Origin of the sequence: Mesorhizobium sp. M0018, assembly GCF_040323955.1 — a bacterium.
Classification (GTDB): Bacteria; Pseudomonadota; Alphaproteobacteria; order Rhizobiales; family Rhizobiaceae; genus Mesorhizobium.
On the sequence record NZ_JAMYVL010000004.1, the window covers coordinates 283089 to 339452 of the forward strand.

General features: G+C 63.8%; 54 protein-coding genes. 29 read left to right on the forward strand and 25 right to left on the reverse strand.

Going from position 1 to position 56364, the window contains the following annotated elements; all coding sequences use genetic code 11:
- Positions 1 to 45: 45 nt before the first annotated feature.
- The 4 genes from NKJ81_RS08000 to moaB all read left to right on the forward strand — a co-directional run bounded on the left by NKJ81_RS08000 (position 46) and on the right by moaB (position 2628).
- On the forward strand, positions 46 to 903 hold the full coding sequence (locus NKJ81_RS08000; protein ID WP_352501988.1) for a S49 family peptidase: 858 nt from the start codon (positions 46 to 48) through the stop codon (positions 901 to 903).
- An 81-nt stretch (positions 904 to 984) separates the two neighbouring features.
- Entirely contained in the window at positions 985 to 1170 is a 186-nt protein-coding gene (locus tag NKJ81_RS08005) for a hypothetical protein (protein ID WP_352540120.1), read from the forward strand.
- Between the two features lie 26 nt (positions 1171 to 1196).
- On the forward strand, positions 1197 to 2099 hold the full coding sequence (locus tag NKJ81_RS08010; protein WP_352540158.1) for a 4-(cytidine 5'-diphospho)-2-C-methyl-D-erythritol kinase: 903 nt from the start codon (positions 1197 to 1199) through the stop codon (positions 2097 to 2099).
- Positions 2086 to 2628 (forward strand): molybdenum cofactor biosynthesis protein B, encoded by a 543-nt coding sequence (gene moaB, locus NKJ81_RS08015; RefSeq protein ID WP_352540121.1) that lies wholly within the window; start codon positions 2086 to 2088, stop codon positions 2626 to 2628. Before NKJ81_RS08010 ends, moaB begins: the two co-directional genes overlap by 14 nt.
- 30 nt (positions 2629 to 2658) lie before the next feature.
- Here the strand turns inward: moaB and NKJ81_RS08020 are convergent, their stop codons facing one another.
- Positions 2659 to 3633: a phytanoyl-CoA dioxygenase family protein gene (locus NKJ81_RS08020; RefSeq protein ID WP_352540122.1), complete on the reverse strand. Its 975-nt coding sequence runs from the start codon at positions 3631 to 3633 to the stop codon at positions 2659 to 2661.
- A gap of 190 nt (positions 3634 to 3823) precedes the next feature.
- Complete coding sequence (locus NKJ81_RS08025; protein ID WP_292664385.1) at positions 3824 to 4327, reverse strand: glycosyltransferase; 504 nt, start codon at positions 4325 to 4327, stop codon at positions 3824 to 3826.
- Between the two features lie 151 nt (positions 4328 to 4478).
- Between NKJ81_RS08025 and NKJ81_RS08030 the strand changes: the two genes are divergently transcribed.
- Both NKJ81_RS08030 and rnhB read left to right on the forward strand, forming a co-directional pair.
- Entirely contained in the window at positions 4479 to 5633 is a 1155-nt protein-coding gene (locus NKJ81_RS08030) for a PA0069 family radical SAM protein (RefSeq protein WP_352540123.1), read from the forward strand.
- A 167-nt stretch (positions 5634 to 5800) separates the two neighbouring features.
- Positions 5801 to 6496 (forward strand): ribonuclease HII, encoded by a 696-nt coding sequence (gene rnhB / locus NKJ81_RS08035; protein ID WP_352540124.1) that lies wholly within the window; start codon positions 5801 to 5803, stop codon positions 6494 to 6496.
- Positions 6497 to 6752: 256 nt separating this feature from the next.
- Here rnhB and NKJ81_RS08040 read toward each other — a convergent pair whose 3' ends face one another.
- The 7 genes from NKJ81_RS08040 to NKJ81_RS08070 all read right to left on the reverse strand — a co-directional run bounded on the left by NKJ81_RS08040 (position 6753) and on the right by NKJ81_RS08070 (position 12298).
- The gene (locus NKJ81_RS08040; RefSeq protein WP_023674071.1) at positions 6753 to 7244 is read right to left on the reverse strand and encodes a F0F1 ATP synthase subunit B; all 492 of its coding nucleotides are present in this window, start codon (positions 7242 to 7244) and stop codon (positions 6753 to 6755) included.
- 10 nt (positions 7245 to 7254) lie between these two features.
- Entirely contained in the window at positions 7255 to 7830 is a 576-nt protein-coding gene (locus NKJ81_RS08045) for a F0F1 ATP synthase subunit B (RefSeq protein ID WP_352449932.1), read from the reverse strand.
- A gap of 81 nt (positions 7831 to 7911) precedes the next feature.
- Positions 7912 to 8136 carry a F0F1 ATP synthase subunit C gene (locus NKJ81_RS08050; RefSeq protein WP_006206606.1) on the reverse strand — a complete coding sequence of 75 codons (225 nt, stop codon included), beginning with the start codon at positions 8134 to 8136 and terminating at the stop codon, positions 7912 to 7914.
- Positions 8137 to 8203: 67 nt separating this feature from the next.
- Positions 8204 to 8962 (reverse strand): F0F1 ATP synthase subunit A, encoded by a 759-nt coding sequence (locus NKJ81_RS08055; protein WP_352501993.1) that lies wholly within the window; start codon positions 8960 to 8962, stop codon positions 8204 to 8206.
- A 70-nt stretch (positions 8963 to 9032) separates the two neighbouring features.
- Positions 9033 to 9431: an AtpZ/AtpI family protein gene (locus NKJ81_RS08060; protein WP_352501994.1), complete on the reverse strand. Its 399-nt coding sequence runs from the start codon at positions 9429 to 9431 to the stop codon at positions 9033 to 9035.
- A 255-nt stretch (positions 9432 to 9686) separates the two neighbouring features.
- The gene (locus NKJ81_RS08065) at positions 9687 to 10871 is read right to left on the reverse strand and encodes a cell wall hydrolase (RefSeq protein ID WP_352540125.1); all 1185 of its coding nucleotides are present in this window, start codon (positions 10869 to 10871) and stop codon (positions 9687 to 9689) included.
- A gap of 107 nt (positions 10872 to 10978) precedes the next feature.
- A complete protein-coding gene (locus tag NKJ81_RS08070; protein ID WP_352540126.1) occupies positions 10979 to 12298 on the reverse strand; it encodes an MFS transporter in 1320 nt (439 codons plus the stop codon).
- Between the two features lie 120 nt (positions 12299 to 12418).
- Between NKJ81_RS08070 and NKJ81_RS08075 the strand changes: the two genes are divergently transcribed.
- Complete coding sequence (locus NKJ81_RS08075) at positions 12419 to 13336, forward strand: LysR substrate-binding domain-containing protein (RefSeq protein ID WP_352540127.1); 918 nt, start codon at positions 12419 to 12421, stop codon at positions 13334 to 13336.
- Positions 13337 to 13453: 117 nt separating this feature from the next.
- On the opposite strand, the gene der is transcribed toward NKJ81_RS08075, so the two are convergent.
- Positions 13454 to 14887, reverse strand: coding sequence for a ribosome biogenesis GTPase Der (gene der / locus NKJ81_RS08080; RefSeq protein WP_352540128.1), 1434 nt, complete (start codon positions 14885 to 14887; stop codon positions 13454 to 13456).
- 6 nt (positions 14888 to 14893) lie between these two features.
- Entirely contained in the window at positions 14894 to 15559 is a 666-nt protein-coding gene (locus tag NKJ81_RS08085; RefSeq protein WP_352540159.1) for a tetratricopeptide repeat protein, read from the reverse strand.
- 203 nt (positions 15560 to 15762) lie between these two features.
- Here NKJ81_RS08085 and NKJ81_RS08090 point away from each other — a divergent pair, with 203 nt between their 5' ends.
- On the forward strand, positions 15763 to 16755 hold the full coding sequence (locus NKJ81_RS08090; protein ID WP_352540129.1) for a polysaccharide deacetylase family protein: 993 nt from the start codon (positions 15763 to 15765) through the stop codon (positions 16753 to 16755).
- Between the two features lie 27 nt (positions 16756 to 16782).
- Here NKJ81_RS08090 and sbmA read toward each other — a convergent pair whose 3' ends face one another.
- The 3 genes from sbmA to NKJ81_RS08105 all read right to left on the reverse strand — a co-directional run bounded on the left by sbmA (position 16783) and on the right by NKJ81_RS08105 (position 19572).
- On the reverse strand, positions 16783 to 18060 hold the full coding sequence (sbmA, locus tag NKJ81_RS08095) for a peptide antibiotic transporter SbmA (RefSeq protein WP_352449943.1): 1278 nt from the start codon (positions 18058 to 18060) through the stop codon (positions 16783 to 16785).
- Between the two features lie 116 nt (positions 18061 to 18176).
- On the reverse strand, positions 18177 to 19331 hold the full coding sequence (locus NKJ81_RS08100; RefSeq protein ID WP_352540130.1) for a YbfB/YjiJ family MFS transporter: 1155 nt from the start codon (positions 19329 to 19331) through the stop codon (positions 18177 to 18179).
- Between the two features lie 112 nt (positions 19332 to 19443).
- Positions 19444 to 19572, reverse strand: a complete 129-nt coding sequence (locus tag NKJ81_RS08105; RefSeq protein WP_352540131.1) for a hypothetical protein — start codon at positions 19570 to 19572, stop codon at positions 19444 to 19446.
- 178 nt (positions 19573 to 19750) lie between these two features.
- Here NKJ81_RS08105 and NKJ81_RS08110 point away from each other — a divergent pair, with 178 nt between their 5' ends.
- The 3 genes from NKJ81_RS08110 (at position 19751) to NKJ81_RS08120 (ending at position 22426) form a co-directional block, all read left to right on the forward strand.
- A complete protein-coding gene (locus NKJ81_RS08110) occupies positions 19751 to 20665 on the forward strand; it encodes a LysR substrate-binding domain-containing protein (RefSeq protein ID WP_502904276.1) in 915 nt (304 codons plus the stop codon).
- An 81-nt stretch (positions 20666 to 20746) separates the two neighbouring features.
- Positions 20747 to 22003 (forward strand): aminopeptidase, encoded by a 1257-nt coding sequence (locus NKJ81_RS08115; RefSeq protein ID WP_352540132.1) that lies wholly within the window; start codon positions 20747 to 20749, stop codon positions 22001 to 22003.
- 57 nt (positions 22004 to 22060) lie between these two features.
- Positions 22061 to 22426, forward strand: a complete 366-nt coding sequence (locus NKJ81_RS08120; protein WP_352540133.1) for a DUF488 domain-containing protein — start codon at positions 22061 to 22063, stop codon at positions 22424 to 22426.
- A 156-nt stretch (positions 22427 to 22582) separates the two neighbouring features.
- Here the strand turns inward: NKJ81_RS08120 and NKJ81_RS08125 are convergent, their stop codons facing one another.
- From NKJ81_RS08125 to NKJ81_RS08160, 8 genes are all read right to left on the reverse strand, one after another.
- The gene (locus tag NKJ81_RS08125) at positions 22583 to 22936 is read right to left on the reverse strand and encodes an ArsC family reductase (RefSeq protein ID WP_352502008.1); all 354 of its coding nucleotides are present in this window, start codon (positions 22934 to 22936) and stop codon (positions 22583 to 22585) included.
- A 296-nt stretch (positions 22937 to 23232) separates the two neighbouring features.
- Positions 23233 to 24660, reverse strand: coding sequence for an aldehyde dehydrogenase family protein (locus NKJ81_RS08130; protein WP_352540134.1), 1428 nt, complete (start codon positions 24658 to 24660; stop codon positions 23233 to 23235).
- 34 nt (positions 24661 to 24694) lie between these two features.
- Positions 24695 to 25780 (reverse strand): ABC transporter ATP-binding protein, encoded by a 1086-nt coding sequence (locus NKJ81_RS08135; RefSeq protein ID WP_352540135.1) that lies wholly within the window; start codon positions 25778 to 25780, stop codon positions 24695 to 24697.
- Entirely contained in the window at positions 25770 to 26378 is a 609-nt protein-coding gene (locus NKJ81_RS08140; protein ID WP_352540136.1) for a cupin domain-containing protein, read from the reverse strand. The genes NKJ81_RS08135 and NKJ81_RS08140 overlap by 11 nt, the downstream gene beginning before the upstream one ends.
- Before the next feature lie 179 nt (positions 26379 to 26557).
- On the reverse strand, positions 26558 to 27628 hold the full coding sequence (locus tag NKJ81_RS08145; protein ID WP_352540137.1) for an ABC transporter substrate-binding protein: 1071 nt from the start codon (positions 27626 to 27628) through the stop codon (positions 26558 to 26560).
- Complete coding sequence (locus NKJ81_RS08150; RefSeq protein ID WP_352473382.1) at positions 27613 to 28491, reverse strand: ABC transporter permease; 879 nt, start codon at positions 28489 to 28491, stop codon at positions 27613 to 27615. Before NKJ81_RS08150 ends, NKJ81_RS08145 begins: the two co-directional genes overlap by 16 nt.
- On the reverse strand, positions 28488 to 29375 hold the full coding sequence (locus tag NKJ81_RS08155) for an ABC transporter permease (protein WP_352473383.1): 888 nt from the start codon (positions 29373 to 29375) through the stop codon (positions 28488 to 28490). The genes NKJ81_RS08150 and NKJ81_RS08155 overlap by 4 nt, the downstream gene beginning before the upstream one ends.
- A gap of 84 nt (positions 29376 to 29459) precedes the next feature.
- Positions 29460 to 30743, reverse strand: coding sequence for an NAD(P)/FAD-dependent oxidoreductase (locus tag NKJ81_RS08160; protein WP_352540138.1), 1284 nt, complete (start codon positions 30741 to 30743; stop codon positions 29460 to 29462).
- Positions 30744 to 30968: 225 nt separating this feature from the next.
- Here NKJ81_RS08160 and NKJ81_RS08165 point away from each other — a divergent pair, with 225 nt between their 5' ends.
- The 6 genes from NKJ81_RS08165 to NKJ81_RS08190 all read left to right on the forward strand — a co-directional run bounded on the left by NKJ81_RS08165 (position 30969) and on the right by NKJ81_RS08190 (position 37156).
- A complete protein-coding gene (locus NKJ81_RS08165; protein ID WP_352540139.1) occupies positions 30969 to 32126 on the forward strand; it encodes a fumarylacetoacetate hydrolase family protein in 1158 nt (385 codons plus the stop codon).
- Positions 32127 to 32204: 78 nt separating this feature from the next.
- Positions 32205 to 32999 (forward strand): SDR family oxidoreductase, encoded by a 795-nt coding sequence (locus tag NKJ81_RS08170; protein ID WP_352473387.1) that lies wholly within the window; start codon positions 32205 to 32207, stop codon positions 32997 to 32999.
- Between the two features lie 250 nt (positions 33000 to 33249).
- Positions 33250 to 34182, forward strand: a complete 933-nt coding sequence (locus NKJ81_RS08175; protein ID WP_352473388.1) for a substrate-binding domain-containing protein — start codon at positions 33250 to 33252, stop codon at positions 34180 to 34182.
- A gap of 107 nt (positions 34183 to 34289) precedes the next feature.
- Positions 34290 to 35276, forward strand: coding sequence for an ABC transporter permease (locus tag NKJ81_RS08180; RefSeq protein WP_352473389.1), 987 nt, complete (start codon positions 34290 to 34292; stop codon positions 35274 to 35276).
- Between the two features lie 3 nt (positions 35277 to 35279).
- The gene (locus tag NKJ81_RS08185; protein ID WP_352473390.1) at positions 35280 to 36074 is read left to right on the forward strand and encodes an ATP-binding cassette domain-containing protein; all 795 of its coding nucleotides are present in this window, start codon (positions 35280 to 35282) and stop codon (positions 36072 to 36074) included.
- A gap of 59 nt (positions 36075 to 36133) precedes the next feature.
- Positions 36134 to 37156 (forward strand): LacI family DNA-binding transcriptional regulator, encoded by a 1023-nt coding sequence (locus NKJ81_RS08190; RefSeq protein ID WP_352473391.1) that lies wholly within the window; start codon positions 36134 to 36136, stop codon positions 37154 to 37156.
- A 539-nt stretch (positions 37157 to 37695) separates the two neighbouring features.
- Here NKJ81_RS08190 and NKJ81_RS08195 read toward each other — a convergent pair.
- Complete coding sequence (locus tag NKJ81_RS08195; protein ID WP_031211029.1) at positions 37696 to 38277, reverse strand: TetR/AcrR family transcriptional regulator; 582 nt, start codon at positions 38275 to 38277, stop codon at positions 37696 to 37698.
- 253 nt (positions 38278 to 38530) lie between these two features.
- Between NKJ81_RS08195 and NKJ81_RS08200 the strand changes: the two genes are divergently transcribed.
- The 7 genes from NKJ81_RS08200 to NKJ81_RS08230 all read left to right on the forward strand — a co-directional run bounded on the left by NKJ81_RS08200 (position 38531) and on the right by NKJ81_RS08230 (position 48365).
- Positions 38531 to 38803, forward strand: coding sequence for a hypothetical protein (locus tag NKJ81_RS08200; RefSeq protein ID WP_031211028.1), 273 nt, complete (start codon positions 38531 to 38533; stop codon positions 38801 to 38803).
- Positions 38797 to 41976, forward strand: coding sequence for an efflux RND transporter permease subunit (locus NKJ81_RS08205; protein ID WP_352540140.1), 3180 nt, complete (start codon positions 38797 to 38799; stop codon positions 41974 to 41976). The genes NKJ81_RS08200 and NKJ81_RS08205 overlap by 7 nt, the downstream gene beginning before the upstream one ends.
- A gap of 16 nt (positions 41977 to 41992) precedes the next feature.
- Positions 41993 to 43147: an efflux RND transporter periplasmic adaptor subunit gene (locus tag NKJ81_RS08210; RefSeq protein WP_352540141.1), complete on the forward strand. Its 1155-nt coding sequence runs from the start codon at positions 41993 to 41995 to the stop codon at positions 43145 to 43147.
- Positions 43148 to 43442: 295 nt separating this feature from the next.
- Positions 43443 to 44168: a GntR family transcriptional regulator gene (locus NKJ81_RS08215; RefSeq protein WP_352473393.1), complete on the forward strand. Its 726-nt coding sequence runs from the start codon at positions 43443 to 43445 to the stop codon at positions 44166 to 44168.
- Positions 44169 to 44218: 50 nt separating this feature from the next.
- The gene (locus NKJ81_RS08220; RefSeq protein WP_352540142.1) at positions 44219 to 45325 is read left to right on the forward strand and encodes a mandelate racemase/muconate lactonizing enzyme family protein; all 1107 of its coding nucleotides are present in this window, start codon (positions 44219 to 44221) and stop codon (positions 45323 to 45325) included.
- A gap of 203 nt (positions 45326 to 45528) precedes the next feature.
- Positions 45529 to 46851 (forward strand): NAD(P)H-dependent oxidoreductase, encoded by a 1323-nt coding sequence (locus NKJ81_RS08225; protein ID WP_352502020.1) that lies wholly within the window; start codon positions 45529 to 45531, stop codon positions 46849 to 46851.
- Between the two features lie 20 nt (positions 46852 to 46871).
- Positions 46872 to 48365 (forward strand): xylulokinase, encoded by a 1494-nt coding sequence (locus tag NKJ81_RS08230; protein ID WP_352540143.1) that lies wholly within the window; start codon positions 46872 to 46874, stop codon positions 48363 to 48365.
- Here the strand turns inward: NKJ81_RS08230 and NKJ81_RS08235 are convergent.
- Positions 48362 to 49324, reverse strand: a complete 963-nt coding sequence (locus NKJ81_RS08235) for a sugar-binding transcriptional regulator (protein WP_352473400.1) — start codon at positions 49322 to 49324, stop codon at positions 48362 to 48364. The two genes, NKJ81_RS08230 and NKJ81_RS08235, sit on opposite strands and share 4 nt — an antisense overlap.
- 308 nt (positions 49325 to 49632) lie before the next feature.
- On the opposite strand from NKJ81_RS08235, the gene NKJ81_RS08240 reads away from it, so the two are divergent.
- From NKJ81_RS08240 to NKJ81_RS08260, 5 genes are all read left to right on the forward strand, one after another.
- Entirely contained in the window at positions 49633 to 50616 is a 984-nt protein-coding gene (locus tag NKJ81_RS08240; RefSeq protein WP_502893735.1) for an ABC transporter permease, read from the forward strand.
- A 150-nt stretch (positions 50617 to 50766) separates the two neighbouring features.
- A complete protein-coding gene (locus NKJ81_RS08245; RefSeq protein ID WP_352540144.1) occupies positions 50767 to 51705 on the forward strand; it encodes a sugar ABC transporter substrate-binding protein in 939 nt (312 codons plus the stop codon).
- A 33-nt stretch (positions 51706 to 51738) separates the two neighbouring features.
- On the forward strand, positions 51739 to 53247 hold the full coding sequence (locus NKJ81_RS08250; protein ID WP_352540145.1) for a sugar ABC transporter ATP-binding protein: 1509 nt from the start codon (positions 51739 to 51741) through the stop codon (positions 53245 to 53247).
- 125 nt (positions 53248 to 53372) lie between these two features.
- Complete coding sequence (locus tag NKJ81_RS08255; RefSeq protein ID WP_352540146.1) at positions 53373 to 54137, forward strand: SDR family oxidoreductase; 765 nt, start codon at positions 53373 to 53375, stop codon at positions 54135 to 54137.
- An 8-nt stretch (positions 54138 to 54145) separates the two neighbouring features.
- Positions 54146 to 54931, forward strand: coding sequence for an SDR family oxidoreductase (locus NKJ81_RS08260; protein ID WP_352473405.1), 786 nt, complete (start codon positions 54146 to 54148; stop codon positions 54929 to 54931).
- A 56-nt stretch (positions 54932 to 54987) separates the two neighbouring features.
- Here the strand turns inward: NKJ81_RS08260 and NKJ81_RS08265 are convergent, their stop codons facing one another.
- Complete coding sequence (locus NKJ81_RS08265; RefSeq protein WP_502904277.1) at positions 54988 to 56070, reverse strand: D-alanine--D-alanine ligase family protein; 1083 nt, start codon at positions 56068 to 56070, stop codon at positions 54988 to 54990.
- Between the last annotated feature and the right edge of the window lie 294 nt (positions 56071 to 56364).

Genomic DNA, 56364 nt, shown 5'->3' on the forward strand with positions numbered 1-56364 from the left:
GAATTCCTACATGCCTCAAGCAAATCGACCGGAGACCGCCCCCTCGTGAAACGCCTTTTCAACCGCCTGCTGCCGAAATCCTGGCGCTCCGCCGTCGTCACCATTCCGGTCATCCGGCTGCACGGCACGATCATGCCCGGCGGCGGCCAGTTCCGGCCGAGCCTGTCGCTCGCTTCCACCGCCGGCCTTCTCGAAAAGCTGTTTTCCTTCGACGCGCCTGCGGTCGCCATCTCGATCAACTCGCCAGGCGGCTCGCCGGTGCAGTCGCGGCTGATCTTCAGGCGCATCCGCGACCTGGCGAGCGAGAAGAACAAGAAGGTCCTGGTTTTCGTCGAGGACGTGGCGGCATCGGGCGGCTACATGATCGCGGTCGCCGGCGACGAGATCTTTGCCGACCCGTCCTCCATCGTCGGCTCGATCGGCGTGGTGTCGGCCTCGTTCGGCTTTCCGGAGCTGTTGAAGAAGATCGGCATCGAGCGCCGCGTCCACACCGCCGGCCAGAACAAAGCGGTGCTCGACCCGTTCAAGCCGGAAAAGAAGGAGGACGTCGAGCGCCTGAAGGCGCTGCAGCTCGAGGTCCACGAGACCTTCATCGACCTCGTCAAGGACAGGCGCGGCAGCAAGCTCAAGGACGATCCCGACCTGTTCACCGGCCTGTTCTGGACGGCCAAGAAGGGGCTTGAACTCGGACTGGTCGATGCGCTCGGCGACATGCGCAGCGTGCTGAAGAGCCGTTTCGGGCCGAAAACCCAGCTCAAGCTGATCACCGCGCCGCGCGGCCTGTTCGGCCGCTTCGGCCTGTTCGGCTCGAGCTTTTCGGCGCCCGATATCGCCGCCGCCGCGGCAAGCGGCGTCATCGATGCGGCGGAAGAGCGCGCGCTGTGGGCGCGCTTCGGGCTTTGAAAAGCCGGTGAAAGCGTCTAGCATAAATCATCAACCGACCCGACCGGCGGCCTTGCCGGCCTTGCGAGGGAGGAGTTTGACATGCCGCAGATCATTTTCTTCGCCGTCGTCGGCATTGCCGCCTATTTCGGCTACCGCTCCTTCGTCAGGGAAGCCGAGCGTGTGACCGCCAAGGTGCGGCGTACCGAAAGGCAGGCCGCCAACGGTACAATGGGAACATTGGTCAAGGACCCGAAGACCGGCGAATACCGTCTGGCCAAGGATTGACCGTCGTCCCCCTCGCGGCCGAGCCAGTGAACGCCGAGGCCGGCATCCGGGTGTCGCATGCGCACGCCAAGATAAATCTCGCGCTGCACGTCACCGGCCAGCGCGCCGACGGCTATCACACGATCGAAAGCCTGGCTGTGTTCACGCGCTTCGGCGACCGCATCGAAACGGAACTTGCCGACAGCGATGGGTTTTCCATGTCCGGCAAATACGCCTCCGCGGTGCCGGTCGACGACAATAATCTGGTGGTGAGAGCGCGCGATGCACTGCGGCGCGAGGCCGGTCCCCAGCACGCACCGGCTGTCGCCATCAGGCTCGAAAAGAACCTGCCGGTCGCGTCCGGTGTCGGCGGCGGGTCGAGCGATGCGGCGGCTGTGCTGCGCGCCCTGGTCCAGACCTGGAGCCTCGACATCGGCGATGCCGAACTGGCGCGGATCGGTCTGTCGCTCGGCGCCGACGTGCCGATGTGCCTCGCAGCCAAGCCGCTGATAGCCCGCGGCATCGGCGACGAGCTGACGCTCGTGCCGGGTTTCCCGGCGCTGGGTCTGGTGCTCGTCAATCCCGGCACTGCCGTCTCGACGGCCGACGTGTTCGAAGCGCTTGGCCGCCGCGACAATGCGGGACTGCCGCCGCTGCCGCGCAACCTCGACTTCCACAGCATCCGCAACTGGCTGGAGATCACCCGCAATGATCTCGAGCCTGCGGCGCGCGCAATCCAGCCCGCGATCGGCAAGGCGCTTTCCGTGCTCAACAAGGCCGGAGCCGGTTTTGCCAGGATGTCCGGCTCCGGCGCCACCTGCTTCGGGCTGTTCGAGACCGGCAATGTGGCCAAGCGCGCGGCCGTCGATATTCGCAGCCGCCATCCCGACTGGTTTGTCGCGGCGACGCGAAGCGTGACATCGGAGGTTGATGCCCATGGCCAGGATTGACGAGAGCCGCCCCTTCGTTCCCGTGCACATCGCGGTACTGACCGTTTCCGATACGCGCAGCCTCGCCGACGACAAATCCGGGCAGACGCTGGCCGACCGCATTGCCGAGGCCGGCCATGTCCTGGCCGCCCGCGACATCGTCACCGACGACCGCGACAAGATCCGCGACAAGGTCCTGGGCTGGTCAAGGGACGAAGCGATTGATGTCGTCATCACCACCGGCGGCACCGGCTTCACCGGCCGCGACGTGACGCCGGAAGCGCTGGAGCCGATCTTCGAAAAGCGCATGGACGGCTTTTCCGAAGTGTTCCACCGCATCTCCTACGACAAGATCGGCACTTCGACGATCCAGAGCCGGGCAACCGGCGGCGTCGTCAATGCCACCTTCGTCTTCGTGCTGCCGGGCTCGCCCGGCGCCTGCAAGGACGCCTGGGACGGCATCTTGAAGCCGCAGCTCGACTATCGGCACATGCCCTGCAACTTCGTCGAGATCATGCCGCGGCTGGACGAGCATTTGCGGCGCGGCTGAGAACCGAGGTATCAGCCAAGCGACGTCGGTTTAGCGAATGACCGGCTCGCCGTGAAAACGCCGGCGCGACGGCGGCGAGACGCCGAAGCCGACTTCCATCATCAGCCGCGGCGTGCGCGTCGGCACGGTGCCCATATGGAAGCCGAACGGATCCTCGACAAAGCCGAGGCCGGCCGGCCCGGTCAGCGTGACCGGGCTCTGCTCGCCGTAGACGCCCAGCACCTCTTCCGCCGAATGGCCTACCAGCAGCGTCAGCTGATGCTTCAGGATGCGGCGGTTGTGGGAGCCGCGGACATAGACATGCGGCCCAGTGTCGGCGTCGACCGGCACCAGGTAGAAAAAGAATTTCAGCATGCGCCAGTCGTCGAGGTCGAAATGGTATTTGCCGAGCGAGGCCATGTTCTTGTCGGCGTCCGAGACGCCACCGGTCGGAAAGCTCCACCAGACGCGGGTGGTGATCAGCTTGGCCTGGCTGCCGAGATAGTGCGCTGCGATATCGAGAAGCAGCGGATCCCGCTGCACGGCGACCGCAGCGTTGCAGTCGAGGACCCGTTCGAAATAGTGACCGCTGAGCAGCGGGCGGCCGAAATGCTTTTCGGCATCGGCGTGTTTTTCGGGCAGGAATTCCAGCCGGCGGTCGAAATTGCCGAAGCATGGCGTGCGCTCGGCGAAGCGGGCGATCTCGTCATGGATGGCGGCCGGCAGCATCAGGCCCGAATAGAGCCCCTCCGTCCGCAGCGCGCCGACGACGGCATCGCGATCGACGCCGGCGAACATCGTTTCACCGACATTGCGCGCCGGCGGAACCGGCTTCGCACCGCGCCAGTGCAGGCGCCGCGCCGGCATGGTGCGGGCCAGCATGAACATCGGCAGCCATGCCGGATTCTCGCGAAGGTCGGAAAGATAGGTCGGGATGCGGGCGGCGATGCGGCGCAGCGTGCCGCCGTTTCGTGCGATCGCCTCGAGGCTTGCGGCGCCGGACTTGTCAGGGCTTGAAAGGGTCATCGGGGTCCTCAAAATATCGAGGGAACAGCATCGACGACAGTCGTCGTCACCGCTCCGGCACACCCCAAACCCATTCGCCCGTATCGCTGGAAATGGTAACCCCCGGCCAGATTTTGTGCAATGCACAATAAACGACGACCCGCCAGAAAATTTGTCTGGGCGGAGTTCCCGTAACCGGGACGGTAAGCCGTCACTTCCGCGGCGCGACCCAGATCTCGGCGTGGAGCCTCCTGGTCGCCAGGCCGCGGGCGATCGCTTCGGCGCTGCGGGCGTTCTTCGACAGCGCCGCGGCCTGACGCTTGCTGATCACCAAGCCTTCGGCGAGAGCGCGATTTCCGGCAAAGACGCGCGACAGGAACGGCGCGCGGCTGCCGCGTGCCCGCGAGAACCGCGCCGCCATGGTTTGCCTGGCGGTATGGGCGACGACCTCGTCGATCCAGCCCTCCCCCAGCCGCGCGCCCGGTTCCAGCAAAAGCAGCCAGTCGCCCTTGGCCTGCCTGATGCCGGCGGCGATGCCGCCGCTGACATAGTGGCAGCCGGCATGTTCGGCGACGCGGTGCGTCTGATCGGTCGAGCCGGTGTCGCAGACGAGAACGTCGCGCACCACGCCTTCGACCGCGCCGCCGATCAGCGAGGCGAGCGTGCGGGCAAGGCCCTCCTCGTCATTCAGGGTTTCGATCAGGACGCTGAGCATGTTTAGCCGAATAGCGGAAAGCGGTGGGCAGCGCCAGTTTTTGCGGCGCGCCGCCAGAAAGTTCTTGCTTTGTTCTCATCAATGCGATAGGAATACATTCATGAGCAGAGCGATTCGACAGCGGGCGGACAGTCCCTGGGAAAGGGCCAAAATGGAACAGATCGTGCGTGCCGATATTGCAGCCTTCGGCGCTGGCAGGGCCGAGATGGCGAATGCGATGATCGAGCAGAGCGGCATGCGCGTTCGTCCCGACCGCAATCGCGGCAGGTCGGCGGGCATCAATCCGTCCGGCCGTTTCGAGCCGGTCAGCCGACACGTGTTCGACGACGGCTGGAATTCGCTGGAGGAGCTGCCGCCGTTCAGGACCGAGGTACAGGTCGAGAAGCCGCGCACCATCATCACGCGCAACGAATCGCCCGACATCTCCTTCGACCGCTCGATCAATCCCTATCGCGGCTGCGAACATGGCTGCGTCTATTGTTTCGCGCGGCCGACGCACAGCTTCATGGGCCTGTCGCCGGGGCTGGATTTCGAATCGAAGCTGTTTGCCAAGCCGGATGCGGCGCGGCTGCTCGACAAGGAATTGTCCAGGGATAATTACCAGCCGCGCACCATCGCCATCGGCACCAACACCGATCCTTATCAGCCGATCGAGAAGCAATACCGGATCATGCGCGAGATCCTCGAAGTGCTGGAGGCGCGCGGCCATCCGGTCGGCATCGTCACCAAATCGGCGCTGGTGACACGCGATATCGACATTCTGTCACGCATGGCCGAACGCGGGCTGGCCAAGGTGGCATTGTCGGTGACGACGCTCGACCGCATGCTGGCGCGCACCATGGAGCCACGCGCGTCGACGCCGACCAAGCGGCTGGAGGCGATCAGGCAGCTTTCGGACGCCGGCATTCCGGCCTCGGTGATGGTCGCGCCGATCATCCCCGGACTAACCGACCCGGAAATGGAGCGCATCCTCGATTCGGCGCAGGCAGCGGGCGCGCGTGAAGCCGGCTATGTGCTGCTGCGCCTGCCGCTGGAGGTCGCGCCGATCTTCAAGGACTGGCTGCTGCGCCATTATCCCGATCGCTATCGCCACGTCATGTCGCTGATCCGTTCGATGCGCGACGGCAAGGACTACGATTCGGAATGGGGCAAGCGCATGAAGGGCTCCGGCCCCTATGCCTGGCAGATCGGCCGGCGCTTCGAGATAGCTGCCAAACGGCTCGGCCTCAACGCCGAGCGGCGCTCGCTGAGGACCGACCAGTTCGTCCCCGCCGCCAAGGCTACCGAGCAGCTGATGCTGCTGTGACAAAGCGTCTCGCGCCAGCCGCTTGAAGCGGCCGCAGCAGGCGAAAAATCCCGTCCGGCCTGTCCTGTCCCCGGGCTTGCAGACGGTAGCCCCCTCCTGGTCCGGTGCCCCGCCCGACCCGGAGGGGACTTGCGGAGAATCGGAGCCGATGCGAACCTCGCCGCACAATGGCTCGCCCGCGTTCCGATTCTCCGCTTCTCTTCGAAATCGTCGAGAAACCCGACTTCTCGTTCGAGACGAGGGCGATGGCCGAAGGCCTTTGGCCGGTGGCGGGGATGGACGAGGCCGGCCGCGGCCCGCTCGCCGGGCCGGTGGTGGCGGCAGCGGTGGTGCTCGATCCCGCGAACATCCCCGACGGCCTCGACGATTCCAAGCGGCTGACGCATTTGCAGCGTGAGGCGCTGTTCCTGAAAATCCTCGGCTCCGCGCTCGCCGTATCGATGGCGTCGGTCAGCGCCGAAGGCATCGATGTCTCCAACATCCTCAAGGCCAGCCTGGAGGCGATGCGCCGTGCCGTGGCCGCCCTGTCAATCCGGCCGAAGCTGGCACTGGCCGACGGCCGCGACGTGCCGCCCGGGCTGCCCTGCGAGGGCAAAGCACTGATCAAGGGCGACCAGCGCTCGCAGTCGATCGCCGCAGCCTCGATCGTCGCCAAGGTGATGCGCGACCGCATGATGTGCGGCTGCGGCAGCCATCATGCGCGTTACGGCTTCGAACTGCATATGGGCTACGCCACTGTGCGCCATCGCACGGCGATCGATCTGCACGGGCCAGTGGCACGGCTGCACCGCGCCTCCTTCGCGCCGTTCCGGTTCGGCGGCACCGAGGTGCTGGAGGAAGAGGGTTTTTCGGATTTGGATTGACATTGCGAAGGCGGCTAGGCGCGGATCTCCTCCCTCGAGGGGAGATGGCCGGCAGGCCAGAGGGGGTCGCCTCGCGTGAAGCGCCAACGTTCTCTTTCGTTCCATAGGGCGTCGCGCCAGGACGTGCCGACCCCCTCTGTCGCCTTTGGCGACATCTCCCCCTCGAGGGGGGAGATTACGCGCTCAGTCGCTTTCGCCAACAAAAAAGCCGCCAGGTTTCCCGGGCGACTTTCGATGAATTTCTCGTCGAAGTCGCTTAATTCAGCTTCGACTTCAGATCCTGCAGGGAGGCGTTGAACAGGTCGGCGCCGGCCTTGGCGTCGATCTTGCCGGCCAGCAGCGCCCGCGCGGCTTCGACCGCGATGTCGACAGCGCTGGCACGCACTTCGCCGATCGCTTCGCGCTCGGCCTGGCCGATCTTCTGCTCGGCCAAGGCGGTGCGCCGGGCGACATAGTCCTCGGTCTTCTTGTGCGCCTCGGCGGCAAGCATGTCGGCTTCGCGCTTGGCGGCGGCGACGATGGCCGCGGCCTCCTGCTCGGCTTCCTTGCGCTTGCGCTGGTATTGGCCAAGCAGCTGCTGGGCTTCTTCGCGCAACCGGCGCGCTTCCTCGAGCTCGGAGCTGATCTTGTCGGCACGCGCATCGAGCGCCTTGGCGATCATGCCCGGCACCTTGATGTAGATGGCGATGCCGAGGAAGATTACGAGGGCAACAGTTGCCCAAAGCGTCGCGAGAGATGTGGCGTCCATGATGCGCTCCTCACCCGGCCACGGATTTGACCGCGGCCGCGATTTCGGCCTTGCTGGCCTTGCCGCCGACAAGCGCCTCGACGATGGCCGAAGCGGTGTCCTCGGCGATCGTGCCGACTTCCTTCATGGCATTGGCCTTGATGGAAGATATACGCGCCTCGGCCTCGCCAAGCTTCTGGTCAAGCGCTGCCTCGATCGTCTTGCGGGCAGCTTCGGCTTCCGCCTTGGCCGCATCGTTGGCCTGCTGGCCGATCGCATTGGCCTTGCCCTTGGCTTCCGCCAATTCCTGCTCATAGGCGGCAACGGCGGCATCGGCCTCGCTTTTCAGCCGGGCAGCATGGTCGAGATCCTGGGTAATGCGGTCGTTGCGCACGTCGATGATGCCGCCAACGCGCGGCATCACCACCCGTTTCAAGAAGAGATAAAACAGCCCGAAGGTGATTGCCAGCCATAGAAGCTGCGAGGGGTACGTCGCCGGATTGAATGGCGGGAACGTGCCGTGCGCCTCGGCAGGCACGCCGGTGCCAGCGCTGCCGCCTTCGACGGCGGGCGCGGACTCTTGCGCAAAGGCAGATGTCACGAACATGGACTATCCCCGAAATTCAGGCCCGCCGCAGGATCGCGGCCGGCCTGTTCAATTCTTCCCAATGTTCAGCCGAACAAGCATTCAGCCGAACAGGGCGAGAAGCGCGATGAGAAGCGAGAAAATACCCAGCGCTTCGGTCACGGCGAAGCCGAAGATCAGGCGGCCGAACTGGCCGTCGGCTGCCGACGGGTTGCGCAGCGCGCCCGCCAGATAGCTGCCGAAAATGTTGCCGAGGCCAATGCCCGCGCCGCCCATGCCGAGGCATGCGATGCCGGCACCGATGTACTTTGCTGCTTCTGCGTCCATTTGTTCAACTCCTTTGGATCTAAAATTCCGTTGCAAAATCGATCCGGCGGCAATGCCGGAAACCTTGTCAGTGCCCGGGATGCAGGGCGTCGTTGAGATACATGCAGGTCAGCACCGCAAAGACGTAGGCCTGCAGGAACGCGACCAGCAGCTCCAGCGCCGTCAGCGCCACGGCCATCGCCAGCGGCAAAACCGAACCCGCCACGCCGACCGCGCCGAGCGCGCTCAGGCTGACGACAAACCCCGAGAACACCTTCAGCGTGATGTGACCGGCGAGCATGTTGGCGAACAGACGAACCGACAGGCTGACCGGACGCGAGACGAAGGAAATCACCTCGATCAGCACCACCAGCGGCAGCAGGTAGACCGGCACGCCATGCGGGACGAACAGCTTCAGGAAGCCAAGGCCGTGCTTGGTGAAGCCGTAGACGAGGACCGTTCCGATCACCAGCGCAGCGAGGCCGAAAGTGACGATGATGTGGCTGGTGATGGTGAAGAAATACGGGAACAGGCCAAGCAGGTTGGCGACAAGCACGAACATGAACAGCGAGAACACGAAGGGGAAGAACTTCATGCCTTGCGTGCCCGCGGCGTCCCTCAGCATATTGCCGACAAATTCATAGGCCATTTCCGAGACCGACTGAAGGCGGCCCGGAACCAGGCTGCGGCTCGACGTGCTGAGGTAGAGAAACGCCGATGCGACAGCGACCGTCGCAAGCATGAACAGAGCCGAATTGGTGAAGGACAGGTCGTAGCCGCCGATGTGAATCGGAATGATCGGATGGATCTGGAACTGGTGGATCGGATCGACCTTGTCAGCAGCCACTTTAAATCCCCATCAAAGCCGCAGACGGCTTCAGCATTCTGTTCAATGCGCCGGCATGCGGCGCCTCAATTCATTCTTTCGGATCGCGCGGTTTGTCGCCCGTTCCGAATTCCGACACAAGCCCGGCTGAACGCAGGACGTTGAGCACGCCGGCGACAAAACCCAGCAGCAGCCCGACTATCAGACCCCATGGCGATGTCCCCGCCACGCGATCGATAAACCAGCCGAGAGCCGCACCGACCACTATCCCGGCGATGAACTCGCTGGACAGCTTGAGCGCCTGGCCGTACCCGGCCACACTGCCCGTTTTCGCGTCGTCTTTCCCCTCGAGCCGGTCCGGCCGCCTTGTCGCAAGTGATGCTTCAAGGTCGCGCCGGCGGCGCTCAAGATCGTCGTCGCGGATGTCGGCTTCATGCTGCTTGCCGCGGCCGGTTTTGCCGGTTCCGTCTGGCCCATTCTTGTCGGCCACGCAACCCCCCTGCCCGGTCAGACCGTCACCGTCCGTCCGCTTCTTAAAGTCGCCGGCAACATAGTTAGAGGGTCCGCGCCCGTCAAGCCACGGGCGGACGTTCAAGCTCAAGTATTTTTTTGTTATAAATCAGCCACTTGCTCGGGTGCGACATCGTGCCCGACGCGGTCTCTGGCGGGCTGCGGCCGAATCCCCGCGGCGATGCGTCTTCGATCGGCCGCTCTCGCGCGAAAGACGCAAGGGCTGCCCGAGCGCTCAGCTCCAGCCGCCACCATAGGTGCGGTAGAAGATGTGCAGGCCGATCCTGGTCATTTTCTGCATCGTCCGCGCCCAGCCCGGATGGACGTAGTTGGCGTAATAATGGGTCGACGAGCCGACTTCCGGAATGAAGATCTTGCCGGCTGTGACGGCCATGGCGACATCCTGGGCGGTCTTGTAGGCAGCGGGGTTGTCGATGCGCTTCTTCCTGCCGTCGCAGGCGAAGGAAAACTGGCAGCGGTTGAACCAGTTGTCGTTCTGGTAGACGACGCCGCAGATCGAGTTCGGATAGGCGGGGTTGCGGACGCGGTTGAGGATGACCTGGGCGACGGCGGCCTGGCCGCGCACGGATTCGCCGCGCGCTTCGAAATAGATGCCGTTGGCGAGACAGGCCTGCTCCGGCTTGGAAAAGACGCTCGCCGGCAGCGGCGTCTGCATCCAGGAATGATCGCCCTTGCTCAGCGGCGGAATGAAGCGGCCGTCGTTCGGGTCCTCGTCCTGCAGCAAGGCCTCGAAGGGCGACGCCTGTGCATAATCGGGAGCGGACGAGGCGTAGGCGGTCGCCAGCACGTCAGGATGATCATTGTTGACCAGCGCGGCAAGCATCGCCGGTACGCCGGAATCCGGCTTCTTGTCGATGCGCGTGTGGAAGGCGGCGGCGATCTGGATTTCCTTGCCTTTGATCTCGGGCTTGGCGAAGGCCATCCTCAGGCCGCTGTCCATGCTTGGGCGGAGCAGCGAAGAGGTGCGCTCGAAGATCGAGCCGGCGTTGAAGTTCTTCGGCGGCGAGACGGGCGAGACCTGGATGATGCGGCCCTTCTTGTCGGCGCGCGTGATGCGGTCCTCGTCCGGCGTCGTGCCGGCGATGCTGCCCTTGCCGCGAAACGAAACGGCGCCGATGCCGGGCAGTTGAACGCCGGAGCCGGAGAGCGAGCCGGTGCTGCTGGAATCGAGGAAGGGCATTTCGGCGGCGTGAACGGAGCCGGCGACGGATTTCTCGACATAGGCGTTCCAGCGGACGCTCGGCGCCTCCAGGCCGGAGACCAGGCTGGTCATGTCCTGATAGGCAGCGACCGTCGGAAAGCCGATCCAGATGCCAAGGCCAATAACGAGGGGAGACAGGAAGGAACGCTTTTTCTCACCGGCGGCGGCGACAAGCCGCGTCAAAACACGTCGATGCACGGAACTCTCCAGAAACGCGACGGACCCCACTGGAGAGCTACAATGATGCATTAACCTTGATGGGGCGTTAACAGCTTAGAACGTTGTTTTCCCATCTCGTGTCGAAGTCAGGCGCTTTTGCGGCCGTCGCTTGACGGAAGAAAGATCGGCCAGGCGATCAGCGCGCAAATAGCCGCACCCAGCCAGACGCCTGCCCACGAGCAGAGCACGAGAAGCCCGGGAATGGCGATCGGCACCAGGAAGAAGGCGATGAAGACCAGACTGTTGGCGAGGCCGAGCGCCGTCCCGGCCTGGCTGGCGCCGGCCAGCGTCGCAAGCTCGGTGTAGGCAACGCCGTGCCAGGAGGAGACGCAGATACCGGCCACGACCAGCACCGCAACGATCGCCGGCGACAGCATCGGCGCTTGGCCTGACAAGAATTGGGCCGAAAACAAGACGAGCGCCGCAAGCACGGTGAAGGCGGCCACGCTCAGCATGCTGCACAGACGCAGGAACGACCGGCGGTTGCCGTGACGGTCGGTGTAGCGGCCGCTCCAGACGCGCATGACCATGGCGCCGACCTGCACGGCAGCCAGGCTGGCGCTGATCACGGCTGTTCCCATGCCGGCGAAATCATGCAGGAACACGGAAGCAAATGTAAGCACCGCCACCTGCGGAAAGCAAAGCAGGCCGATGGCTGTTGCGATGCGCCAGACGGCCGGGTTGCGCAGCGGCGCCGGGCCGGCCGACAATGCCATGCTGCCCGAATTGGCATCGTCATGCGCCGGCGGCTGATGCAGCCAGCGCCAGGCGAGCGAGGTCGAGACCGCGGATGCAGCCGCCAGAAGTCCGAAGACTGCCGTGAAGCCATGGGCTGAAGCGAGCGCTGGCAGCACGAGCGCGCCAAGCCCGCCGCCAAGCGGCACCGCCGTCTGCCTGATGCTCATGGCAAAGCCGCGCTCGCCTTCGCCGAACCAGGCCATGATGGCGCGGCCGCTGGAGCCGTTGACGCTGCCGCCGAGCAATCCGGTGACCAGCAGGGCAGCGGCGAGAAGCGCGATGCCGGGAATATGGGCCGGTGACGGCACGACCAGCGCGGCCATGACAAGCAGCCAAACCGCGGTTGCGCCGAGCCCGGTCAGCAGCACGCGGCGGTCGCCCCAGCGATCGGTCAGCAGCCCCCACGGCAATTCGCTCAGCGCCACGCCCAGGCCGAGAAGGCCAAGCGCCAGGCCGAGTTCGCCATTGGAGAGATGATAGCCCGAGCGCAGGAACACCGCCGTGGCCGGAATGCCGGAGAAGGTCGCGGAAAAGCAGGCATTGGCGGCGACGCCGATGCCCAGCACCTTCCAGCGATGATTGGCTCGAAGTGCCGCCGCTTCTGACGGGGCGGCAACGGCGGCCGGGCGAAGCGGTTTGCAATCTGCTCGTGTGGCGACAGCGGACATGGTTCAGCTCCTGCATGGGTCGGCTGCATTCGGTCTTGACGCGCTGTCTCTACCGCCATAGCTTCGTACTGAATATCAGGAAGTTTTTGACGTAATGTCCCGAATATCAGGATTATTGGCATGCGACGCGTGACATTCGATCTCGACGTTCTGCGCAGCTTCGTTACCGGCATGGAGCTGGGCAGCTTCGCCAAGGCCGCCGACCGGCTCGGCCGCTCGACCTCGGCAATCAGTGCGCAATTGAAGAAGCTGGAGGAGCAGGCGGCGACGCCGATTTTCCGCAAATCTGGGCGTGGCCTGGCGCTGACGGACGCGGGCGAGACCATGCTCGGCTACGCGCGGCGGCTGATCGAGCTCAATGACGAGGCCGCCTCCGCCATCCACGATGTCGAGCTGGAGGGTTGGGTGCGGCTTGGACTACAGGAGGATTTCGGCGAGGCGGTGCTGCCGGAGGTGCTCGGGCGCTTCGCCCGCGCCCATCCCAAGGTCAAGATCGAGGCCAGGATCGCACGTAGCCATGAGCTTGCCGAACGGATCATTTCGGGCAGCCTCGATATCGCGCTTGCCTGGCACAATGGCGCGACGCTGCCCTACAGCCGGCATGTCGCCGACGTCCAGATGCGCTGGATCGGCCCGGCAAAACAGATCGAGACCAGCCTGCGCGATGGCGAGGCGTTGCCGCTGGTGGCGCTCGAAGCGCCGTGCCTGCTGCGCAGCGTGGCGACCGAAACGCTCGACCGCGCCGGCCTGGCATGGCGGATGGCCTTCTCCAGCCCGAGCCTTGGCGGCATCTGGGCAGCCGTCGCCGCCGGGCTCGGACTGACGATCCGCACCGATATCGGCCTGCCGGCCACCGTCAGGGCGATGACGCCGGAGATCGCCGGGCTGCCCGCCTTGCCCAAGATGGCGCTGTTCCTGCATCGCAAGGAGGCCGAGCCCGACGCGGTCGCGGCGCGGCTTGGCGACATCCTGCTGCAGGCAGCGTTGGCGGCGCTGCCCGGAACCGGCGATGCGAATGGTCTGAGGAAGGTGGCTTAAGGCCGATGAGCCGAAATGACGGCAAGCCTCGTAGCTTCGTCAGTTGAAGAATCCAGAAACGCAGAACGAGCGCCGCGATCCTTCGCCGACGTCTCGCAAGGTTCCGCCAATGATGATCTAGCGGCGCTTCTTTGCCTTGCCGGCGAAAGGATTGTCCGAGGTGCGCAAGGCGATGCGGATCGGCACGCCGGGCATGTCGAAAGCCTCGCGCAGGCTGTTCGAGAGATAGCGGACGTAGGATTGCGGCATCGCATCCGGCCGTGAGCAGGAGACGACGAAGCCCGGCGGCCGCGTCTTGGCCTGCGTGACATATTTGATCTTCAGCCGACGCCCGGCGACAGCGGGCGGCGGATGATGCGCCAGGATGCCTTCCAGCCAGCGGTTGAGCTTGCCGGTCGACACACGGCTGTTCCAAACTCGATGCGTCCGGATGACGGCATCCATCAGCTTGTCGAGGCCACGCCCGGTCTCGGCCGACACCGGCACCGCCTGCATGCCGCGCGCCTGCGGCAGCAGCCGCTCGGTTTTTTCGCGCAGCTCGGCCAGCAGCTCCTGGGGATGGTCGACAAGATCCCATTTGTTGAAGGCGATCACCGGGGCACGGCCCTCGCGGATGATCAGATCGGCGATCTGCAGATCCTGCTTCTCGAAGGGAATGGTGGCGTCGAGCACGATGATGACGATCTCGGCAAAGCGGATGGCGCGCAAGCCGTCCTGCACCGACATCACTTCGAGCTTTTCGTGGATCCTGGCCTTGCGGCGCATGCCGGCGGTGTCGAACAATTTTAAGCGGCGGCCATGCCAGTCCCAGTCGACCGAGATGGAATCGCGAGTGATGCCGGCCTCAGGGCCGGTCAACAGCCGCTCCTCGCCGATTAGTGCGTTGATCAGCGTTGACTTGCCGGCGTTGGGGCGGCCGACGACGGCGATGCGCATCGGCTTGGTGTCGTCATAGCTCGGCTCGGCGTCCGGGTCGGTGATGTCCTCGCCGATCAGCACCTCGCTGGCGGCGACCTCATCCTCGCCGGCCTCTTCGTCCTCGCCGAAGGCGCGCGCCTCGCCAAGTGCCGCGATCACCGCGTCGCGCAAATCGGGCAGGCCCTGGCCGTGTTCGGCCGAGACCGGGACCGGTTCGCCAAGGCCGAGCTCCCAGGCCTCCAGCATGCCGCCCTGGGCGCCACGCGCCTCGGCCTTGTTGGCAACGACGACAACCGGCTTGCCGGACTTGCGCACGATCTCGGCGAACGTCTTGTCGTCGGGCATCAGCCCGGACTTGGCATCGATCGTAAAAAAGATCAGGTCGGCCTCGCGGATGGCGATCTCGGTCTGGGCGCGCATGCGGCCGGGCAGCGTCGAGGCGGCCGCATCCTCGAAGCCGGCGGTGTCGATGACGTCGAAATGCAGATCGTAGAGTTTTGCGGCATGGACGCGGCGATCGCGAGTGACGCCGGGGGTATCATCGACAAGCGCCAGCTTCCTTCCCACCAGCCGATTGAAAAGGGTCGATTTGCCGACGTTAGGCCGGCCGATGATGGCGACTTTGAAGGTCATGGACTATCACGACACGCCGCCCGAGCCGCGGATCAGCTCGGACATCAATGTCGCCCGCTCGCGCGTGTTGCGCGGGGCGCCGTCGTCCGCGGCGATCTGGTCGAACAGCTTCAATGCATCCGCCGCCTTGCCTTCCTTCCAGGCGGCAAGGCCAAGCGCCTCGCGCGCCGTATGGCGCAGCGTGTTGGTGTCGGCGGTGAGCGCCTCGACGCGGCTGGAGACATCGGCGAAAGAGCCGTGATCGACCAGAAGCAGCGCTGCCCTGAGGCGCGCCATGTCGCGAATGCCGGAGGGGATCTTGGTGTCGGCGGCGACCTCGTCGAAATCCTTGATGGCGGCGTCGACGTCGCCCTTGTCCGCCTTGACGGTTGCCGCGCGCATGCGGGCGAGCAGCGGATAGGCACCGTAGCCGTCCTTCTCCAACGCCTCCAGAGCGGCAAGCGCCTCGTCGTTCTTGCCGTCATTGGCGAGCTTCAGCGCCTGCGAGAAGGCATCGCCCGAGCGGTTGGCGCGGGTTTCGTCCCAATAGCGGTAGCCGACGACAGCGGCAGTGCCGAGCACCACCAGCACGGCCAGCACGAGCAAGGCGGGACCGAAACGGTCCCACAGCGCATGCGCCTGGTCGCGACGAATCTCTTCGTTGACTTCGCGGATAAAACTGTCGTCCGACATGATCAAAACCATTCATGCCCCGGGCGGGGCGGTTGATGAGCCCGCGTTTTAGCGAAATTTTGCCGGCATGGAAGGGGTTCGGCAGGAAAATCGCCTATTCACGAGGCAGTCGCCGCCAACGGCGGCCGTACAGGTCGATCGTACCCGTGCCATATTTCGCCGGTAGGCGGTGCTTCTACATTCCCTAATCAAGTCAGATGCCTTTGCCCCGTTTGTCCCGCGTTATTGCGTTTTCGATTGCCGTGTTTGCTGCCGGGGCGGCTTTTGCCGACCCGCCGGCGGCGCCGGCAAAACCGAAGCAGATCGTCATCATCTCATTCGACAGCGCCCGCGACGTTTCGCAGTGGCAGCGCAGCCGGGCGCTGGCCCGGCGCACAGGCGCGCATTTCACCTATTTCGTCTCCTGCGTGTTCCTGTTGTCGCCCGAGACACGCAGGGAATACACCGCGCCCGGCAAGACAGAAGGCAAATCGAATATCGGCTTTGCCGCCTCCAAACAGGAAGTCGCCGAGCGGCTCGAGCAGATCAACCTTGCGGCCTCGGAAGGCCACGACATCGGCAGCCATGGCTGCGGCCATTTCGACGGCAAGGACTGGAGCAAGGCCGACTGGCTGAGCGAGTTCGGCTCGTTCAAGCATATTCTCGAGAACGCCTATTCGATCAACGGCATTGCACCCGAACCAACGGGCTGGCGCGATTTCGCCCGCAAGTCGGTGGTCGGGTTCCGCGCGCCTTATTTGTCGGCAAACAAGGCGCTCTACAAGGCGCTGCCCGCGGCCGGTTTCCTGCTCGACGCAAGCGGCGTCTCGCGCGGGCCGGTCGAGCCGCCGACCGTCAACGGCATCACGCGCTTTTCGCTACCGCAGATCCCGGAAGGGCCGAGCTCAAGGCGTGTGATCGCCATGGATTATAATCTCTATGTCAGACATTCCGGCGGCTTCGAGCGGCCGAGCATGGCAGAAGAGTTCGCTGACCGGACCTATCACGCGTTCCGCGCCGCCTTCGATGCGCAATACCAGGGCAAGCGCATTCCGCTTGAGCTCGGCTTCCACTTCACGCTGATGAATGACGGCGCCTACTGGAACGCGCTGGAACGCTTTGCCGGCGAGGTCTGCATCAAAGCGGACGTCGAGTGCATCAGTTTTCACGATTATCTTTCGCGGCGAGGCGAAAGGCAGGCGGCGGTGGGCGGCTGAGCCGCAAGCGCCCGCCGCCCGCCAGTCTTAGCTTGCCGGCTGGTCCTCAGGACGCAGCCCGGCTTGTTCCCGTTCTAGATAGTGCTGATCGATCACCGGCAGCGGCTCGCCCTTGATCGTGGCTTCGAACGCTCGCAGCCGCTTGTGGACTGACAAGAGCTCAACGATCGTTGACCAGGAATTAACAAGATATTGGAACGAGCTGGTCACTTGGCTGAACGCGGAATTGACCTGGTTGACGAGACCCAACGTCAAGGTTCCGGCGACCAACGAAGGAGTCATCAAAAAAAGAGGGAATATGGTATTTAGTTGCAAGTAGAGATAGCGGACCACATTGAAATAGACGTAGTGGAAATAGAGCCGGAAGTAGTTCTGGCGCACATTTCCGAACAATTCGGAAACGGTCGGCGGCTGCGCTCGGGACTGATCGTCCTCACCATAAACAAGTTCCTTGCGGTAAGCGGCTTCGACGCGCTGGTTGCGAAACTGCAAGCCGGGCAGCTTTATGCCGGCGGTGGCAATGCATACCGTCCCAAACATCGCCCAGAAGATCGCAGCCAAAACCAACGGCTGCGGCACCTGACCGATGAAAGGCAATGCCGTAATGTGCTTTGAGTAGGCAAGCAAAATCGGCATGAAGGCGATCAAAGTCATTATCGAATCAATAAAGCTGGTCCCAAGATCTTCCATGATCTTTGAAAAGCGCATCGTGTCTTCCTGCACGCGCTGGGAAGCTCCCTCGATGCTCCGCACCCTAGGCCAATAGGACATGTAGTAGTCGTTCATCGCTGTCCGCCAGCGAAACACCCAATGGCTGACAAAGAAATTTGTCAGAACGTAAACAGTAACAGCCACCAGAGCGATGCCGAGGAAAGTTATTAACTGCGCATAAACATCATACTCTGTCGCCTTCACACTTTTGCTCACAATGCCCTGGATCAGATCCCAGAACGGCCCGTACCAGGCATTGATCGCTACACTCACCTGAACCTGAAAATAGGTCGTGAACAAGATCAGCGAACTGCCAAGGATCGACCAGCGGTCCCACGGGTGCGGGGAATACCAATGCCAGAAGGCGTAAAAGAGCAGCACACCAAGTGTAAAATAGATGTAGAACCAAAGGAACGGAGGCGACCAGAAAACGGAAACGCCAATGATCGGCGCCGCGTCCGCTGCAGGGAGGGGAAATCCGACCAAAGCGCCTAGCTGGTCGCCGCCGAGAAACCACACGGCCACCATGACCGCACTCCAGACGGCGGCCGAGGTGAAAAAGAGCTTCGGCTGCGGAAAAAACGATACGAACACTGTGGCGAAATCCTCGGTCGGCGCAAATCAGCGGCGTTGGTCAGCGGGCATAAAGTCACACATTAGTGGGAAAGAAAATGCCCGTGCCCGATGCCCGCAACCGAGCAAGACCATAATCATGGCGATTTTGGCGCAGCCGACCAGGCGATCGCGCCGGAAGCGAGCAGGACGGCGGCAGCCACGATCGAGGCAAGGAAAAAGTTGCCCGAGGCCTGCGCAAGCAGACCGGCGACGATCGGGCCGATGATCTGGCCGAGGCCGAAGGCGGCCGTCATCACCGCCAGCATCCGGCGTGGTGCTTGCGGAGCAAGCTGCCTGCCGGCCTGCAGGCCAAGCGCGGTGATGGCGATGAAGGTGCCGCCGACAAGAAGGCCGCCGAGTAGCGGCCCGGTGCGCCCGCCCATGGCGACGCTGGCGCTGACGCCGACCACCTCGATCAGGCACCCCAGCGCGTAGGTGGCATAGAGCCCGATCCTGGCCGTAAGCTTCTGCCACAGCCAGACCGATGGGAAACCGGCAAGGCCGGTGACCATCCAGACCACAGCCTCGAAGACGCGGCCGCCGCCGCCCTGGCGGACGATGGCGACCAGGAACGTTGCCGTGACAATATAGCCGAAGCCGAACAGGCCGTATGCGACGATGATCTTCACCAGCGACCGGTCTTTCGGCAGTGCCGGCTCGCTCCCGGTGGTGCTGTTCGCGGCCGAGGTGCCGCCGGCCAGCAAGGCGACGGCGGCAAAGCCGCAGGCCGAAATCACCGCCGACCACAGCCAGCCCGCCGCCCAGCCGGCATGTTCGGTGACGAGGAGCGCCAACAGCGCCGAGGAGGCCGCGATGCCGAGGCCGACACCGCCGAAATACAGCGCCTGCAGGTCGTTTCGACCGGCCGCGGCGAGGTGGCCGAAAACGATGCTGGTCATGAAAACCAGCACGAAGGCACTGGCGAGGCCGGCAAGAAAGCGGATGAGGAGAAAGCCGGGCATCGTGCCGGTCAGGCCCATCAAGCCGGCGAGGATCGCGGTGGCGGCAAGGCCGGCCAGCATCAGCTGACGCTCGCGGCCTTGCGCCCAGCCGCCGGTGGCGGCAAGCGCGCCGACGAGATAGCCGAGATAATTGGCCGATGCGATCCAGCCGGCATCGGCCGGCGACAGGCCGAGCTCTTCCATCATGCCGGGCAGGATCGGCGTATAGACGAAGCGGCCGATGCCCATGGCGACGGCCAGGGCAATCATGCCGGCGATTGCCAGGCGCAAAGGCGAAGCGATGTTCATCGCCGTGCACCATAGGTGCGCCTGCCGGTGAGACAATCCGTCTTTTATTGGGCCAGAAGTGTTCGCAGCCGCGTCGGCGGCCGGCTCACCTGAAGTGCCAGCAAGTCCTTGTTCAGCCGCAGCAGGTCCTTGGCGGGGCCGTCTCGAAGCGGGTACGACGCGCGGTCAGCCTGAATGGCATGTCGGCGAGTTCGCGCTCCGACATGGTGTCGAGCACCGGATGCGACAGCGGATCGGTCACCCAGCTGGTGGCCTGGCTGTCATGCCAGTGCGGCTGCGTTCCGATCGGGGAAAAGGCGCCGAGCCATGATAAAATCTTGATCGGATTTGCCTCCTCACTCTGCGTAACCCACTTAGAATCCGCCGTTCGTTAGCGTCTGGCAATTGAGATTTCCGCCGCTCCAGTTTAGAAAAACTGTATGGCTACTCTGAACCGCGTCCATCTCAACGGCTTGCGCGCCGTGGAAACCGTTGCCCGCCTGGGCTCGCTTGCGGCGGCGGCCGGCGAGCTCAACGTCTCGGTCAGCGCCGTCAGCCAGCAGATCAACCGGACAGAAAAGCAGCTCGGCCGGGCGCTGTTCGAACGAACGCCAGCTGGCCTGGTGGCGACCGAATTCGGCACCGTCTTTAGCGCGCGGCTCAGCGCAGGCTTCCGCGAACTCGCACAGGCGGTGGCGCTTGCCGACGAAAGCTCGGAGTGCACGCTCGTGGTTTCGGTGGCGCCGGCTTTCGCCTCGAAATGGCTGCTGCCGCGGCTGTCGCGGCATTTCGCCCGCCATCCGAACGTGCTCCTGCGCATCGATGCCTCGGTGCGGCTTGCCGATCTCGATCGTTCGGACATCGACGTCGCCATCCGGCTCGGCGACGGCAAATGGCCGGGCGGGCGCGCCGAATTGCTGCTGGCGCAGGAGGTGTTTCCGGTCTGTGCACCGGTGATCGCCAGCAAGCTGAAATCGATCGAGGACCTTGCTTTGACCTGTGCGATCACGGACGAAAGGTCGATGATCAGTTGGGAGAGCTGGTTCGAAGCGGCCGGAGTGGAGCCGGTCACCTTCATGAAGGGCGCGCGCTTCACCGATCCGATGCTGTGCCTGGAATCGGCGATTGCCGGTCACGGCGTCATGCTCGGCTGGCAGTTGCTGGCCGCCGACGCACTGGCCGACGGACGTCTCGTCGCGCCGTTCGGCATACGCGCCCAGAGCGGCCTCGGCTATTGGCTGGTAACTTCGGCCACCAAGGGCGAAAGCCGCAAAGTCAGGGATTTCAAGACCTGGATCCGCGAAGAGATCGAGGCGACGATGGCGCAGTTCAGGTCGCTCGAGAGCGTCAGCTAGACCTGCCGGCGTCATCAGAGTGGAAAGGTCGGCAGCGCCGGTCTATGTAAGAAACAGTCCCCAATCACGGCAGGCAGGATCATGACCACACATTCGCGCGGCGTTTCCGCAAGCATCGACCCGGTGAAGCTCGACAGGCTGGCGGAGGTCGCCGTCAAGGTCGGGCTGCAATTGCAGCCGGGGCAGGATCTGGTGCTGACCTCGTCTATCGCCGCGCTGCCTCTGACGCGGCGGATCATCGAGCACGCCTACAAGGCAGGCGCGGGCCTGGTGACGCCGATCTTCAACGACGATGAGATCACTCTCGCGCGCTTCCGCTACGGCGCCGACGCCGGTTTCGACCGCGCCGCCGGCTGGCTCTACGAAGGCATGGCAAAAGCCTTCGCCAACAATGCGGCGAGGCTCGCCGTGCGCGGCGAGGATCCGTCGCTGCTTTCGGCGCAGGACCCGGCAAAGGTGGCGCGTGCCAACAAGGCGAATTCGATGGCCTACAAGCCGGCGCTGGAGAAGATCACCGGCTTCGACATCAACTGGAACATCGTCGCCTATCCCGATCAGGCCTGGGCCAAGCAGGTATTCCCGGACGACGCCGACGACGTCGCCGTGGCCAAGCTCGCCGACGCTATCTTTGCCGCCTCGCGGGTGGATGTCGAAGACCCGATCGGCAATTGGACGGCGCACAATGCGGCGTTGAAGAGCCGCACCGAATGGCTGAACGGCCACAATTTCCACGCGCTGCATTTCACCGGCCCCGGCACCGACCTGACCGTCGGGCTGGCCGACGGCCACGAGTGGATGGGCGGCGCCTCGACCGCCAAGAACGGCATCACCTGCAACCCCAACATCCCGACCGAAGAGGTTTTCACCACGCCGCATGCAAGGCGAGTCGAAGGCCATGTCACCAGCACCAAGCCGCTGTCCTATCAGGGTACCCTGATCGACGGCATTGCGGTGCGTTTCGAGGCGGGCCGCATTGTCGAGGCCAAGGCCACGAAGGGCGAGGATGTGCTGCAGAAGGTGCTCGACACCGACGAAGGCTCGCGCCGTCTCGGCGAGGTGGCGCTGGTGCCGCATTCCTCGCCGATCGCCAAGAGCGGGCTGCTGTTTTTCAACACGCTGTTCGACGAGAACGCCGCCTGCCACATCGCGCTCGGCCAGTGCTATTCGAAGTGCTTCGTCGACGGCGCCTCGCTCGGCCAGGACGAGATCGCGGCGCGCGGCGGCAACAAGAGTTTCATCCACATCGACTGGATGATCGGCTCGGACAAGATCGACATAGACGGCGTCCATAAGGACGGCAGCCGCGTGCCGGTGATGCGCAAGGGCGAGTGGGTTTAGGCCCGGGATCTCTAAACGAAGGGCAGCAAGCAGCGGCGCCTGCTGGCCCATGCGGAATTGGCAATGGAGCTCGCGGTAAAGCGCATCTATGAGCCGCCGGCGCCCGATGACGGGCAGCGGGTGCTCGTCGACCGCATATGGCCTCGCGGCGTCCGCAAAGAGGAAGCGGCGCTGACGCTATGGCTAAAGGACATCGCGCCAAGCAATGGGTTGCGCAAATGGTTCGGCCATGAGCCGGCGCGCTGGGCGGAGTTCCAGCGGCGATACCGCGATGAGCTCGACCGGAACGGCGAGGCGGTCGGCCAGCTGTGCGCTCTGCTCGACAAAGGCCGGGTGACGCTGCTCTACGGCGCGCATGACAAGAAGCACAATAACGCGGTGGCGCTGGCGAGCTATTTGCGTGGGAAAACCACAAGCGTTTGATACGATCAATATGCAGGCAGGCGGCATGTCGCCGGCTATCGCCAATATCCAAGGTTGCAGTGGTGAGCGGAGCGCCGAAGCTGCCAATCTCCACCCTTGTTGGGGGAGATGTCCGGCAGGACAGAGGGGGACGCGACGGATCATGGCGGGTCGGTCCTATTTCCCACTCACCGCCTGCTGATAAACATCAGGCTTGAAGCCAACGAGAACCCTGTCGCCAAGTTCCAGCACCGGACGCTTGATCATCGTCGGTTTGGCCAGCATAAGCGCCTTGGCCTTGTTCTCGTCCAAGCCCAGTCTGTCCTCGTCCGACAGTTCACGGAACGTTGTGCTCGCCTTATTGAGCAGGATTTCCCAGCCGACCTTGCCTGACCAGCCGTTCAGCCGATCCGCTTCAAGCCCGTCTGCCCTGTAGTCGTGAAAGCGATAGGCAACATCATGGCTCGCCAGCCAGGAACGCGCCTTCTTGACCGTATCGCAATTGGTAATGCCGTACATGGTGATCGTCAAAACGGATCCTCGGACCGGTCGAATCTAGCGGCACCCTAAAACCGCGCCTCTGACTTTTCCAGCGGCCTCGCCGGCCGTCGGCGATTTTCACGCTTGTCACGAGGAGATGGGCTTCCACGACGGCTGGGGCACGGTGGCGGATTAGTTGGCCGGCTATCTCAAGACGATCTGAGGCGACCCTGCTTCGCACTCACATTGCGGCCACGAAGCCGTCGTGGCCGTTCAACCGAGCGCCGCTGCCGAGGCACCAACGCTCGCAACAAACTTGACGTTGGCGTAATGCCAATGTTGAACGCTCAGGCGCCGTAGCCGATGATGCCCTTGATCTCGAGGAAATCGTGGATCGCCCAGTCGGCGTATTCGCGGCCGTTGCCGGACTGCTTGTGGCCGCCGAAGGGCGCAAACGTATCCCATTCCGGATAGTTGATCGACACCTGCCCGGCACGCAGGCGGCTGGCGATCTTGCGGGCGTGGTCGATATCCCCGGACTGCACATAGGCAGCCAGGCCATAGACGGTGTCGTTGGCGATCTTCACCGCATCATCATCGTCATCGTAGGAGATGACCGACAGGACCGGCCCGAAAATCTCCTCCTTCTCGATGGTCATGCCAGGCCTGACGTGGCCGAAAACGGTCGGTCGCACATAATAGCCACGGTTGAGGTGTTCCGGCCGGCCGGGGCCGCCGGTGACCAGCGTCGCACCCTCGGCGATACCTGCCTCGATCAACCGCTGGATCTTGTCGAACTGGACGTTGCTGACCACCGGCCCGAGCTTGGTCTCCTCCGAGCGCGGGTCGCCGACCTTGTGCCGTTCGGCGGCCTTCCTGGCGATCGTCAGCGCCTCGTCGTGACGGGCGGCCGGTACCAGCATGCGGGTCGGCGCATCGCAAGACTGGCCGCTATTGCCGAAGCAGGCGTTGACACCCTTGCGCACCGCCGTCTCGAAGTCAGCGTCGGGCAGCACGATGTTGGCCGATTTGCCGCCGAGCTCCTGCGCCACGCGCTTTACCGTCTCGGCCGCCGTCTTGGCGACGATGATGCCGGCCCGGGTCGACCCGGTGAACGAGACCATGTCGACGTCGGGATGGCCAGCCATGACCTGGCCGACATCCGGACCAGTGCCATTCACCATATTGTAGACGCCCTTCGGCGTGCCGGCGGCGTACATCACCTCGGAAAAGATGATGCCGCTGATCGGCGCGATTTCGGAAGGCTTTAAAACGACGGTGCAGCCGGCGGCGATGGCCGGCGCCACCTTGCAGACTATCTGGTTGAGCGGCCAGTTCCACGGTGTAATCAGCGCGCAGACGCCGATCGGCTCCTTGACCACCATGGTGGTGCCGCGCTTTTCGCTGAATTCGTAATCCTCCAGCGCCTTGATGGTAGCTTCCATGTGCGCCCTGCCCGCCCAGGCCTGCGCCTCGCGCGCCCACCTGATCGGCGCGCCCATTTCCTGGCTGACCGCCTGGGCGATGTCCTCGTAGCGCTCATTGTAGACGTCGAGGATACGCTTCAGCAGCTTCAGGCGCTCGGCCTTGGTCGTTTGCGAAAAGGCCGGGAATGCCGCCTTGGCTGCAGCCACGGCCTTGTCGACATCGGCTTTCGAGCCGACCGAGATTTTGGTGTAGGCCTCTTCAGTGGACGGATCGATCACATCCAGCGTTGCCGGAACCACGGGGCCGACCCATTTGCCGCCGATGAAAAAATTGAGATGATTGCTCATGGGTCGTGCTCCGGTTTTCTGGAAATGAGTGAGACTAGCTAGGCAGCATAGGGCAGTTGGCGCCACGGCGCAGGCTGATATGCGCCACGTCGCCGACGCTGAATTGAAAACCCTCTGTCCGGCGCGGCGCGTCGATCACCACCTGTGTCCCCTGCCCCAACTCTGCATGAAGGCGCAAGGTGCGGCCGTGAAAGACGATGCTGTTCACCCGCACCGGTACAGTGCCGGCCGTGGCCTCGGTCGTCGCCAAAAGATCCTCCGGACGCACGCCGATGGTGCGCACCGTGCCCTCGCCAGGCAGTTCGCCCGTCTCCGAAACCGCTTCCAGCGGCAGGGCGCCGGCGGCGAACCGCAAGCGCTCGCCATCGCGGCCGACAAAGCGCGACTGCAGAAGGTTCATCGTGCCGATGAAGCTGGCGACGAATTTGGTGGCGGGCCGGTCGTAAAGGGTCGCCGGCGGCGCAATCTGCTCTATGCGGCCCTTGTTCATGACGACGATGCGGTCTGAGATCGACAGCGCCTCGGTCTGGTCGTGCGTGACCATGACGAAAGTGGTGCCAAGCCGCGACTGCAGCCGCTTCAGTTCGACCTGCATCTGCTCGCGCAGATGCGCATCGAGCGCCGACAGCGGCTCGTCGAGCAGCAGCACACGCGGCTCGCAGACGATGGCGCGGGCAAGTGCGACGCGCTGGCGCTGGCCACCCGACAATTCGGACACGCGGGCGCCGGGCTTCTCGGCAAGGCCGACCATGTCGAGCGCTGCGCCGACGCGCTTTGCCTGTTCGGCACCGGAGAGCTTGCGCAGCGACAGGCCGAAGCCGACATTTTCGGCAACGTTCATGTGTGGGAACAGCGCGTAGTCCTGGAACACGGTATTGACAGGACGGGCGAAGGGCCTGAGCGCCGTGATGTCGCGGCCTTCGAGCAGGACCTTGCCGTTCGACGGGCTCTCGAAGCCGGCGATGACACGCAGGCTGGTGGTCTTGCCGCAGCCGGACGGTCCGAGCAAGGTCAGGAACTCGCCGCGGGCAATGTCAAGATCGACGGCGTCGAGCCCGACGATGCCGCCGGGGAAAATCTTGGAGACCTTGTCCAGCCGGACGAGAGGATCAGGCGCCATCGCGAACCTCGGACGGCTTGGTGGTGTTGACCCACAGGATCTGGCAGCGCTCGCTGCCCGGATTGCGGAAGGCATGTAGCAACGTGCTCCTGAAGGCGAAGCTGTCGCCGGCCTTCAGCCCGTATCTGGTCGAATCGACCACCAGCTCGACCTCGCCCGACAGGACGAAGCCGAATTCATGGCCGGCATGGGCGTAAGCTTCGGCGGTGCCGCCACCGGCGTCAACGGTCACCAGCATGCCGGTCAGCGTGGCGGCCGGCGGCGACAGCAGCGCCTTGGCGATGCCTTCCGATTTGACCGGGATCTGACGCCGGCTGTTGGCGCGCACACAATAGAGATCGTTGCCGACATCCTTGCCGTCAGCGATCAGCGCTGACGGCTCTATATCGAGGGCGGCGGCAAGCGGCCAGATCACGCGGACCCGCAATGACGACATGCCGCGCTCGATCTGGCTTAGCGCACCTATCGAGACACCTGCCTTGGCGGCAAGTTCGGCCAGCGAGAGATTGCGCTCCAGCCTGAGCGCTCGCACGCGCCGGCCGACCCTGACGTCGGCGTCGTCCTTCGGCTTCTCAGCCGCTTCGTCCAGCATGTCCATTCGTTGGTCCTTGTTTGGTTAGGTTTTCCCTTCTCCCCTTGTGGGAGAAGGTGGATCGGCGCGAAGCGCCGAGACGGATGAGGGTGTTGGCCGGAGTGCTGTCGGTGCCATCTGGAACACCCCTCATCCGTCGCCTTCGGCGACACCTCCTCCCGCAAGGGGAGAAGGAAGAACCAGGCTCAGCCGCCTGCCTTGACCTTCTCGAACATCTTGGCGAGTTCGTCATTCTGCTTCATCGGCCCGGTGAAGATCGTGGTCTTCAGCATCACCTCGGGATCGGAAGGCAGCTGCAGTTTCTCCAACTCCTCCTTTGGCACGGCGGCGAAAGCCGAGCTGGTCGAGCTGCCATAGCCGTAAGCCTGGATCAGATACTTTCCGGAATCCGTTTCCAGCCGGCTGTTGATGAAGTCATAAGCAAGATCGACGTTCTTGGCGTCCTTGAGCATGACGAAGCCGCAAGCCCAGGTCAGCATGCCTTCCTTCGGCTTCATGAACTCTACAGGCACGCCCTGCTTCTTCAGCGAGGTGGCCGAAGCGTTCCAGGTCATGGCCGCGACCAGCTGGCCGCTCGCCAGTGCCTGTTCGACCGAGGTCATGTCGGTGGTGTAGTTCGAGAGCAGCGGGCGCTGCTCGCGCAGTTTTTCCGCCACCTTGTCCATCTGTTCCGGTGTCATGTCGAATGGATTGACGCCGGCCAGAAGGGCCGCCACCACCGGTGTGTCGTGGACGGCATCGATGGTCGCCATGCGCCCGGCATATTGTTTGTCCCACAGCAGGTTCCAACTGGCTTCCGGGTTCTTCACCAGATCGGTGCGGTAGAGGATCGAGGTATTGCCCCAGTCCCACGGCACCATCCAGACCTTGCCGTCGCCGGCCTGCAGGTCGGGCAGGTTCTTGAAGACCGGGAAGATCGAATCCCAGTTTTTGATGCGCTTGGTGTCGATCGGCTGCAGCAGGCCTTCCTTGTTCCAGCGCGCCACCTTGTCATAGCAAGGGTGCGCGACATCGGGGCGGAAGCCGGCCTTGACCTTGGTGAAGGCGTCATCGTCGTCGCCGAACATCGAGGCTTCGACACCATCGGGGTGCGCGGCGAGGAAGCTCTTGTTGAAGTCGGGCAGTTCATAGCCCGACCAGGTGAAATATTGCAGCTTGTCGCCGGCAAAGGCGGCAGTCGATGCAAGCGCCAGCGCGAAGGCAGCCAGTCCGGTTTTCGCTGTCTTTGCCGTTATCGATTTCAAGTCGAATGCCATTGCAGTTCTCCTCTTTCGGTTTCTTCTGGTTTTGACAGGCTGGCGGGCGCTGGCCGCCGGGTGGCGGCAAGCCCGCGATGGCGCAGGATTTCGGCGAGTGCGGCGATGACGAACGACACGGCCAGGATCGCCGTGCCGAGCGCCATGACGGTCGGCAGCGATTTCGGGAAGCGCAGCTGGCTCCAGATATAAAGCGGCAGCGTCGGCTCGGTGCCGGCAAGGAAGAAGGCGACGATAAACTCGTCGAACGAGGTCAGGAAGGCCAGCATGAACGCCGAAATAATGGCGGGCAGGCTGAGCGGCAGCATCACCCGTCTGAAGGTCGTCCAGTCCGAGGCGCCGAGGTCGAGCGCTGCCTCGCGGATGGTCTTCGGGATGGCGGCGAAGCGGCTGCGCATGACCACCACCGTCGTCGGCAGCGCCACCAATACGTGGCCGAGCACAATGGCAATGCGCGACGGCCCGAAACCGGCGAGATTGACCAGGATCAACAGCGAGATGCCGACGATGACGCCGGGGATCAGGATCGGCAGCCGCGCAATGGCACTGATCGTGGCGGCCAGCGGCGAGCGACCGTAGAGGTCCATATAGGACACGGTGATGCCGCAGAGTGTTGCGCCGCTGGCGGCAATGGCGCCGATGACGAGGCTGGTGGCAAGCGCACCGGACAGCGCCGAATTGCCGTAAAGTGTGCCGTACCACTCAAGTGTGAAGCCTTGCAGCGGAAATGCCGCCTGGATCGAATTGTTGAAGGAAAACAGCGGGATCAGCAATATCGGCAGATACAGGAACACCAGATAGGCAAGGACATAGACACCCAGCCAGCCGCCGCCCTGCCTTGCATCGATACGCGCCGTGTTCATGTGCGGCTGCCGTATCGCCGGTCGGCGAAGCGCACCACCAGCACCACGGCGAGAATGACCAGCATGACGGCGACGGCGAGTGCGGCGCCGAACGGCCAGTCATTGGCCTTGCCGAACTCGGCCTGGATCAGTGTGCCGATCATTGTACTGGCAGGGCCGCCGACCAGCGCCGGCGTCACATAATCGCCGACGGTCGGCACGAAGACGACGAGAGCGGCCGCCAGCACGCCCGGCATCGAATTGGGCAGCACGATGCGGCGGAAGCTGGTGAATGGTTTTGCGCCGAGATCGGAAGCGGCCTCGAGCAACGACTTCGGGATGGTGTCCAGCGCCACATAGATGGGCAGGATGGCGAACGGCGCATAAGCGTGGGCGAGCGTGACGACGACCGCTGCCGGCGTATTAAGGAAGGCCAATGTCGGCTCCGACCAGATGCCGCTTTCGATCAGCGCCGAGTTCAGCACGCCATTATAGGCAAGCACGATCTTCCAGGCGAAGACGCGCAGGAGATAGCTGGTCCAGAACGGCAGGGTCAGCAGGAACAACAGCAGCCCGCGCCGCCGCCCGGCATGGAAAGCCAGATAGTAGGCAACGGGATAGGCGGTGACGACGGTTGCCAGCGTCACCAGGCCGGCGATACCCAGCGAGCGCAGCGTCACCGTCCAGTACAGCGGATCGGTGGCCACAGTGACGAAATTCGCAAGGGTGAAACCAGCCCCCAGCAGCGAGCCGTCATTGCCGCGAAAGGCGAGAAAGAACACCAGGCCAAGGGCGAAAAGGATCAGCAAGAAGGTGACCAGCCCGCCGGGCAGCAGCATGGCGAAGCGGAAGGCCGGCGAAGACCGGGTTTCCGGCAACGACTGCGTTACGACGATGGTCGACATCGGCTGTCCATCGAAATTTGAAATCGATTAAGCTTTTTTCATATTTATGAAATTGTCAAGCTGTTTCATGCTTGGGCATGAACGTCAGCGTTCGAACGCGTCCAGCATCCGGTACCAGGCGATGGTCGCGGCGACGCCGACCTGCCGAAAGGCGTGAAACGGGATCGGTCGGATCGGCGAGACCGGGAACGGCAATTGCCTGGTGTCGCCGCTCGACAAATAGGAGGCGATGCGCTCGCCAAGCGCGGTCATCAGGCCGATGCCGCGGCCCTGGCAGCCAACCACCGCCAGCAGACCCTTCTCTGGCTCGTGGATATGCGGAAGATGGTCCGGCGTCATTGCCACTCGGCCGAACCACCGCTTTTCAATGGCAATGTCTGACAGCGCCGGATAAAGCCGCAGCAGCGCGCGCTCCAGATGCGCCCAGTCGGCCGGGCCGTTCGGCAAGGCCATGCGGCCGCGTCCGCCGAGCACCAGCCGGCCATCGGCACTCTTGCGGTAATAGACGAGGATGCGGCGCGAATCCGACACTGCCTGCCCGTCCGGCAGGATAGCCGCCGCGAGATTGGACGATAGCGGTGCTGTCGCGATCTGGAAGGAATGCAGCGGGACGATCGTCTCGGCGAGGCCGGGAAGCAGGCCGCCGGTATAGGCGTTGGTCGCCAGGACAATCGCCTTGGCCTTGAGTTCGGCGCCGCTTTCCGTAGAAACGTGCCAAATGCCGGCATTCTGGCTGATCTGCATCACGTTCTGGCGTTCGGCGATTTTCACGCCCGCCGCTACAGCGACGCGCGCCAGTTCCGACGTGTAGGCGAGCGGATCGATGACACCGGCGCGGCGATCGAGCCAGCCGCCGAGATAGCCTTGCGCGCCGGTCATCGTCGCGATCTCCGTCGCGCTCAGCAGCCGGACATCGGCGCCGCGCGCCCGCCACTGCCGATCCCGGCTTGCCGCCGCTTTCAGCGCGGTCTCGGTATGCGCGGCCTGGATCCAGCCATTGCGGACGAACGGCACCGCCAGTCTTTCGTCGCGGATCAATTCGAAGACGGTGTCAGCGGTCGAGGCGGCAAAGTTGACGAGCGCTTCGCCGCGTTCGAGACCAAAATGCTCCAGCAGCCAGTCCGGATCGTATTTCAGGCCGGGAATGACCTGACCGCCGTTCAGGCCGGATGCGCCATTGCCAATTTCGCCGGCCTCCAGCACCTGGACGGCAAGGCCGAGCCGGGCAGCGTGCAAGGCTGTCGACAGCCCCATGATACCGCCGCCGACGATAACGACATCGACGCATTGGCCGGCGGGAAAAAGCGACTGGAACGCGGTGGCTGTCCGCGGCTTCTGCCAGATTGGATCGGAAAACCGTACGGGCAAGCGTCACCTGGAGATTTCAGTAGGTGAAAACCCTAGCGACGGTTTCATTATTTTGAAAGAGCGTTTTCCGTCGCCGTTGGCGCACGTCAGGCTCAATCAAGGTCCGGCGATGCGAAGACCGCTTGAAAGAATTGACAAAGCTCGTCCTGCAGGCGGGATAGACCTTTGGCGGGAATTTGTTGAAAGTGCCGCGGCCGAAGGACAAGACAACAGGAAATGTAAGCCATGACGAACGCCACACATTTGCCCGCCGAAGGCCTCTTCGTGGGCCGCGCCAGGGCGAGCGATGCTTCCCATCCGCTGGTGGTCACGGTGCGTGACGGCACGGTCTTCGATATCACGTCAAATGTGGCGCCGACCGTGCGCGACGTTTGCGCATTGCCGGATCCGGCGGGGCACGTCCGCTCGGCCAAGGGGCGGCCGATCGGCCCGCTCGATGCCATTGCCGCCAGCAGTTTCGAGACAGCGCGCGATCCGGGGAAACCGTACCTGCTGTCCCCCGTCGACCTGCAGGCGATCAAAGCGTCTGGCGTCACCTTTGTCGTCAGCCTGCTCGAACGGGTGATCGAGGAGCAGGCGCGCGGTTCGGCGGAAAAGGCCGACGCCATTCGCGCCGACATCGCCGGGCTGATCGGCCACGATCTGTCGAAGCTCAAGCCCGGCTCGCCGGAAGCGATGGAGATCAAGGCCAAGCTGATTGCGCGCGGCGCCTGGTCGCAATATCTGGAAGTCGGCATCGGCCCCGATGCCGAGATCTTCACCAAGTGCCAGCCGATGGCCTCGGTCGGCTTCGGCGCCGATGTCGGCCTGCATCCGGTTTCGACATGGAACAATCCGGAGCCGGAGATCGCCATGATTGCCGCCAGCAGCGGCAGGATTGTCGGGGCGACGATCGGCAACGACGTCAATCTGCGCGACGTCGAGGGGCGCTCGGCGCTGCTGCTCGGCAAAGCCAAGGACAACAACGCTTCGGCAGCACTTGGCCCCTTTATCCGGCTGTTCGATGAGACGTTTTCCATTGGCGACGTGAAGCAGGCGATCGTACGCCTGAAGGTCGAGGGCGAGGATGGGTTCTCGCTGGAGGGCGCCAGTTCGATGGCCGAGATCAGCCGCTCGCCGGAAGAGTTGGTCGCCGCCGCCATGGGGCCGCATCATCAATACCCCGACGGGCTGGCACTTTATCTCGGCACCATGTTCGTGCCGTCGAAGGATCGGGGCGAAACAGGCAAGGGCTTTACCCACAAGGTCGGCGACATCGTCACCATCTCGTCGGAGAAATTCGGCGCCTTGGTCAACCGCGTGCGGCTGTCGCCCGACTGTCCGCACTGGACCTACGGCGCCAGCCACCTGATGCGCGACCTCGCCAGGGCCGACCTCATCTAGTCCCGCAGCCTAACATCCGATAGTTTCTAGAATTCTCTGATTGGAAATTACCTGCTCGTCGGCATTCGGGAGAGTCCATTGATCGTCGCTCTTGAGGGCAAGACCCTTGTCGTTACCGGCGGAACGCAAGGGCTTGGCGAGACCATCGCCCGGCTGGCCTCAGCCGACGGCGGCGAAGGGATCGCCATTGTCGGCCGCAATGCCGAGCGTGGCAGACGCATCGCCGAAGAGCTTTCACGACCAAGCCGGCCCGTCGTCTTCATCCAGGCCGATCTTGCAGATCCGGCCGCGCCTGCAGCTGTCATGGCGGAAGCGATCAAAAGACTCGGCCGCATCGATTGTCTGGTGAACGCCGCGGCCCTCACCGACCGGGCCTCGCTGGAAACTGGCACAATCGACGACTGGGACAGGTTATTTTCCGTCAATGCGCGCGCGCCGTTCTTCCTCATGCAGGCGGCCGTAGCCGACATGAAGACACGGCGGGCGGCGGGGGCCATCGTCAACATACTGTCGGTGAATGCGCATTGCGGTGCGCCGGACCTTGCCATCTATTCCGCAACCAAGGGCGCGCTTTCGACGCTGACCAGAAACATTGCCAACGCGCATCTTTCCGATCGCATCCGCGTCAACGGCATCAACATGGGCTGGGTAGCGACGCCGGCCGAACAAGAGATGCAGGCGCGCACGCTGGGCAAGGGCGAAAACTGGGCAAAGATTGCCGCCGCCGGCCTGCCGCTTGGTCGATTGCTGACCATGGACGAAGTCGCCCAGCTAACGCTGTTCCTGCTCAGCGACGCCTCCGGGCTGATGACCGGGACGCTTATCGACCTAGAGCAACACGTGCTCGGCGCGCCGCCGCGCGGGATTGCATGACGGTCGCAAGGCCGATCGTCGGCCGCCTGGAAAATACCAGCCAAACTGATGCAATCTGATGGGATTGCTGATGGCGCGGTGCCTTGCGCCAACGTCCATTGGCAATCGAGGCTTGCCATCGATCAAAAAAGGGAATGCTCTAATGCGCCCAGGTCGACGCTGGTAAATGCGATCACGGCTTTGGCCGCGCACGGTTTTTGGCCGCGATCGTCGTCGGAGGAGGAGTTCGGTTCAAATGGGAGGAAATCAAATGCTGACGAGGCTAAGACTGCTTGTACTTGGCTTGGTGGTGGCGCTGGCCATTCCGGCCGCGGCACAGGCCAAGACGTTCTACTGGATTTCGCATGGCGGCCCGGCCGATCCGGTCTGGACCTACTTCCTTGCCGGCGCCAAGCAATGGGCGGCGGACACCGGCAACACCGTCAATACGTCGTTCCACAATGGCGACGTGGCGTCGCAGCAGGAGGCTGTTCGCGCCGCGATTTCCGCCAAGGCCGACGGCATCACCACGACCAGCCCTGATCCGGGCAGCCTTGTCGAGATCGCCAAGGAAGCGCGGGCGGCGAACATCCCGATCATCAACTTCAACACGCCCGACCCGAAGGCGGACTTCAACGCCTATGTCGGCGGCGACAACGTCACCTTCGGCAAACATTGGGCGCAGTATCTGGTCGACAAGGGCCTTGTGAAGAAGGGCGACTTCGTCTGGATGCCGGTCGAGATTCCCGGCGCCACCTATGGCGTCCAGGAAGAGGAAGGCATCAAGAGCGTGTTCGAGCCGCTCGGCATCACCTACGAAATCACCGAAGCGACGCTCGACCAGGCCGAAGTGATCAACCGCATGGTCGATTACCTCACTGCCAACAGGGCCAAGGTCAAGGCGGTTATCGGCCTCGGCGACCTTGTCACCGGTTCGATCAAGCGGGTGTTCGACCAGGTCGGCGTCAAGCCGGGCGAAATCCCGGTCGTCGGCTGGGGCAACTCGCTCGACACCACCCAGGAAGTGCTGAACGGCTACGTCAATGCCGCGCAGTGGCAGGATCCGCAGGCGACCAGCTACGTCGCGCTCTCGCTCGCCAACATGGCGGCGAGCGGTATTCCGCCCGGCTTCGACGTGATCACCGGCGCGCTCTACGAGAAGGACACCGCGGCAGTCTACGACAAGATCCTGTCCGGCAAATAAATCCGCGATCGAGTTGGTCACGGCCGCTTCGGCGGCCGTGACTGTCTCATCATTCCGCCGAAGCCGGTTGCGGTCGCGGCCAAATCCAATCCTATCGCGGGTCCAAGGTGGAAAATCGTTCTCTTATCCAACGCTCGATCGCGCGGCCCGAGTTCGGGCCGTTCGTGCTGCTCGTCATCGAGATCGCCGTGTTCTGGGGCATCAACCACGACTTCCTGTCGCCGCAAAACATCTCGAACACGCTGGCCTTCACGGTCGAGCTCGGGCTGATCGCGCTGGCGATGACGCTGTTGATGACATCAGGCGAATTCGATCTCTCGGTCGGCTCGGTGTTCGGCTTCTCGCCGGTCCTGATGTGGACGTTGTTCAACAGCGGCGTCGCCTCGCTGGAAGCTGCTTTCGTCATTGCGCTGGTGGTCGCTGCGTTCATTGGACTGGTCAATGGCTGGTTCGTGACGCAGCTCAAGATCCCGTCCTTCCTGGTGACGCTGGGCATGCTGCTGGTGGTGCGCGGCACCGCTTTGTTCGTCACCAACGGGTTTCCGCAGCGGACCTGGAGCGCCGAGGGCAGCTGGCTGGCGGAAGCGCTGGTCGGCGATTTCTTCATCGGGCCGTTCCGTATCTACATGTCGCTGTTCTGGTTCATCGCCGCCGCAATCGCGCTCGGTTACGTGCTGACGCAGAGCCGGACAGGCAACTGGATCCAGGCAGCCGGCGGCAACCCGAGTGCTGCAAGGGCGCGCGGCGTCAATGTCAGCGGTGTCAAGATCGGCCTGTTCATCCTGTCGTCGATCCTGGCCTCGCTTGCCGGGGTCATCTCCTCGCTGCGCACCTCGGCGGCCAACCCCAACAGCGGCACCGGCTACGAGCTCGAAGTCATCGCCATGGTGGTGATCGGCGGCACGGCGCTGACAGGCGGGCGCGGCACAATCATCGGCACGGTGCTCGGTATCCTGATCCTGCGCGTGATGCGCAACGGCATCGTGCTGATCGGTGTGCCGGGCCTTGCCTATAATATTTTCATCGGCGCCATCATCCTCGGCATGATGGCGCTCCATTCATGGCTGGAACGCCGGCATCAGGCAGGGACTTGAACCATGGCCGAACCGCTTGTCCGCATGGAAAATATCCGCAAGTCCTATGGCCGCGTGCAGGCGCTGGTTGATGCCAATTTCCATGTCAACGAAAGGGAGATCGTCGGCCTGCTCGGCGACAACGGCGCCGGCAAGTCGACGCTGATCAAAGTGCTGTCGGGCGCGGTCCCGCTGACCAGCGGCGATATCTTCATCCGCGGCAAGAAGGTGAATTTGCGCACTACCAGCGACGCCATCGCGCATGGCATCGAGACGATCTACCAGGACTCGGCGCTGGTGACGCAGCTGTCGATCGCCCGCAACCTGTTTCTCGGGCGCGAGCCGATCAAGCCGCCGCGCTTCCTCAATCGGATGGACCAGGAGGCAATGAACGTGGTTGCCCGCGACCTGCTCAAGCAGGTCGGCATCTCGAAGAACATCCCGCCGACGACGCCGATCGGCTCGCTCTCCGGTGGCGAGCGGCAGGCGGTGGCGATTGCGCGCGCCATGCATTTCGACAGCGACCTCATCATCCTCGACGAGCCGACCAACAATCTCGGCGTCGCCGAAACGCAAGGCGTGCTGAGCTTCGTGCGCAGCGCCCGCGATTCCGGCCATTCCTGCATCTTCATCGCCCACAACATCCATCATGTCTTCCAGGTGGTCGACCGCATCGTCGTCATGCGCCGCGGTAAGGTGGTCGCCGACGATATTGACCCGAAGAAGACCAGCGTCGCCGAAGTCGAACGTGTCATCACCGGCATGTCGGACAAGGAGATCCATGACGCGCTGGTCGAGGGCACGCAACGGCCCGGCTGAGCAGCCGGGGGTCGGGCTGATCGTCGAGGCACTGGATCGCATCGCCACATGGTTGCGACATGAAAGCCACCGTTTCGGATATTGCCAGGAGCTGCGGCCTGTCGACCGCGACGGTCGACCGCGTGCTCAACAACCGGCCGGGGGCCAGTGCCGCCAACCGGCAGCGCGTGATGGAGGCGGCCAAGCAGCTCGGCTATCTGCCGGTCGTCGACCAGGTCGCGTTGCCATCGCGGCCGGCGCATCTCGAATTCTTCCTGCCGATCGGCAGCAATGCCTTCATGGCCGATCTGGCCAGGCACATCGAGGATTATGCGGCGCGCCTGCCGCTGGTCGCCTCCTGCCGCATCCACAAGCTCGCCGGCATCTCGCCGAGCGCCTTGCAGGCGGCCGTCGAAAACCTCTCGCTCAAGGCGAACGGCGTCGGCGTCATCGCCATCGATCATCCGAGAACGCGCAACATCTTGCGCGAGATCGTCGAGGCCGGCATCCGCCTGGTCACGCTGGTGTCCGATGTTCCGGGTGCGCCCCGCTCGGCCTATGTCGGCATCGACAACCGGGTGGCCGGCCGCACCGCGGCGCTGCTGATGGGACGGTTCCTCGGCGGCCGCCAGGGCCATCTGGCGATGGTCGTCGGCTCACGCTCCTACCGCGGCCATGAGGAACGCGAGATGGGCTTTCGTTCCGTGCTCGGCGAGGAGTTCCCCAATCTGACGGTCACAAGCGCCGTTGAGATCAACGATGAGCCGGAGGCCAGTTATACCGCGACCATGAAGGCGCTGCACAGCGAGCCGGAGCTGCTCGGCATCTACTGTATCGGCGCCGGGCGCTCGGGCGTGGCAAAAGCATTGCTCGAAGTCAGGCCGCAGACGAAGCCGGTGTTCATCTGCCATGATCTGACGCGCGAGACGCGCGGCTATCTCGTCGACGATCTGCTCGACGTCGTCATCGACCAGAATGCGCGGCTGATTGCCGAACAGTCGGTCATTCGCCTGCTCGGCTCGATCGCCTCGTCGGCGCCCTATCTGACGCGAAAATTTATCGAGCCGCGCCTGATCTTCAAGGAAAATGTCCCGGTGCAGTGATGTCGCGCGAGGCGATGGTCGCTCGGGCCTCGATGGTTAAAATTCGGTTGATACCGCAAATCTGCACATCACCTATGCAACTTTTGTGGTTGCCGAATCATTGGGCAATCGATAGTTTCGCAGGTGTCGGCCATCTACTCCTCCCAGATGCGATGCCGACGCTGAGTGCGGCACACCTCCTCCCGTGCCGTATTCGAAATCGAGCCCGCTGCCACCTCCTCCCGGCAGCGGGCTTTTTTTGTTCCAGCTCCGGGATAGCGGCCAATGCTTGCGGTCGGGACAGCACCGGACACGTTTGCTGATCCGCGGATCGATGAGCTTCGCTGCGACCGCCGCGGCTTGTCGGGCAGAATCCTGTCACACTTGTCACTCTCACCGGTTCGCCGGCGGCCCTATCCTGCCTCACGACCAGCAATCAACGCCGCGCCGGCCATGGTGCGGAGGATCGGCACAGGAGACGCGAGATGGCACATCGCGATGGGACGAGACATCACCCGGCGGCGCGGCCCGCAATCGAAACGCCACGTGTCGTTTCGCCGCTATCTGGCCCTGAAAGACGTGATCAGGCCTTCCGCCATGCGGACGAACTGCGCGCTCGGACCCTCGGCGCCAACGCTTTGCAGGCTGACGCGGGCGCCCTCGAGCAACAGCGACAGCGTGTCCGCAAGAAGCTCGGCCTGGCCGATGCCGGCATCGCGACACAGCGAGACCAGCCGCTCGCGCTGCGCTTCCTTGAGTTCCTTGATCACTTGCCTTGCCGGATGATCGGCCTCGCTCAGCTCGATGGCGGCGTTGGCCATGTCGCAACCGCGACGATCCGACATCAGGCAATCGGCCGCCATCCGGACCCAGGCATGCAGCTGCGCCAGCTTGTCGCCCGGATTCTCGGCCTCGAACTTTTCCCACATCGCGTTGGCGCTGCAAGCGGTCGCCCGCAGACATTCGATGATCAGGTCGTCCTTGGACTCGAAATGCCGGTAGAGCGTCATCTTGTTGGTGCCGGCGGCCTCGGTGATGGCGTCGATGCCGACGCCGCGAATGCCATGCTTGTGAAACATGTCCCGTGCCGTCTCCAGGATCCTGTCCCGGGGGCGAACACGCTCCACAACACCGTCTGTCATCAAAACCTCCGTGATTGCGTTTCCCGAAATTCCCTCGGTGCACCTCTTGACTAGGGTGTTACCGGTCTGTAACGTTAGAGATGTTACTTACCTGTAACACCCGCATTGCATCATGTCAAACTCGCAAGTGCCGGCCACCAGCCCCGCCCCGATCGGCAAGGGGACGAACCGCACCTTACGGCCTCGGCCGGCGAGCAAGAAAACACCCGATCCGGGGCTTGCCGCGGATCGCCAAAAACCAGGAGCCGCTTCGATGTCGCAGCGCAATGATCTGACGATCGATGAAGTCGTGAGGGATCCGATGATCCGCATGCTGATGAAGGCCGACCGCGTCGACCCGCGGTCCTTCGAGGCGATGCTGCGTGCGCTGGCGGACGAACAGGCCGAGCGCCGCAATGCGCCGCGCCGCCTTGAAGATTTCGGCTTTCTCGAAGATTCCGGCTCAACACGCAGCCGGCGGCTTTCCAGGGTAGCCAGGGCGTTTGGCCGGGCCAGAGCATCGGGCGAGGCGTGCATATCATGGTAAACTTCTTCATTCATCGTCCGATCTTTGCGTCGGCGATCGCCATCATCATGGTGCTCGCCGGAGCGATCTGTTATTTCCTCCTTCCCGTCTCGCAGTTTCCCGACATCACGCCGCCCCAGGTCGTGGTCAGCGCCCATTACCCGGGCGCCAGCGCGCAGGTCGTCGCCGACACGGTGACGACGCCGCTCGAACAGCAGATCAACGGCGTCCAGGGGATGACCTATATGTCGTCGTCGAGCTCCAATGACGGCTCGTCGACGATCACCATCACCTTCGACGTCGGCTACGATCTGAGCACGGCGGCCGTCGACGTCCAGAACCGCGTTTCGCAGGCGGCTTCCTCGTTGCCGGCCATCGTCAACCAGGGCGGCGTGACGATCAAGAAGCAGAACCCGAACTTCGTCCTGATCGTCGACCTCACCTCGCCGGACGGTTCCGTCAACCCGGTCGCGCTGAGCAACCTCGCCTATCTGCAGGTGGTCGATCCGCTGAAGCGCCTGCCCGGCGTCGGCGACGTGCAGATCTTCGGCGAGCGGCGCTATTCGATGCGCATCTGGCTCGACCCCGACAAGCTCGCCAATCTCGGCATTACTGCCGTCGACGTGCAGAACGCCGTCGCCGAGCAGAACGTCCAGGTGGCGGCCGGCAAGATCGGGCAATCACCGGCTCCGGCCGGCACTGCCTTCGAGATGCAGGTCAACGCCGTCGGCAGGCTGAGCGATCCCAAGGAGTTCGGCGACATCGTCGTGCGGGCCAATACCGCCAACGGCTCGCTGGTCAGGCTGCGCGACGTTGCGCGCATCGAACTCGGTGCGCTGCAATATTCGTCGTCGGCCTTCTTCGGCAAGGACCCGACGGTGGTGCTCGCGGTCTACCAGATGCCGGGCTCCAACGCGCTCGATCTGCAGCAGCGCGTCAAGGACAAGATGCAGGAGCTGTCGGCCCGTTTCCCGAAGGGCGTCAGCTACGCCATGCATTACGATACGACACGTTTCGTTTCGGCCTCGATGCACGACGTGCTGATCACGCTCGGCGAGGCGCTGGTCCTGGTCGTCGCCGTGGTGTTCATCTTCCTGCAAAGCTGGCGCACCACGATCATCCCGACGATCGCAATTCCGGTGTCGCTGGTGGCGACGCTGGCCGTCATGCATATGCTTGGCTTCTCACTGAACATGCTCAGCCTGCTCGGCATGGTGCTGGCGATCGGCCTCGTAGTCGACGACGCCATCGTCGTGGTCGAGAATGTCGAACGCCAACTTGAGGCCGGCCTCAAACCGCTGGCTGCCACGCGTACCGCGATGGCAGAGGTTACCGGCCCGATCATCGCCACGACCGCCGTGCTGATGGCTGTGTTCGTGCCGGTTGCCTTCATTCCCGGCGTGTCCGGCCGGCTCTACAACCAGTTCGCCCTGACTGTGGCGATCTCCTTCGGCATCTCGGCCTTCGTCTCGCTGACGCTTACCCCGTCGCTCAGCGCTGCCTTCCTGCGCCACCGGCCGGAAACACAGTTCGTGCTGTTCCGCTGGTTCAACATGGGCTTCGAACGGCTGGCGCATGCCTATGCGAATGGTGTGCGCATTCTCATCCGCCTGCGCTGGATCATGCTTGGCGTGTTCGCGGCCGGACTTGTCGCGACCTATTTCGTCTGGCAGCGCCTGCCCTCGACCTTCCTTCCGGTCGAGGACCAGGGCTATTTCTTCGTCGTCATCCAGCTCCCCGACGGGGCCTCGCTGGAACGCACCGACGCGGTGGCGCAAAAGGCACGCGACATCCTGCAGAACACGCGCGGCGTCGACATCGTCGGCTCGATCAGCGGCTTGAACTTCCTGACCAGCGCCGCGCAGTCGAACTCGGCGGTCGAATTCGCCATCCTGAAGCCATGGGACGAACGCGGCCCCGACCAGAGCGCCTCGAAGCTCGTCGCCGATGTGCGCAACAAGCTGCTGCAAATTCCGGAGGCTTTTGCGCTGAGTTTCGACCCGCCGTCGATCCCGGGCATCGGCACCACCGGTGGCTTCGAGTTCCAGGTCGAGGACCTGACCGGCCGCGGCAGCGTGGCGCTCAACGATGCGACGCAAGCGGTGATTGCCGAGGCGCGCAAGCAGCCCGAGCTCAACCCGCAGCAATTGTTCTCGTCGTTCTCGACCTCGACGCCGCAGTTCAACTACGATCTCGATCGCGCCAAGGCGAAGCTGCTCGGGCTCAACCTGCCGGACGTGTTCAATACGCTGCAGATCTATCTCGGCTCGCTCTATGTGAACGATTTCAACCTGTTCGGCCGCACCTTCCGGGTGACGATCCAGGCCGACAAGGACTCTCGCGCCGGTCCGGCCGACATTTCGCGGCTCTATGTCCGCAATGCCTCGGGTGGGATGGTGCCGCTGAGCACGCTGGGCAAGCTTGTGCCGATCGTCGGCCCCGAGACCGTGCCGCATTACAATAACAATGCGTCGGCCCTGATCAATGGCGGCGCCGCGCCCGGCTTTTCGTCCGGCCAGGCGGTGGCGGCGATGGAACGTGCCGCTGCCACGGCGTTGCCGAGAGATTTCGGCTACGAATGGACCGGCATCACCTATCAGGAGCTCAAGGCGGGATCGATCGCATCCGTGGTCTTTGGTCTCGCGATCGTCTTCGTCTTCCTGATCCTCGCCGCGCAATATGAGAGCTGGGCGATGCCGTTCATGGTGCTGCTGGCGGTGCCGCTCGCACTGTTCGGTGCGTTCGTCGTGCTTTGGCTGCGTGGCATGCAGATCGATGTCTATTCGCAGATCGGCTTCGTCATGCTGATCGGACTGGCGGCCAAGAACGCGATTCTGATCGTCGAGTTTGCCCGGCGCCGGCGCGAAGAAGGCCTCAGCATCGTCGACGCCGCGATGGAAGCGGCGCGGCTTCGGCTGCGACCGATCCTGATGACCGCCTTCGCCTTCATCCTCGGCGTGCTGCCGCTGATGTTCGCTACAGGTGCAGGTGCCGCAAGCCGGCAGTCGATCGGCACCACCGTCTTTGGCGGCATGGTCGCGGCGACGATCCTGTCGCTGGTGTTCGTGCCGGTCTTCTATGCGGTGATCGAGCAGCTGCGCGAGCGCCGCAGCGAGAGCGAACCGGTTTCCGAAGCGACCGAACAACCAACTGCCGAACCCGCCTTCGAGCCATTGGCCGAAGCCGCCGAATAGGACTGGAGAATTGATCATGCGTAAATGGAAAATCGCGCTGGGAACGGCCGTCGCCCTTGGGGCGATTTCGGTGGCGAGCGTTCACCTGCTCGACATGGGCAGCCTCAGCCTCAACGCGGGCACAGCCGGGGCGGCGACACCCAAGCCGGAAGCCTTTGTCATGCCGGTGCCGGTGGTGAGCGTCGTCAAGAAGACGATCCCGATCTATCTCGACTACGCCGCCCGGGTGGAGCCGATCCGCAGCATCACGCTGCAGGCGCGCGTGCCGGGTTATCTGCAGGAGCAGGTTGCCACCGACGGCAGCGACGTGGCGAAGGGCGACCTTCTCTACAAGATCGCGCCGGAGGATTTTCAGGCTGCCCTCGAGCAGGCGAAGGCGCTTATCCAGCGCGACACGGCGACGCTCGACTATGCGCGCTCCAATCTCGGGCGCGGCAGCGAACTCGCCAAGAGCGGCTATCTCGCCAAGGACGTGTTCGACCAGCGCACCAGCACCTTGCGTGAGGCTCAGGCCTCGCTCGCCGTGAACCAGGCCGCCTTGCGGACCGCCGAGCTCAATTTGAGCTATACCGAAATCCGAGCCCCGTTCGCGGGACGCATCGGACGCAGCCAGGCTTCCGTTGGAACGCTGGTCAGCGTTGCCGGCACCGTGCTCAATTCGCTGGTGCAGCTCGATCCGATCTACGTCACCTTCAATCCGAGCGAAACGGACCTGACACAGATCGAGGAAGCCCGCGCCGCGGGACCGATCAGTGTCGACGTCCTGCTTCCCGGTGAAACGGAACCGCGCCAGAAGGGCAATCTTACCTTCATGGACAACACGATCGATCGATCGACCGGCACGATCACGGCACGGGCGACGGTCGGCAACGGCAAGTTCACGCTGCTGCCCGGCCAATATGTCCGCGTCCGGCTGCACGTCAAAGAGCAGCCCGATGCGCTGATGGTACCGCAGACGGCACTCGGCTCAGGCCAGCTCGGCAAATATCTCTATGTCGTCGGCAAGGACAACACGGTCGACCAGCGTATCGTTTCGCTCGGACCGACCAATGGCGATCAGGTCGCCATCTTGAGCGGTGTGGCCGAAGGCGACCGGGTGATTACCGGGAATCTGCAGAAGATCGGCCCGGGAATGCCGATCTCGCCGCTGCCCGAGAAACCGGCCACCTGATAACCCCCATCAGGTCCGGTCCCGCGGCGCCCTCGGCTCCCACGCCAAGGGCGCCGTTTTTGCTATGTTTCGTTCTACGCAACTCCTTGGGGAAAACGCAACGTACGCCGGCTTCGAGAAGCCGGTGTGATGTTCAGCGATGAAGAACGGGTCGGTCTTTGCGGCCGTGCGGCCTGACGGCCTTGCCGGCGCCGCAAGCCAGCCGGCCAAGCGGAAGTCAAGAAATCCACAACCCGCCTCTTGTTAGATTGTCGACAATCTGCTTGTCTTGATTTCGGTTCCCTGGAGCAGCCGAATGGCAAAGCTGGATTTCAGTCCGATCGCGGATACGACACGCAGGGCCGAGATCGTAGGGCTGCTCCGGCGGGCGATCCTGACCGGCCAGCTGGAACCTGGACAGAAGCTCAACGAACTCAGGATTTCCGAGCAGATGCGGGTGAGCCGCGCGCCGCTGCGCGAGGCGATGCGCGAGCTGGTGCAGGAAGGCATCCTGACCAGCATTCCCTACGCCGGAACCTTTGTCATCGACGTCACCGCCAAGGACATCGACGACGCCTATTCGCTCAACAAGGTGCTCGACGAGTTCGCCATCGCGCGGACCTGGCCGCTTCGCGACCAGCGCTTCTTCGACGAACTCGACCGGCGTCATGCGGCGGTGAAGCAGGCGACGCGCGAACTGGACACGACGCGGCAGATCGAAACAGCGCTGCAACTGCATGGCCTGATCCACGAATGGGCCGACAATTCGGTGCTGCTTGAAACGTGGCAACGGCTGACCAGCCGGCTGCAGATGTATTTCGCGTTGCACCAGCGGGCGCGCAACGAGCCGGTGCCTGCCGAAGATGCTCACGAGACCTATGTACGGCTGCTCAAGGGCAGCGACATGCGCGCCGCACAGCGCCACGCCAAGGAGCATATCGACCTGGATTTCGAAGAACTGCTCGCCTATGCGCGCGGGCTGGAACAGCGCGGCTCAAAGGGCGCCGGCGCCGATCGTGCCGGCCGACCTAGAGGCGGCTGAGCCCGACAAATTTGACGGACATCCCGGAACACAGACAACGGACAGAAAACGTGCAGATCAAAACCATCAAAGCCTACCATGTCGTGCAGCCCTTCGTTGACGGGCTTTACCGTATGTCCAAGGGGCGCGTCGCCGATGCGTTCGACGCGGTGATCGTCGCCGTCACCGCCGATAGCGGGCTCACCGGCTGGGGCGAGATGGCGCCGCTTGGCAACTTCTATTCGGCTGCCTTCGCTGCGGGTACTCGCGCCGGTGTCGTCGAGATCGCGCCGCATCTCATTGGCCATGACCCACGCGGGCTAGCCAGTATCAACAGGCTGATGGACACCGTGTTCAAGGGCCATCCCTACATCAAGTCGGCGCTCGACATGGCATGCTCGGATCTCGCGGCGCGCGCCGTCGACGTGCCGCTGGTCACCCTGCTTGGCGGGCGCGAAAGCGAGACGGCCGAACTCTACAAGGTCGTCACCCACGGCACGGTCGACGCGATGGCCGCGCTCGCCAAGCACATCGTCAAGGACGGCTTTCATCGGCTGCAAGTCAAGGTCGGCGGCAACGTCCATGACGACATCGAACGCGTCACAGCCGTCGCCGCCGCCGTGCCGAAGGGCACCGTCATCTTCTGCGACGCCAATGCCGGTTGGACGTCTTACCAGGCGCGCCAGTTCGTGGATGCGACGCGCACCATCGACTACACGTTCGAGCAGCCCTGCACGACGATCGACGAATGCCTGTCGGTGCGCCGCTCGCTCGACAAGCCGATGGTGCTCGATGAATCCGTCGCCTCGCTTGATGATATGCTCGATATCCATCGCAAGGGCGCGGCCGACGGGCTGACGCTGAAGATCTCACGCCTCGGTGGCGTCACCAAAACGCGCCAGATCCGCGACCTTGCCGTCGACCTCGGCTTCATGATCACGGTCGAGGACACTGGCGGCGCCGAGATCGACACATCGGCCATGGCGCATCTGTCGCTGTCGACGCCGGAGGAGCGCCGGCTGCACGCCATCGCCTTTCACGAATGGGTGACGGTGCGCACCGCATCCAACATGCCGCCGGTTTCGGGAAGCCGTATGGGCATTCCGGATGGGCCGGGCCTCGGCATCGATGTCGTTCCCGGCCTGCTCGGTGCGCCCTTCTTCGAAATCGGCAGCTGAGCTGCAACAAGGCTGCACCCAATCAAGCTGAATATGCCGCGTCCTTCTGACTGCCGTGCGGATTGACCGCTCATCCAATCGTCTTCGGCCGATTGCAGAGCGACAATGCCCAATTGCCGGTTGAAATATTTTTCATTTGCAAATAGAAATGTTCAAAACGTTGATTTGGACGCTGCGGCGCGTCAGGAACTGGAGGAAGCGACATGTCCCATCCGCAATTTGCAGCGGAACTTCTGCAGCGCGCTGAACAGCAGGGGCCGATCACCATCGGGCTTGCCGGCGCCGGACAGATGGGCACCGACATCGTCGTCCAGGTCGCGCTGATGCCGGGCATGCGGATCGGCGCCATTTCCGAAGTCAGGCCGCAGGCAGCGATCGACGCGGCGCTGCTCGCTGGCCATAACCGTTCCGACATCGTCCAGGCCGGCAATGCGGCCGCGATCGACCGCGCCATCGAGGCCGGCAAGATCGCGGTGACCGAAGATTTGCATGCGCTGGCGGCGGCCGGCCGGATCGACGTCATCATCGACGCGACGGGCAATCCCAATATCGGCACGCTGTTCGCGCTGGAAGTGATGAAGAACGGCAAGCACATCGTCATGCTCAATGTCGAGGCCGATATCACCATCGGCCGCTTCCTCAAGGACGAAGCGCGTAAGGCCGGCGTCGTATATACCGGTGCGGCCGGCGACGAGCCGGCCTGCACACTGGAGATCATCGGCTTTGCCAAGAGCCTCGGCTTCAACATCATCGCCGCCGGCAAGGGCAAGAACAATCCGCTGAAGATCGACGCCATGCCGGCCGACTACGAGAAGGAGGCGGCCGAGCGCAACATGAATGCGCGCATGCTGGTCGAATTCGTCGACGGCTCGAAGACGGCGATCGAGATGGTGGCGATCGCCAATGCGACCGGGCTGGTGCCCGATGTGCCAGGAATGCACGGCCCGACCGCGACGCTGGAGGAGCTCGCAAGCGTGCTTTGCCCACGCGAGGATGGCGGCGTGCTGCACCGCAAGGGCGTTGTCGATTACTCGATCGGCAAGGGTGTGGCGCCCGGCGTGTTCTGCATCATCGAGACCCGGCACCCGCGTGTGCTGGAGCGCATGATCGACCTCAAGGTCGGCAAGGGCCCCTATTTTACGATCTTCCGGCCCTATCATCTGACCAGCCTGGAAGTGCCGCTGTCGGCGGCGCGCGCCGTGGTCTACAAGCGGGCCGACATGGAGCCGCTCGACCATCCGGTCGCCGAGGCGGTGGCGGTTGCCAAGAGCGATCTTGGCGTTGGCCAGTCGCTCGGCATGATCGGCGAGAACGACTATCGCGGCTTCGCCATGACCTGGGGGGATGCGCGCGCCCGCGGCGCCCTGCCGCTCGGCCTTGCCGAACGCGCCAAGGTGGTCAAGCCGCTCAAGACCGGCGACTTCCTGACCTATGAAAATTGTGTACCCGACGATTCGATGGTGATAACCCAGATCCGCCGCCGTCTCGACCAGTCGGACGGACGGTTCGTTACAAACGCAGCCTGACCCCGCCGGATCTCCGCCTGATGGACGATGTCGTAATCGGGATCGACGCCTCGACCACGGCCGTGAAGGCGATTGCCTTCACCCGCGCCGGCGAGGAGCTGTTCCAGGCGCGCGAGCCGTACCCGCTTTCAAATCCGAAGCCCGGCCATTTCGAGCAGGAGGCCGAACAGTGGTGGACGGCGCTGCTTGGCGCATTGAAGCAGGTCACCGAGGCGGTCGGCGCTGCGCGGGTGGCGGCGGTTTGCATCGCTCACCAGCGAGAGACCTTCACGCTGGTGGACAGCGCCGGCAAAGCACTCATGCCGGCAATCCTGTGGCTGGACGAACGCGCCCGGCCGCAAGTTATCAGGCTTTCGGCCGAACTCGGCCGCGAGGCGATCCGCGACTGGAGCGGCAAGCCGCCGGACCCGACGCCGGCGCTCTACGCCATTGCCTGGCTTGCCGAGCACCAGCCGCAAGTGCTTCGCCAGGCAGCGGCACTGGTCGACGTGCACGGTTTCTTCGTCCAGCGGCTGACCGGGCGATTGGTCACCAGCACCGCAAGTGCGGATCCGCTCGGGCTGCTCGACGTCGAGAAAGGTACCTGGCATCCCCGCCTCGTTGCGGCCGCCGGACTGCAGATGGAGCAATTGCCCGAGCTGGTCGCGCCAGGCGTGGTCTGCGGCAGTCTTTCCGCAAGCATAGCGCAGCTGACCGGCCTGAGGGCCGGCACGCCGGTCGTTGCCGGCGCTGGGGACGGCCAGGCGATGGGCCTCGGCATGGGCGTCTACGGCGAGGGCAAGAGCTATCTCTCGCTCGGCTCCGGCGTGGTCAGCGGCTGCTATTCCGGCAAGGTGAAAACCTCGGACGCGTTTCGCACGCTGGTTTCGCCGACCGGCTCCGGTTTCATGCTGGAGACCGTGCTGCGCTCGGGCATGCAGCTGGTCGACTGGATCGTGCGAACCACCGGTTCGCCCTCGGCGGCAGCGCTGGAGAAAGTGGCGCTGGATGTTGCCGCGGGCAGCGAGGGCCTGCTCATCATGCCCTATTGGGCCGGCGTCATGAGCCCGTATTGGGACGGTGCCGCGCGCGGCGCCATTGTCGGCCTGTCGCTCGATCACCGGCCGGAGCATCTCTTCCGCGCTGTCCTGGAAGGCATCGCCTTCGAGCAGGCCGTCGCCACCGAGGCCATGGAAGCCCAGGCCGGCGGACCGGCGGCGATGATTGCCGCCGGCGGCGGCACCAATTGCGCGCTGCTCATGCAGATCATGGCAAGCGTGCTCGAGCGGCCGCTCTCGGTTTCGCCGGTCAACGAAGCCGCCGCACTCGGCGCTGCCATGCTGGCGGCAGCGGCTGTCGGCTGGTTTGCCTCGCCGGAAGCCGCCGCGCAGGCAATGGCTGCCGCTCCCACCAGGCATGTCGATCCGGTCGACGGGCTTGTCGCCGCCTATCGCAGCCGCAAGGAAATCTACCGCGACCTTTATCAGGCGACGCGCGACATCCACACCCGCCTCAGCGCTCTCGGCGAAATCTAGCGGTTGAGCAGGCCCTTGGCCGCGTCTTCGTCGGTGATCAGAACCGATACCTTGGTGTTGGCGAGCGCAGCCCGCATTACCGCTACCTTCTCGCTGCCTCCCGACACCAGGATGATGCTCGGGATATCCGACAGATCCTGCAGCGGATAGGCGCAGACGCGGCGGTTGACCTCGTGGTCGACCGGGCGGCCCTCGGCGTCGATGAAATGACACAGAATATCGCCGACGGCACCGGCCGCCTGCAATTCCTCGAGTTCGCTTGGCTTGATGAAGCCGTAATTGGCGATCGGGCTGTCGTTGGAAAACGAGCCGACGCTGAGCACGGCGATGTTTGCCCGGCGTGCACGGAAGACGACGTCCTGAACGCTGCGCTGGCTCATGAAAGCGTCGCGCTGCTCCGGCCTGTCGGCATAGACCGGCACCGGCAGCAGGAAGCACTCCGCACCGATCTTTTCGGCGAAATCCCAGGCGCTTTCTGTCGGGTTAAGCGGCTGGGCATGGGTGAGGCCGCCAAGCATCGAAACCACCGTCGTCCTGGCGATGGGCCGCCGCGGCAATTCATTGATGGCAAATTTCAGTGTCCGCCCCCAGCCCAGTGCGATGACATCGCCGGCATTCACATGGTCGGCCAGGTAGGCGGCGGCGGCGTGGCCGATCATCAGCGGCGCGTTGCTTCGGTCTGCCGCCGACGGCACGACAACAGCCTGGCTGAGCCCGAACCGCTGCTTGAGGCTTTCCTCCAAAATCACGCATTCGACGACGCTGTCGCGGATGCGAAACTGGACGACACCCTCTTCGCGGGCGGCGGAGAGAATGCGATGCACTTTGATGCGGCCGACGCCGAGAATTTCGGAAATCCGCTCCTGTGTAAGACCCTCGACATAATAGTGCCAGGCGGCGCGGGCCTTGAGTTCGGCGTCGGGGAAGCGCGGGGCTCTTTCGTTCTCTACGATCGTCATCTGTTTGCCTTGCCGCAGCCGCCGGCTCTGCTCATGATATTCCAATCCGGCGACTTCGAAATGCCCAAGATTTCGGAGACCTTGCGTAAGGCAAACCGGCGGACAGCGCAAACCCGTCGTCGAATGAAGCGGCAGGCCTTGACAATTTTCCGACGAACAGTTTAGCTGAACAAAATTGCATGTTAAAGATAAATTGTTCACAGGGAGGGGCCTGGTGGACAAAGTGGCCCGGTGATGCAGCGCCGGATTGCTGTGGAGGAGACAAAGTGGCTGTGAGCAACGACGCAAGCAATTTGAAGGCAGGCGAGTTGAAGGCAGGCTCTGGCGCGCAGGCTACGGCGGGCGCAAGGTTTTCGGCTGTCTTTGCCGGAACCATGGGTCCGCTGATCGGGCTGGCGCTGCTGTGCCTGGCGCTCTCGCTGACCACCGACACCTTCCTGACCATCCGCAACATCCTAAACGTGCTCGACCAGGTCACCGTGCTCGGCATCATGGCGATCGGCATGACGCTGGTCATCCTGATCGGCGGCATCGACCTGTCCGTCGGCTCGGTGCTGGCGCTGGCTTCCATGGTGATGGGCTTCGTCGCCCATCCGGACTATCTCAATCTCGGCCTGCCCGCTGGCATCGCCGCGGCCCTCGTCGTCGCCGGTCTTTGCGGCCTGGTTTCGGGCCTGCTGGTGACGGTCACCAGGCTGCCGCCCTTCATCGCCACGTTGGCGATGATGTCGGTGGCGCGCGGCCTCGCCAACATGATCACCGACGGCTCGCAGATCGTCGGCTTTCCCGACTGGTTCACCAGCCTGTCGATAATCCGCCATTTCGGCTTCCTCTCGGTCACCGTCGGGCTGATGATCGTGCTTGCCGTCATTTTCGCGATCTTCCTGAATTATCGCGCTACCGGCCGTAGCCTGTACGCAATCGGCGGCAGCGCCGAAGTCGCCCGGCTGTCCGGCATACCAGTCAAGTCGCTGACAAACTGGGTCTATGCGATCTGCGCCGTGCTGGCCGGTCTCGCAGGGATCGTGCTTGCCGCCCGGCTCGACTCCGTCCAGCCGAGCTCCGGCCTTGGCTACGAACTCGACACCATCGCGGCGGTGGTGATCGGCGGCGCCAGCCTGTCGGGCGGCGTCGGTTCGATCGGCGGCACAGCCATCGGCGTCCTCATCATCGGCGTGCTGCGCAACGGGCTGAACCTGCTCGGTGTCTCGCCCTTCATCCAGCAAGTGGTTATCGGCGTGGTGATCGCACTGGCGGTGGCCACCGACACGTGGCGGCGCCGAGCACAATGAAGAATGGAGCACAATGAAGAATTGGGCTCAATGAGATTCGCCCCGATATTCGGGCGAAAACGGATCGGTGATCCGAAACTGGGAGTTGTTCGGCCAAGGGGCGCCGCGATGCGCGGGCAGGACAGATTGAACATCAACGGAGGAATAAACATGCTGACCAAACGTTCATTGCTGCTTGCCGCCGCGGCCGTCATCCCGCTGCTTGGCCTGTCCGACATGGCCTCGGCCAAGGAGGCCAAAAAGCTCGGCCTCGCCGTCGCCAATCTGCAGGCCGACTTCTTCAACCAGATCAAGCAGTCCGTCGAAGCCTACGGCAAGGAAAAGGGCATCGAGGTCGTTACCGTCGACGCCAAGGGCGATTCGGCGACCCAGGTCAACCAGGTGCAGGACCTGATCACGCAGAACATCGATGCGCTGATCTATATTCCAGCCGGCGCCACCGCCGCCACCGTGCCGACCAAGACCGCCAAGGCTGCCGGCATCCCAGTCGTCAATGTCGACCGCAACGCCGACGGCGCGCCCGGCGATACCTTCATCGCAACCAACAGCGTGGCATCGGCCAAGGCGGTTTGCGACTACATCGCCAAGCAGGCCGGCGGCAAGGGCGAGCTGATCATCATCCACGGCCAGAAGGGCACGACGCCCGAAGTCGACCGCTCGAAGGGCTGCGGCGAAGCGCTGAAAGGCTATCCCGACATCAAGGTTGTCGGAGAATTGTGGAGCGAAGGCTGGCACCAGGACGAAGGTTTCAAGCTGACGCAGGATCTGTTGCAGTCGCACCCCGACGTGTCGATCGTCATCGGCCAGGCCGACGCGCTGGCGCTCGGTGCGGCGCAGGCCGTCAAGGTCGCCAATCCCGGCCACAAGGTCTGGGTTGCCGGCTTCGACGGCGACGTGGCGGCGCTCAAGGCACTGAAGGACGGCGTCTTCGACGTGACCGCGACGCAGCAGACCCAGGGCATGGGCCGGCTCGCCGTCGATGCAGCAATCAAGCTGGTGGCCGGCGAGACCATTCCCGCCGAACAGCTGCAGGATGCGACGCTGACCACCAAGGACAATGTCGAGCAGTTCATCGCCAAGCATCCCTGATTGAGACCAGTCCGGCAATCGACGAGCGCAACGATGTCCACCGATCCTCGCCACACGCACAGCCCCCATAACGGGCTCGTCGTCAGCGGCCTCTGCAAAAGCTACGGGCCGGTGCAGGTCCTGGCCGATGCGAGCTTCGAGGTGCAGCCGGGCGAGGTCGTGGCGCTGCTTGGCGAAAACGGCGCCGGCAAGTCGACTGTCTCGAACATCATCGCCGGGTCGACGAAACCCGATGCCGGCACCATCACCTGGCGGGGGAACGCTTATTCCCCCGCCAATCCTGCCGCGGCGATCGACGCCGGCATCGGCATGATCCACCAGGAGCTGAAGCTCTTGCCCGATCTGTCGGTCGCCGAAAACGTCTATGTCGGGCGCCTGCCGATGCGTGGCGGCCGCATCGACCGCGCGGCAATGAATGCACGGGCATCGGCCCAGTTGAAGCGCCTCGGCCTCGATGTCTCGCCGGAGCGCAAGGTGCGCACGCTGCGTATCGCCGCCCAGCAGCAGGTCGAGATCGCCAAGGCGCTGACGCTCAATGCCGAGCTGCTGATCTTCGACGAACCGACGGCAGCCCTTGGCGGCGAGGAAACGGAGCTCCTGTTCCAGCAGATCCGCAAGCTCAAGGCGGAAGGCATGTCCTTCATCTATATCAGCCACCGGCTGGACGAGATCGCCCAGATCGCCGATCGCGTGGTGGTGATGCGCGACGGGCGCATCGTCGCCCGGCACGAGCGCGCCGACATTCCGGTGCGCACTGTCGTCGAGCAAATGGTCGGCCGCAGCGTCGAGCGGATGTTCCCTACGGTATCGGCGCCGGGCAACGACACGCTGCTCGAGGTCGAGAACCTGTCCTCGCCGGAACGCAGCTTTCAAAATGTCAGCTTTTCAGTGCGGGCCGGCGAAATCCTCGGCATTGCCGGGCTGATCGGCGCCGGACGCACGGAGCTGGTGCGGGCGATCGCCGGTGCCGATCCGATCTCATCGGGATCGGTGCGCGTCGCCGGCAAGCCGGTGCATCTCCATGGCCCGGCGGCGGCGATCAAGGCCGGCGTCGTTCTGGTACCGGAAGACCGCAAGGCGCAAGGCGTGGTGCTCGACCAGACGATCGGCGAGAACCTGGCGATCGGCAATTTCGACCATGTCGCGCCGAATGGCTGGGTGTTCCCGAAGGCGGTGCAGAAATTCGCCGAGGCCGGCATTCGCCGGCTCGGCGTCAAGGGCCGGCCGAACCAGGCGGTCAGCAAGCTCTCCGGCGGCAACCAGCAGAAAGTGATCATCGCCAAATGGGTGTCGCGCCCGCCCAAGGTATTCATCCTGGACGAGCCGACGCGCGGCATCGACGTCGGTGCACGCGCCGCGATCTATGATGTCATCGCCGACCTTGCCCGCTCCGGCATGGCGGTGGTGGTGGTGAGCTCCGACCTCGAGGAAGTTCTCGGCCTGTCGCATCGCGTGCTGGTGCTGAGCCGCGGCCGGCAACGCGGCATTCTCGACCGCAGCGAAGCAAGCAATATCGCCGTGATGGAACTAGCCACGAGCTAGGACGCCCATCGAAACAAAGCGCAGCAGGTGGTATCCTCCCGGGCACCAGACCGCGCGGGGCGCCAGCAACAGAGTTGGCGCCCCTTTATTTCCGGAGGACGGCGGTTGGAGCAGAGGGACCGACGATGAAATTATTCGACCTTCATGGTGACGTGGCACTTGTGACAGGCGCCGGCAGCGGCATCGGGCAAGCAATCGCCATTGGGCTGGCCGAAGCCGGCGCCGACATAGCCTGCTTCGGCCACGCCTCGAAAGGCGGGCTGGAGGAGACCGCGCACCGGATCACGGCACTCGGCCGCAAGGCGCTGGTGCTGAACGGCACAGTAACTTCAGAGACCGATCTCGCGGCCGCGATAGAGCGTACGGAGATGGAACTCGGCGCGTTGACCATCGCCGTCAACAATGCCGGCGTCGCCGGAGCTGAGCCGGCAGAGACGCTGTCGCTGGAGGAATGGCAGAAGCTCTATGACGTCAATGTCAGCGGCGTGTTCCTGTCCTGCCAGGCCGAGGCCCGCGCCATGCTGACGCGGCGCAAGGGCTCGATCATCAACATCGCGTCGATGTCGGGCTCGATCGTCAATCGCGGCCTGACCCAGGCGCATTACAATTCGTCGAAGGCCGCGGTGATCCACATGTCGAAGAGCCTCGCCATGGAATGGGCCGATCGCGGCCTGCGCGTCAATGTCGTCAGCCCCGGCTACACGCTGACGCCGATGAACAAGCGGCCGGAGGTCGCCGACCAGGTCAGGATCTTTGAGCGCGACACGCCGATGGGCCGCATGGCGGCGCCGGAAGAGATGGTCGGCCCGACCGTGTTCCTGGCCAGCCGCGCCGCGAGTTTCGTCACCGGCATCGACCTGATCGTCGATGGCGGCTTTGTCTGCTGGTAGGAGAAAACATGCAGAAGCGATTCCTAGGAAAAACGGCGGTCATCACCGGCGCCAGCGGCGGCATTGGTGCGGCAATGGCCAGGCGCTTCGCGGCGGAAGGTGCCGCGGTCGTCGTCAGCGCCATCGACGCGCGCGTCGAAGAGGTCGCCGCCGATCTCAAGGCTATGGGCGCCAGGGTCGCATCGCTGCGCATGGACGTGACGAAGAAGGACGAAGTCATCGCCCTCTATGACCTGGCCGAGCAACAGTTCGGCCGCGTCGACATCTCCGTACAGAATGCCGGTGTCATCACAATCGCCAGGATAGAGGCTATGACCGAGGCCGAATGGGACAAGGTGATGGCGGTCAACACCAAGGGCGTGTTCCTGTGCTGCCAGGAGGCGATCGCGCGCATCCGCAAGCATGGCGATGGCGGCCGGCTGATCAACACCGCATCCGGCCAGGCGCGGCAGGGCTTTATCTACACGCCACATTATGCGGCGTCGAAATTCGGCGTCGTCGGCATCACCCAGAGCCTGGCCAAGGAAGTGGCGAAGGAGAAGATCACCGTCAACGCGATCTGCCCCGGGATCATCGACACCGATATGTGGGCCTATAACGACGCCGCATGGGGAAAGTTGATGGGCGAGTACAAGCCCGGCGAGCTGATGGCCGAATGGGTGAAGAACATCCCGATGGGCCGCGCCGGCAGCGGCGAGGACGTCTCCGGCCTGGTCAGCTTTCTCGCCAGCGACGATGCGGCCTACATCACCGGCCAGACCATCAATGTCGATGGCGGCCTGATCATGTCGTGAGAAACGACGCACGCCAACGCACCATCCGCTGGGATATGAAAGCCCCGTCGCTGCGTTCAGGCTGCTCGGGCGGCCCGAGCCAATCCATGCTCCACGAGCCGGTCGATGATTTCGGAATAGCTGACGCCGCTCGCCGCCATTGCCTTGGAATACATGCTGATATCGGTGAAGCCGGGGATGGTGTTGATTTCATTGACCAGGAATTGCATGTCCGGCGTCAGGAAAAAGTCGACGCGGGCCATCCCGTCACAGCCGACGGCTCTGAAAGCCCTTGCGGCCACGGCCCGCATGGCTGCCTCGACCTCCGGCGGCAGTTCGGCCGGCACTGTTAGCGCCGCGCCGTTCTCGTCGATGTATTTGGCATCGTAGCTATAGAAATCGTGGCTTTCAGCCGGCACGATCTCGCCCGGCCGCGAGACGAACAGGTCGCCTGCCGGATACTCCAGCACGCTACACTCGATCTCGCGCCCACGAACGAATTCCTCGGCCAACAGCTTGCAATCGTGCCGGAAGGCTTCAGCAAGCGCTCCATCGAATTCCTGGCTGGCATGGACTTTTCCGACGCCGACAGACGATCCCTGACGCGCCGGTTTGATGAAGAACGGCAGGCCGAGCTCGCCTTCCAGTGTGGCGAGGGCGGGCGCCGCACCTTCATGGATCGTCACTGAGCGCGCGATTGGCAGCCCCGCCGCTTCCAGGAGCCGTTTGGCGATGTCCTTGTCCAGCGCGGTTGCCGAACCCAGGATGCCGCAGCCGGCGAGCGGCACCCGAGCCACCTCGGCCACCCCCTGTACCGAGCCGTCTTCGCCATGAGGGCCGTGCAGTACGGGAAACAGGATGTCGATCTTCGGCAGGTCATAGGGCGTGCCGTCGGCCGGGATCGCCATCATCCGTCCGTGCCCGCCCGGAACCAGGCAAACTTCCAAACCGCCCGCAGGCTTTGCGAGCGTACCATCCTGGAAGCTGCTCAGCAGCCACTGTCCTTCGCGCGTGACGAAGATTGGGACGGCATCGTATTTGGCGGGCAGCAGCGCACGCATGACATTGGTTGCTGAAAGCGCCGAAACGTCATGCTCGGCGGAACGTCCGCCAAAGAGCACGGCGATGCGCAGTCTGTTCAAGGAAGAGGTCTGCTGCATTGTATCGGTACCCTATCTTGCGGCTCGCATACGGGATGATCGGCAACCTTGGCTTTTTTCGAACCGATCTGCGGGTCCATGTAAAAAGACGGGCCGTGAAATTGGCACCGGCGTTATTCGTTGCGCGACATGACCGTTGGGATATATAATTTCATCTCATGAAAGTGGCTCTGGGCGAGTTGCGGAGCCAACAGCCGAGATCATGGGACTTTGATGGTTTGCCCCTCAAGACCGGCGATCGATCCGTGGATGACTGCTTTGGCAGCAATCCTTCGGCAGTCATGACGCGGCCGG

What these genes read in the sequence shown, in the direction of transcription:
- NKJ81_RS08005 (WP_352540120.1), top strand. Translation starts at nt 985, where the DNA reads ATGCCGCAGATCATTTTCTTCGCCGTCGTCGGCATTGCCGCCTATTTC.
- moaB (WP_352540121.1), top strand. Translation starts at nt 2,086, where the DNA reads ATGGCCAGGATTGACGAGAGCCGCCCCTTCGTTCCCGTGCACATCGCG.
- NKJ81_RS08020 (WP_352540122.1), bottom strand. Translation starts at nt 3,633, where the DNA reads ATGACCCTTTCAAGCCCTGACAAGTCCGGCGCCGCAAGCCTCGAGGCG.
- NKJ81_RS08025 (WP_292664385.1), bottom strand. Translation starts at nt 4,327, where the DNA reads ATGCTCAGCGTCCTGATCGAAACCCTGAATGACGAGGAGGGCCTTGCC.
- NKJ81_RS08030 (WP_352540123.1), top strand. Translation starts at nt 4,479, where the DNA reads ATGGAACAGATCGTGCGTGCCGATATTGCAGCCTTCGGCGCTGGCAGG.
- rnhB (WP_352540124.1), top strand. Translation starts at nt 5,801, where the DNA reads ATGGCTCGCCCGCGTTCCGATTCTCCGCTTCTCTTCGAAATCGTCGAG.
- NKJ81_RS08040 (WP_023674071.1), bottom strand. Translation starts at nt 7,244, where the DNA reads ATGGACGCCACATCTCTCGCGACGCTTTGGGCAACTGTTGCCCTCGTA.
- NKJ81_RS08045 (WP_352449932.1), bottom strand. Translation starts at nt 7,830, where the DNA reads ATGTTCGTGACATCTGCCTTTGCGCAAGAGTCCGCGCCCGCCGTCGAA.
- NKJ81_RS08050 (WP_006206606.1), bottom strand. Translation starts at nt 8,136, where the DNA reads ATGGACGCAGAAGCAGCAAAGTACATCGGTGCCGGCATCGCATGCCTC.
- NKJ81_RS08070 (WP_352540126.1), bottom strand. Translation starts at nt 12,298, where the DNA reads ATGTCCGCTGTCGCCACACGAGCAGATTGCAAACCGCTTCGCCCGGCC.
- NKJ81_RS08075 (WP_352540127.1), top strand. Translation starts at nt 12,419, where the DNA reads ATGCGACGCGTGACATTCGATCTCGACGTTCTGCGCAGCTTCGTTACC.
- der (WP_352540128.1), bottom strand. Translation starts at nt 14,887, where the DNA reads ATGACCTTCAAAGTCGCCATCATCGGCCGGCCTAACGTCGGCAAATCG.
- NKJ81_RS08085 (WP_352540159.1), bottom strand. Translation starts at nt 15,559, where the DNA reads ATGTCGGACGACAGTTTTATCCGCGAAGTCAACGAAGAGATTCGTCGC.
- NKJ81_RS08100 (WP_352540130.1), bottom strand. Translation starts at nt 19,331, where the DNA reads ATGAACATCGCTTCGCCTTTGCGCCTGGCAATCGCCGGCATGATTGCC.
- NKJ81_RS08110 (WP_502904276.1), top strand. Translation starts at nt 19,751, where the DNA reads ATGGCTACTCTGAACCGCGTCCATCTCAACGGCTTGCGCGCCGTGGAA.
- NKJ81_RS08115 (WP_352540132.1), top strand. Translation starts at nt 20,747, where the DNA reads ATGACCACACATTCGCGCGGCGTTTCCGCAAGCATCGACCCGGTGAAG.
- NKJ81_RS08130 (WP_352540134.1), bottom strand. Translation starts at nt 24,660, where the DNA reads ATGAGCAATCATCTCAATTTTTTCATCGGCGGCAAATGGGTCGGCCCC.
- NKJ81_RS08135 (WP_352540135.1), bottom strand. Translation starts at nt 25,780, where the DNA reads ATGGCGCCTGATCCTCTCGTCCGGCTGGACAAGGTCTCCAAGATTTTC.
- NKJ81_RS08140 (WP_352540136.1), bottom strand. Translation starts at nt 26,378, where the DNA reads ATGGACATGCTGGACGAAGCGGCTGAGAAGCCGAAGGACGACGCCGAC.
- NKJ81_RS08145 (WP_352540137.1), bottom strand. Translation starts at nt 27,628, where the DNA reads ATGGCATTCGACTTGAAATCGATAACGGCAAAGACAGCGAAAACCGGA.
- NKJ81_RS08150 (WP_352473382.1), bottom strand. Translation starts at nt 28,491, where the DNA reads ATGAACACGGCGCGTATCGATGCAAGGCAGGGCGGCGGCTGGCTGGGT.
- NKJ81_RS08155 (WP_352473383.1), bottom strand. Translation starts at nt 29,375, where the DNA reads ATGTCGACCATCGTCGTAACGCAGTCGTTGCCGGAAACCCGGTCTTCG.
- NKJ81_RS08165 (WP_352540139.1), top strand. Translation starts at nt 30,969, where the DNA reads ATGACGAACGCCACACATTTGCCCGCCGAAGGCCTCTTCGTGGGCCGC.
- NKJ81_RS08175 (WP_352473388.1), top strand. Translation starts at nt 33,250, where the DNA reads ATGCTGACGAGGCTAAGACTGCTTGTACTTGGCTTGGTGGTGGCGCTG.
- NKJ81_RS08185 (WP_352473390.1), top strand. Translation starts at nt 35,280, where the DNA reads ATGGCCGAACCGCTTGTCCGCATGGAAAATATCCGCAAGTCCTATGGC.
- NKJ81_RS08190 (WP_352473391.1), top strand. Translation starts at nt 36,134, where the DNA reads ATGAAAGCCACCGTTTCGGATATTGCCAGGAGCTGCGGCCTGTCGACC.
- NKJ81_RS08195 (WP_031211029.1), bottom strand. Translation starts at nt 38,277, where the DNA reads ATGACAGACGGTGTTGTGGAGCGTGTTCGCCCCCGGGACAGGATCCTG.
- NKJ81_RS08200 (WP_031211028.1), top strand. Translation starts at nt 38,531, where the DNA reads ATGTCGCAGCGCAATGATCTGACGATCGATGAAGTCGTGAGGGATCCG.
- NKJ81_RS08205 (WP_352540140.1), top strand. Translation starts at nt 38,797, where the DNA reads ATGGTAAACTTCTTCATTCATCGTCCGATCTTTGCGTCGGCGATCGCC.
- NKJ81_RS08210 (WP_352540141.1), top strand. Translation starts at nt 41,993, where the DNA reads ATGCGTAAATGGAAAATCGCGCTGGGAACGGCCGTCGCCCTTGGGGCG.
- NKJ81_RS08215 (WP_352473393.1), top strand. Translation starts at nt 43,443, where the DNA reads ATGGCAAAGCTGGATTTCAGTCCGATCGCGGATACGACACGCAGGGCC.
- NKJ81_RS08225 (WP_352502020.1), top strand. Translation starts at nt 45,529, where the DNA reads ATGTCCCATCCGCAATTTGCAGCGGAACTTCTGCAGCGCGCTGAACAG.
- NKJ81_RS08230 (WP_352540143.1), top strand. Translation starts at nt 46,872, where the DNA reads ATGGACGATGTCGTAATCGGGATCGACGCCTCGACCACGGCCGTGAAG.
- NKJ81_RS08235 (WP_352473400.1), bottom strand. Translation starts at nt 49,324, where the DNA reads ATGACGATCGTAGAGAACGAAAGAGCCCCGCGCTTCCCCGACGCCGAA.
- NKJ81_RS08245 (WP_352540144.1), top strand. Translation starts at nt 50,767, where the DNA reads ATGCTGACCAAACGTTCATTGCTGCTTGCCGCCGCGGCCGTCATCCCG.
- NKJ81_RS08250 (WP_352540145.1), top strand. Translation starts at nt 51,739, where the DNA reads ATGTCCACCGATCCTCGCCACACGCACAGCCCCCATAACGGGCTCGTC.
- NKJ81_RS08255 (WP_352540146.1), top strand. Translation starts at nt 53,373, where the DNA reads ATGAAATTATTCGACCTTCATGGTGACGTGGCACTTGTGACAGGCGCC.
- NKJ81_RS08260 (WP_352473405.1), top strand. Translation starts at nt 54,146, where the DNA reads ATGCAGAAGCGATTCCTAGGAAAAACGGCGGTCATCACCGGCGCCAGC.
- NKJ81_RS08265 (WP_502904277.1), bottom strand. Translation starts at nt 56,070, where the DNA reads ATGCAGCAGACCTCTTCCTTGAACAGACTGCGCATCGCCGTGCTCTTT.